Origin of the sequence: Bradyrhizobium sp. RDI18 (assembly GCF_043203335.1) — a bacterium.
GTDB classification, from domain to species: domain Bacteria; phylum Pseudomonadota; class Alphaproteobacteria; order Rhizobiales; family Xanthobacteraceae; genus Bradyrhizobium; species Bradyrhizobium retamae.
The window spans coordinates 1,802,366-1,860,036 of record NZ_JBICRN010000008.1; the positions used below are offsets into that span (position 1 = coordinate 1,802,366).

The following is a 57,671-nucleotide window of genomic DNA, read 5'->3' on the forward strand; positions in this document are numbered from 1 at the left end:
GCCCTGGCGTCGTCGGCACGATCGCCCATCCATATCTGGTGCACGCGGACATGTGCGGCGGGCGGCACGTAACGGGTCTTGCCAGACAGCAGCAGGAACACGCACATCGACTCGCAATGGGCTTCCGGCACGACGCTCACGCGCTCGCCTTGCGGGGTCCGGGTGCGCACCGTGGTGCCAACGGTCGTCAGCGCGCCAAGGCTGCGGAACCGCCGGCCAAGGGCGATGGAATCGTTGACCGAGCCGCCGCTGGAATCCAACACGATGGTCGCGCCCGCGAGCTGGCGACCCTTGGCGAATTCGTCGAACTCCCGCGGACTATCCGATGTGACGATGCCGACGGCCGAGACCCAGCCCCGGCAATCCGGCTGGCATGCATTCCACTTGAAATGCATCGGCTGTTTGCGTTCTTCGAGGGTACCACCGGCATACGCCGAGTTACCCAGCATCGTGACCGCGCCCGGCAATGCGAGACAAAAGGCGGTGGCACCGAGAAGGGCCCAGCCGCGAAGTTTCAGCGACGTCTCAAACCTCAATTTGGTTCCTTCCCCCAAGCCCCGTTTACGACTAGTGGCAATGGCCCCGTTTTAGCGCGAGATGATTCTGTCATCGATCCGTATGAAAACGGTAACTGTGCTGACGTGTGTCGTCCATAATACCTTGGCTTGGTACGCCGCATTGCAGTGCGATAATTCCTAAGTGTGGCTAAATATCTGCAGGAATTGAGTTCCTTGCTTGGGAACCCCCGCAAGACTACGTACATAGTGCTGCATGGCATCGGCAGATCCTTCATCGTCACGGCAAAAACAATGCACGGATTGTGCCAGCATCGCCCGTCTGCCGCGCAATGCCGGGCGCGCGCTGATATGGATCTACCGGCATTCGCTGTCGCTGCTGGTCGGCTACAACTGCCGGCATCTGCCGACATGCTCGGTGTATGGCGACGAAGCGATCGAACGTTTCGGTTTGTGGGGCGGCGGCTGGATGACGCTGGCGCGGCTGTTGCGCTGCCATCCCTGGGGCACGTCCGGGATCGACAACGTGCCGCTTACGACGCCCGCGGGTGCGCGATGGTATCTGCCGTGGCGCTACGGACGGTGGCGCGGCGTCAACGCTTCCTGAGTATGACGCTTACAGCGATTGCGGCTTAGCGCCAGACGAAGAACCCACCGCCCCATGGCTGTGGTCCGCCCCATTGCTGCGGTCCGATATTCGCAGGCGGCCGCGGCCTGCGCGGGCGCGGTGGCGGCGCCTCCGCCGATGCGGTGGCGTCGATAGCGGGCGATCCATCGTCCGGCAGTCTCACCGACAGCAGCACATTCGTTTCCGGCGTGCGCCAGCGATAGCCGATGCCGAAATCGACCGGCTGTGCGCGGTGAAAGAGTGCCGCATAGGACTCCTGGTAGCGTCCCGGGAATTCGTCGATCGGTCCGAGATAGCGGCCGAACGGGAACAAGCGCCATTTCTTCGTGCTGTAATAAGCCAGCGGAACTCCTGAATCGTCCTGGATGATGGTGGCGCTGTTGTTGAGCAGGAAGTTGCGCACGGTAGTGAAGTTGCCGGAATGCAAGAGATAGGACGCGCTCTTGATCAGGCTGTTGCCGGGCGCGAGCGTTGCGCAGAATTTCAGGAATCCGCTCGCCTTCACGCCGGAGTTGGAGAGATCGGTCGAGAAGTAATACAGCGTCTTTTCCTGACCGTCGCTGCCGGTGAAGATGATGCGCACGCCACGCACGGCGTTCGGCCCGGGATTTTCGCCTGCGAGATGCGCCGCGCCGTTGTCGTCCAGCGAGATCGGACTGACCTCCCTCACAGTCATGCCCGAGCGCGCCAGGAACACGTAGAGGATCGGCAGCGTGCCGCTGATCTGGCCCGCCTGCAGATCGGTCTTCATCTGCTTGGTGATGAAGAAGCTGAAGCTCAGGATTGAACTGAGCGAACGTTCGACGTTGTAGAGCGCCGACGCGATGCCGCCGCGCGGCAATCTTGTCAGATCGGGCACCGAGCCGACCGGCTCGAGCGCGCTCAGCACATAAGTCGACGCCTTCGAATAGAAGGCATTGGCGTAGAGAAAATCCGGGCCTGAGAACATGTAGAACATGGTGGGCTTCGGCGCCGCCAGATTGGTATCGGCCCAGGCTCGGATCCGCGATATCTGGCGCTCCTCGAGCTGGCCGAACGCGGTGTCGAAGAATTTGGCGTGCCGTTGCCAGGCAGGATCTTTGGTGAGCGGCGCCAGCGGCGAGTCCGCCGAGGGCATCAGCCCCGCGAGAAATTTCGCGGTATCGTCCACCGTTGCAGTTTGGGCGCGGACGGCAGCCACGGCCGCCAGCAGCATGACAGCAGCAAGCGTCGCCGTTCTCAGACAGTGCAGCATGCTCATTCGCGACCCGTTGCGGCCACGGCGACTTGATCTGCCCGCTTGCGGAAGACGGCGTAAATCAAGAGACCTGAAAACATGATCAAAAGGCCCAGCATCGACTGCAACGGCCGTTCGGTCAGAAGGTAGTACATCATGAACCCGGTCACGAGCAGGAAAACCACAGGGGTTACCGGGTATCCCCAGGCACGGTAGGGCCGCGGCAGGTCGGGCTGCGTGATGCGCAGCTTGATCACCCCGAGCACGGTAAAGAACGAGCAGAACAGCAGAGCGAACTGGATGAAGTCGAGCACCGCCTCGAAGCTGCGCGTAAGCAACATCAGGCTCGCGACCGTGAGCTGAAACAGAATGGCGTAGGCCGGCGCACCGCTGGCCGACCGGCCGGCGAACGGCCGCAGCACCGGAATGTCCTCGCCCATCGTCATCATGACGCGCGGCCCGATCCACATCATAGCGCTGATCGAGGAGATCAGCCCGAAGCAGATCATCGCGCCGACGATGCGGCCGCCGAGCTCGCCGAAGATGTAGCTGCCGGAGATGCGGGCGACGTCGAGCTGGCCCGCAAGCTTGTCGATCGGCGCGGTATGCAGGAACACGGCGTTGAGCGCGACATACAGCACGAGCACGATCAGTGTTCCGATCAGCATCGCCCGCGGCACGTTGCGCTCCGGCAACCTCACCTCGCCGATAATGTAAGTTGCCGCGTTCCACCCTGAGAACGAATACATCACGAACACCAGGCTGATCGCGAACGGTGCGCTGACGATATGGGTGAAGTCGGACGCCGATGGCGCGAACGAAACCGGCTGCGCGGTGCCGATCACGAAGCCGCAGACCAGGAAGGCTATGATGAGCACCACCTTCAGGATGGTCGCGACCAGTTGAAAGGTCGAGGAGTGCCTGATGCCGGCGAGTTGCACCAGCGACACCAGCCAGACCACGCCGATCGCAAGTGCCAGCGGCGGCGCGTTGGGCAGCACGGATTTGCCGTACTCGCCAAACGCCATGGCGGCGAGCGCCACTGGCGCTGCAAAGCCGACCGTCGCCGACACCCAGCCCGCCACAAAACCGAAGGCCGGGTGATAGGCCCGACCGAGAAAGTTGTACTCACCGCTCGAGCGCGGAAACATCGCGCCGAGCTCGCCGTAGGAAAACACCCCGCACAACGCGACGATGCCGCCGACCGTCCACAGCAGCAGGATAGAAAAGCCCGAGGGGATGTCCTTGACCTGAAAGCCGAGGCTGGTGAAGACGCCGACACCGACCATATCGGCAACCACGATGGCAACCGCCACCACGGCCGAAACGGTGGAGCCGCTGCCGGACCGCGAGCCAGGCCAGGCCGGGCTTCCCGTTTCTGATGCCGCCATCTCGGACCGTACCTTCAGCGCCGCCCAGCCAGGAGCTCATCGTGCAGGCTGACGCCGCCCAATTCAAGCAATGTTAACAAGGGTTTAAATTGAGACACAAAATAGGTTGCATGGTACCTCCAGGTGCACCGTGCCACTGCTGGATTGCGAAGACATCGTGGCGGTCCCACAATCGCGACACGATTGCATGGTCTGCTCAGGCTTCCGGATGTGGGGAGTTTTTCCGGGCGCTTAACGTCGCCTAAACGCGTGCGAGCTTACGCCGGTTGACGGTGGATCTTGGGGCATTGGGATGGATGGTCGGAGCTAATCCGAATTTCCCGACAGTTGATCGCGCCAGCCGGGCGACGTCTCCGGCTATGTCGCGCCGTGCGTTGCCCCTTCGATGGCACTGGGCGGCGATGGCCGCGCTGATCGTGCCGCTATCCTTCGTCCTGGTTCAATGCGGCAGGGCGCCGACCCCGGAAATGCTGGCGGCGAACACGGATGGCGCCAAATCCCGGGCCGCCAAGCCGCAGGCTTCCACCGACACGTTCGACGACCGTTTCCCCCAGCCGCAATTCGCCGACCGTTTCCCGACAGCGGGTGAAAGCCTGCCGCAAGTCCAGCGCCAGGTCGCACTGGCGCCGCAGCCGCGCGCGGTGCGTACCGAGCCGCTGCGGGTCGCCTCGCTAACACCAACGCTGACGCTACCCCGCAATGAGCGTGAAGAACTGACCACGCTGGTCAGCATGAAATCCTCCGCCTTCCCTTATTTCGGCACCAATCCGCGCTCGGAAGAACCGTTCCTCAACATCGTCAAAGGCGACCGCAAGGGCCATCGCAGCTACAGCGGCAAGGTCTACTGGCAGGACGAGACCTACAACGACAGCCGCGTCCTGGTACATGTCCCCGAGACGTTCGATGTCAGGAAGCCGGGCGTGATCGTGGTGTTCTTCCACGGCAACGGCGCGACGCTGGAACGCGACGTCCGCGACCGCCAGTTGGTGCCGCAGCAAATCTCGGATTCAGGCGTCAACGCCGTGCTGCTCGCCCCGCAAATGGCTGTCAACGCCGCCGACTCCTCGGCCGGCAAGTTCTGGCAGCCGGGCGGCTTCAAGCGCTTCATCGAGGAGTTCGGCAGGCCACCTCGCCCGCCTCCACGGCGATCCGAAGTCGGCGCAGGCGTTCGCCAACATGCCGATCGTGATCGTCGGTTATAGCGGCGGCTTCCTGCCGACGGCGTGGAGCCTCGAAGTCGGCGGCCTTTCTAACCGCGTCCGCGGCGTGTTCCTGCTCGATGCCGTCTACGGCGAGCTCGACAAGTTTGCGTCATGGATCGAGAAAAACCGGACCGGCTTCTTTGTCTCTTCGTATACCCGCTACACCAAGCGGCACGACCTGGAGCTGATGCAGATGCTCCGCGACAGGGGCATCACCGTCACCGAGAGCATGGACGGGCCGTTGAAGCCTGGCAGCGTCGTGTTCGTGCAGACGCCCGATGGCGTCACCCATCGCGATTACGTCACGCAGGCCTGGACAGAGCATCCGGTCAAGGACGTGCTGGTCAAGATGGCCGCAACGCCGGCTTTGACCCGGGTTGCGAGTGTCCCCTACGCAAACCGGTAACGGCTTCGCCGCCGCGATTAGATCTTGCTGGGTTTGGTCAGGATCACCGTCGTCAATGCGAGCGCGACAAAGGCCGCTCCGACATAGAGCAAATCGCGCGCGTTCATGTTTCATGCAGATGCATGTAGACTGTGAGCCGTGCCAAGAATGGGCCGTGCCAAGAAAAGGACGCGATACCGGATTATTTGTCATCGCTTGTTATGAGTTTCATTGATTTGACGGCGCTGATGCCGAGCGGCTCTGCGCACGTCGCCGTGACGGAGAAGCATTCTTTCGCGGACGATGGGGCCAGATGTTTGCCCTGCGGCCCTGCCATCACGGCCTGTTTCGCGAAATTGCCCGATTGCAGGGGCCGAATCCCCTGCTATACCCCTGCTTTCCCGCTTACCTGCGCTCGTTCGCAGGAGTGAGCTTTAGGAGACGCCAATGCCTGACAGCAATGCACCCGCATCGGGGTTCCAATTTGGCCTTGCGAACTTGAAACCGGCCGAACCCGTGCAAAAAATCACCCTCACCTTCCCCGACGGCGCGAAGCGCGACTTCGCCAAGGACACCACCGGGCTCGACGTCGCCAAGGGCATATCGCCCTCGCTCGCCAAGCGCACGGTCGCGATGGCGCTGGACGGCGTGGTCGCCGATCTCAACGATCCGATTTCGCACGATGCGAAGATCGAACTCATCAGCCGCGAAGACCCGCGCGCGCTCGAACTGATCAGGCACGACTGCGCGCATGTGCTGGCCGAAGCGGTGCAGTCGCTGTGGCCGGGCACGCAGGTCACGATCGGCCCGGTGATCGAGAACGGTTTCTATTACGACTTCTTCCGCAACGAGCCGTTCACACCGGAAGATTTCGCGGCGATCGAAAAGCGGATGCGCGAGATCATCGCGCGCGACAAGCCCTTCACCAAGGAAGTCTGGGATCGCGAGAAGACCAAGCAGGTGTTCCGCGACAAGGGCGAGGCCTTCAAGGTCGAACTGGTCGACGCCATTCCCGGCGACGAGCCCATAAAAATCTATTTCCAGGGCGACTGGTTCGACCTGTGCCGCGGCCCGCACATGAGTTCGACCGGCAAGATCGGCAACGCCTTCAAGCTGATGAAGGTGGCGGGCGCCTATTGGCGCGGCGACGCCAACAACCCGATGCTGACGCGCATCTACGGCACGGCATTCGCCAAGCAGGAAGAGCTCGACGCCTACCTCAAGCAGATCGAGGAAGCCGAGAAGCGCGACCACCGCAAGCTCGGCCGCGAGCTCGACCTGTTCCACTTCCAGGAGGAAGGCCCCGGCGTGGTGTTCTGGCACCCGAAGGGCTGGACCATCTTCCAGGCGCTGATCGCCTATATGCGCCGCCGGTTGACCGGCGACTACGACGAGGTCAACGCGCCGCAGATCCTCGACAAGGTGTTGTGGGAGACCTCGGGCCATTGGGACTGGTACCGCGAGAACATGTTCGCGGCGCAGTCCGCCGGCGACGAGGCGGAGGATAAGCGCTGGTTTGCGCTGAAGCCGATGAACTGTCCGGGCCATGTCCAGATCTTCAAGCACGGCCTGAAGAGCTATCGCGACCTGCCCTTGCGTCTGGCCGAGTTCGGCGTAGTGCATCGCTATGAGCCCTCGGGCGCGATGCACGGGCTGATGCGCGTGCGCGGCTTTACGCAGGACGACGCGCATGTGTTCTGCACTGAAGCCCAACTCGCCGAGGAGTGCCTCAAGATCAACGACCTGATTCTGTCGACCTACGCCGATTTCGGCTTCGAAGGCGAGCTCACGGTCAAGCTCTCGACCCGGCCGGAGAAGCGCGTCGGCACCGACGAGATGTGGGATCATGCCGAGCGCGTGATGGCCACCGTGCTGGCGGAAATTCAGGCCGGCGGCAGTAATCGCATCAAGACCGCGATCAACCCCGGCGAAGGCGCGTTCTACGGGCCGAAGTTCGAATATGTGCTGCGCGACGCCATCGGCCGCGACTGGCAATGCGGCACCACGCAGGTCGACTTCAACCTGCCCGAACGGTTCGGCGCGTTCTATATCGATGCCGACGGCTCGAAGAAGGCGCCGGTGATGGTGCATCGCGCGATCTGCGGCTCGATGGAGCGTTTCATCGGCATCCTGATCGAGCACTTCGCCGGCAACTTCCCGCTCTGGCTGGCGCCGACCCAGGTGGTGGTCACGACCATCACCTCCGAAGGCGACGAATACGCCAAGGTGGTCGCGGCTGCCGCGCGGCGGGCCGGCCTGCGTGTCGAGATCGACCTGCGCAACGAGAAGATCAATTACAAGGTCCGCGAGCATTCGCTGGCGAAGATCCCTGCCCTGCTCGTCGTCGGCAAGAAGGAAGCCGAGACCCATTCGGTCTCGATCCGCCGGCTCGGCAGCGACGGGCAGACGGTGATGCCGACCGCCGAGGCGCTGGTCGCCCTCGTCGAGGAAGCGACGCCGCCGGACGTGAAGCGGGCGCGGGCGGCGGCCTGATCATAATCGGTCTAAATAAGCTTCCGCTGGACAGGCTGTGCCACTATCTCTGGCACAGCCATTTCCGACGAAAGAGACCGTAGTGCCCGACGCCCTTGAACTCCTGAAGATCCGCCGCTCGGTAAAGCCCCGCGAGATGAGCGGGCCCGGCCCTTCGGCTGACGAACTCGACACCATCCTGACCATCGGGGCGCGGGTGCCCGATCACGGCAAGCTGACGCCCTGGCGCTTCATCGTGTTCGAGGGCGACGGGCGCCTTCGCGCCGGTGAGGTCATTGCGCAGGTATTCGCGAAAAAGATCCGTCGGCGCCGGCCGCCGATATCGAGATCGAGAAGCGCCGGCTGATGGACGCGCCGCTGGTGATCGGTGTGGTCAGTTTCACCAGGCCGCATCCAAAAGTACCGCCCCTGGAACAGGAACTATCCGCCGGCGCCAGCGCGATGAACATCGTCACGGCGGCGACGGCGCTTGGTTACGGCGCCTGCTGGCTGACCGGCTGGTTCGCCTTCGACCGCGACGTGCTCGACGGGCTCGGATTGAAGGCGGATGAAAAACTCGCCGGCTTCATCCATATCGGCACACCGTCGAAGCCGGCCGAGGACCGCCCTCGCCCGGCGCTGTCGGATATCGTGACGCGGTTCTAGGCTTACGCCGCCTTCGAGGCCCGGCTGCCAAACCCGGACAGCAGCGCCTTGAGTTCGGATGCCGGCTTTGCTGCGCTGAACAGAAAGCCCTGCACCTCGTTGCAGCCTTCGGCGCGCAGCCAATCGAGCTGGTCCATGGTCTCGACGCCTTCCGCCGTCGTCGTGATGTTCAGGCTGCGCCCGAGGCCGGAGATGGCGCGTACGATCGCGACACAGTCGGTCCGCTGGGCGAGGTCTTTTACGAATGAGCGATCTATCTTGATCTTGTCGAATGGAAAACTCCGCAAGTAGCTCAGGCTCGAATAGCCGGTGCCGAAGTCATCCATGGATATGCTGACGCCGAGTTCGCGAAGCTGATGCAGAATAGCCAGATTGGCCTCGGTCTCTGCCAAGAAGACCGATTCGGTAATTTCAAGTTCGAGCCGCCGCGGCGACAGACCTGAATGCGCCAGCGCCGCAATCACCGCCTGGACCAGGTTGCGGCTGCGGAACTGGACCGGCGACAGGTTGACGGCGACCTTGACGTCCTCCGGCCAGTTCACGGCCTCCGAACAGGCCTCGCGCAGCACCCACTCGCCCAGCGCCACGATCAATCCGATATCCTCGGCGACCGGAATGAACTCGGCCGGCGAGATCATGCCCTTTTCCGGACTGCGCCAGCGCAACAGCGATTCGAAACCGCTGATGCGGTTGGCTGAGATATCCACCAGCGGCTGATAGTGCAGTTCGAATTCGCCGCTCGCGAAGGCGCGGCGCAGATCGCGCTCCATGTCGCGGCGTTTCTGCGCCTGCCGGTCCATCTCGCGTTCGAAGAAGCGATGAACGTTGCCGCCGTCCGATTTCGCCCGATAGAGCGCCATGTCGGCGTTGCGCATCAATTCCTCGCAGCTTGCACCATCGCCGGGCGACAGCGCGATGCCGACGCTGGCACCGATGACGACCTCGATACCATCGAGGTCGTAGGGGGCGCTGAACACACCGATCAGTCGGTCGGCAAAGTCGCTCACCTCGTTCGGCGACACCTCCGAGACCAGCACGATCGCGAATTCGTCGCCGCCAAGCCGGGCGACGAGATTGTCGCCGCGAACCTCGGACTTCAACCGCTCGGCCACCGCCTTCAGCAGACGGTCACCCATCGGGTGACCGAACGAATCGTTGACGTTCTTGAACAGGTCGAGATCGACGCACAGCACCGCCACGCGCCTGTTGCCGGATACGGCCCGCCCGAGCGCCTGGCGCAGACGCTCCTGATAGAAGTCGCGGTTCGGCAGGTTGGTCAGGCCGTCGTGATGGGCCATGTGAGCGATCCGCGCCTCCGCCGCGCGGCGCTCCGTAATATCGACTACGGCCACCAGATAGCCGTCGTGTCCGTCGAAGGCGACGCGCCGTCCGAACGTCAGCACGTGGATTTCGCTGCCGTCGGCCTTGAGATGCCGCCAGTCGCGGCTCGAATTGTAGATGTCGCCGAGCTGCCGCAGCGCCTGACTGTGGCTGGCCCATTCGTCCTCCGGCCAGATCTGGCGAAGCTGCATCTGCAGAAATGTTTCGCGCGGGTAGCCGTAATGGCGCACGGCCGCGTCGTTGACGTTCAGGAATTGAGTCGTTTCGGCATCGAACACCCACATCGGCATCGGATTGTTGTCGAACAGCAGGCGGAACGAAACTTCGCGTCGCTTCAGCGCCGTAACGTCGGAAACCGTCAGGGAGAGCATGTCGCCGAACACCGTCACGCCCAGTCGCAGGCAGCGGTCCTCGCTATCGATTTCGATCTGATCGCCATTGCCGCTGATGACGATGTCGCGAAGGCGACGGATCACCTCCGGCGTACTCAGCAGGTTTCCCCCGCGGCAAGCCGTCGCCATAACAATTCCGTCGACGGCTGCCGCAATAGCCGCGCCGCTCCCTGATTGAGGTGAACGATCTGAAAATCGGACGGGCGGCCATTCGCATCGCGAATCGCAGCCAGCGACAGCATGCCCTCGTCAGTCGCAGAGAAGATCGTGTCCAGCAGGTTGAATTGCGCGTCACGCTCGTTGACATAGGCGCCGATCAGGGTTCCGCCCCAGCGCGACGACGTCGGCAGCGCCAGCACGTCATAGGTCCGAACCAGCCCGTCGCGCACGCAATGCGCCGTGGCGAGGTACGGACGGTCGTTCTGCAGCGCGTTGGATGCCGCCTCGCCGAGCGCGGTCGCGCAATCCGGCGGCAATGCGCTTAAGGAAATGTCCCAGCGATCATCATTCAGCCATTGCTGGACGTAGCGGCCGGTGTGCGAGACGGAGAGCGTGTCGTTGTCGTTCCGAAGCAGCACGACGTGATCCGCCAGCCGGCCGAGGCTGCCGAGCATGACGTCTTCATAGCGTGGCAGCTTCTCGCCCGGGCGCAACGCAGCCTGCCATTTGCGCTTCAGGACCGGTACGTCGGCGAACATCTCGGTGTTGAATTTTTCTGACGACTTTTTCGATGATCTATTGGCCGCAACCATAACCTGCCCCACTACGCGCGCGCCCCGCGCTCAATCCTGGGGCATCCAATGCAGCCGGGTTTAAGGCTGTGTAAAAATGGCGGCGGCGGTACGCCGATATGGCGATTATGACAGTTTTAAGCTGTGCGATGGTTAGTGCACGTTAGAGACTATGACGGTCAAAGCGCTGGTCAGCGCGCCACGACCTCGACCTCGCCGTCGACGCCGTTGACGACGTTGAAGGAGCGCTCGAACACCTTGCCTTCGTTCTTGGCAATCGCGCGGTACTCGCCTTCGGACAGCACCACGCGCGGAAACGCGCCGATCGATTCCTTGATGACGTCGCCGCCCGGCGTGATCACCGACCATGCGGTGTTGGCGAGCGCCTCGCCGCCCCTGTCGCTGACCAGCTTCAGCGTAATCACCGCCGCGCGGTGGGAGACTGTCACGTCCGTCAGCTTGCTAGCCTGGACGCGGATGTCGGAACGCACCACCGAATTGGCATCGCCATAGTTGGAGATGATGTAGTAGGTGCCCTCCGGCAGCAGCGCGACGTCGCCCGCGGCGACGTTCGGAAGCAGTGGGGTGCGTTCGGAGCCTTCGAATTGGCTGCCCTTGTAGATCGCGAACGATATCTGGTTCGGGGAATCTTGCTGGTGCCGACGCGGCCTTCGATGCGCAGTCCGCCGGCCGGAAGCACGAAAGCCACGCGGTCCGTCTCAGCCTTCAGGCTCACCGCCCGCACCGCGCTGACCAGGCCGAGAGCGACATGGACGACGTAATTACCGGGCGGCAGCACGATGTTTGGGGTCGCGCCACGCTCCTCGCGGATCAGCTTAAACGTGCCGGTATCGTCGGGCTTGTCGGCAAATACCCGCCACACCAGTCCGCCGTTGATGACAGGCAGATCCTTGCCGTAGCGCGCCGTCAGCGATAGCACCCCCTGACCTGCAGTGGCCGCACCCGGCGGCGGTACCACCGGCGGCACGGCGGTGACTTGTGGCTGAACGATGGTCGGCTGGTTCAGCGGCGCGGGAAGCGGTGGAATCGCCCCCGTCCCCGATGGCGGCGCCAGATTCATGGCAGGCCCGGTCTGAGTGTCCGGAACCACGGCGGGCGGCACCGGTGGCGGGCGGTCCGAGAACCACTGGGCCGAGACCGGGGCTGGAAGAAGCAAGCCAACCAGCGTGAAGGCGACCGCCAGCGCCGGAAAAGGCCATCTGCCCCGCCCGTATTCTACGATACCGTTACCGCCCGAAATCATCGCCATGCTTTTCACTTAAAACGCGGCAAATTCAAGCCTTCGTGGCCGAAGTTTGGCGAGCGGCGCCAGCTGGCGGAACCCGCACCGGGACCCAATGTTAATGCAGCGGTCGTGGTCCAGTCACATTCCCTGCCTAGGCCGGCATTCGCCGGGCATAAACCATGCATCCGGATTGGAATGGACAATTCTGGCGCCGCGGCGCCGCGGCGGTTAACGTTGAAGCCGGAGAGCATGCGTGTTGGATAGCTGGATGGGCCGCGGCCAGAAAAGCTCCGATGCCCACGACAAGGTGGGGCTCGGCAGTATCCGCCGGCCGGTGATCGGACTTGCGCTGGGTGGCGGCGCCGCACGCGGCTTTGCCCATATCGGCATCGTCCGGACGCTGGTGGCTCACGGAATCGTGCCCAACGTCGTGGTGGGAACGTCGATCGGAGCCGTGGTCGGCGGCGCCTATGCTGCCGGACATCTCGACACGCTGGAAGAATGGGCACGCAGCCTGCAGCCGCGAACGGTCCTCTCCTATCTCGATATCCGTCTGAACGGTTCGGGCCTGATCGGCGGCGCGAAGCTTGCGGCCCAACTGGAGGCGGCGCTCGGCCAAAGCCTGATCGAGGATCTGCCGGTGAAATTCGCCACCGTCGCGACCGAAGTGCGCACCGGCCACGAAATCTGGCTGACCCATGGCCCAATGGTGGACGCGATGCGTGCCTCCTACGCGCTGCCGGGAATATTCTCGCCGATCCTGGTTGGCGACCGTTGGCTGGTTGACGGCGCCCTGGTCAATCCGGTGCCGGTGTCGGCGGCGCGCGCGCTCGGCGCGGAAATCGTGATCGCTGCCAATCTCTCCAGCGATGTCTTCGCGCACGCCACGACGATCTATTCCCACGGCCAGACGGCTGGCGTTTCGGTATCAGTGATGCCGGAAGCGCTGCCCGAACCCGAGCCGCGCAAACGCGGCATCGGAAAATTCTTCTCCGCCGAGCGCACGATGAAGCGTGAATTCTTCGGTGGCGGCGGACGTCCGGGCATCTCCTCGGTCATGGTCGATGCCTTCAACATCATGCAGGACCGCATCACCCGCGCTCGGCTTGCCGGCGATCCGCCAGACCTCCTGATCTCGCCCCGCGTCGGCAAGATCGGCTGGTTCGATTTTCATCGCGCTGACGATCTGATCGCCCATGGCGTGAAAGCGGCCGAGCGGGCGATCGACTCGATCCAGGAGGCGATCCATATCCTCGCGCCGCCGCAGATCGAAGCCGAGAAGGCGCTCGAAAAGCCTGACAAGGAATAGCGTAGCGTTCTCAAGCCAAGCTTGCCCTCGGACGTTATCCGAGGGTGGTCACCGGCTCACGCCAAGAAAACACGCCAAGAAAACGCGTCAAAAAAAGCTCACGCCGTCTTGATGTAGTCGCGCAGCGCCTCCTGCTCGGCCTCATATTCCTGGACACGGCGCTTGACGATGTCGCCGATCGATATCAGGCCAACCACCTTGCCCTCCTCGATAACGGGCAGATGCCTGAACTTGCCGAGCGTCATCATTTCCATGATCCCCGCGACGGTGTCGGACTGCCGGCAACTCACGACCTTGGTCGTCATGACCTCGCTGACCGGCTCCTCGAGCACCCTGGCGCCGCGCTCGCCCAACACGCGGACAATATCGCGCTCCGAAAGGATCCCCTCCACGCGTCCCTGGTTCATCACCAGCACGGCGCCGATCTTGCGTTCGCCAAGGATCTTGATCGCGGCCGAAAGCTTGGCATCCGGCTCGATGCTCGTGATCTGATGGCCCTTGGTGTCGAGAATTGAACGTACCGTCATTGTCGCCTCCCTGAATCCGTTCGTGCCCAAGGGGCCGGACTTGTTCGTGAGTCTTCAATCAACAGTTCCGCGCCGGTTTCGTTTCAGGGCGCGGTTTGCAAGCGCGGCTGTCATCCATGGCAGCGGCATTGGCTTGCGTTACAACCCAGTGCGGATGATGAATGAAATCGGCCCTCGCCGCAAGCGGCGATCAGACGCGGCCAGACTCGTCCGGCCACGAAGCATCCGCGGCATGCGGCGTCGCACGCGGTACCGGATCGAACAGCGAAAACAACATCAGGCCGGCGAGAAATCCGCCGATATGCGCCTGCCAAGCAACGCTGGCGCCTTCGGCGCCGATCGAAATCGACCCAAGGCCGAAGATGATGTTGACGCCGAACCACACCGCCAGAAATCCGAGCACGCGCGCGTTGCGCAACGCCCGGGAAAGCGACAGCGCCGGAACCTTCGCGGCGGCATCCGCATCGCCCCGGTGGAACGAAAGAAAACTTCCCCGCACGAAGGCAAAGCGGATGGCGGCGGCCATGGCGCCGGATACCGAGGCCGAGGCACCGATCATTGGAGCGATCGTGTGTTCATGGGTGACGAGATGCGCCAGGGCGCCCGCCGCGGCCGTCACCGCCATGAAGACGAAGAACCTGACGGCACCGAACCGACGCGCCAGCGCGCTGCCGAACGGCAACAGCCACAACAGGTTGAAGCCGATATGGCTGAGATTGGCATGCAGCAGCGAATAGGTGACGAAGGTCCATACCTTGGCGCCGGCCCCGCCGGGAAAGGTGATGTTGAGTAAGGTGGAGTCGTAGCGCTTCGGAATGAAGCCGAAGACGTCGATGGTCCAATTCTCCAGCTCAACCGGCAGCAGCACCCGCAAATGAATCGCAGCGATCAGCGCGATATAGGCTGTGAGCGCGCCCGGTAGCGTCAAGATCGGCTCGTGCGGGGCGTCCGGCGGCCCGACCGGGGATGAGTAAGACTGGGATTCCAAGGGGTCCAGGACCTTAGCTGGCGGCTTCGAGTCGTATGGGCCCAGATAGGCGGCTTTGCCCGCCCTGTGCAAGTGCACAATCGCAGCTAACTGTGTCCCGGACGCGGCGCAGCCCTTGGCGGTGCGACGCAGAGCCGGGACCCACTGCAGCAGCCTGGGTCCCGGCTCTGCGTCGCGTCACTGCGTGCCGCGTCGCGTCCGGGACACGGGTGCGGCCACCTTCTCTCAAAGAAAAAGGGAGAGCTCTGAGAAAGCTCTCCCTTGTCTTGCTGGCCTTTTCGCGCCCGGAGCCGGGATCACATCCCCGCCCCTCCCCGCGCGATGACCAAACTGTTTGACGCCACCTGTGTACCAACCGCGCCGGACAGATAAGCCGGCGCCGCCTGATGTGTTCCACATTACGCGCGCCGCAGCGTCACCGCCAACCTCATAGTTAATTTAACGTTAACAACGCAAAGCCGCGCCCCACGCGGCCAAATCGCGTCCCCGGCATGGACGCTGCACAGCCTGTCCTGCACAACGAACAAGGGAAGGCGTGTTGCGCAAAACGGGACAGAAGTGTCCCGCCAAGGCAAGCCGGGGAAGGTAAGCATGAAACACCCATCGAGCCGCGAGTTCTTCGCCTATTGGGACGCGAAACGCGGCGACGCGCGGGCACCGGACCGTAGCGAGATCGAACCCGGCGCGGTGCGCGAGCTGCTCGGCGACATCTTCGTGCTGTCCTATGACAACGAGGCCGGCTATCCGTTTCGTGTCGCCGGGACGCGGGTCTGCGCCCTGCTCGGCCGCGACCTGAAGGACACGAGTTTCTCGGCGCTGTTCACCCCGGACAGCCGCCGCGAGATCGAGGACATCATCAGCTACGTCGCCGAAGAAATGCTGGCGGCGATTGCCGGCATCACCGCGACTTCGCAAGATGGTACGACGGCGCATCTGGAGTTGCTGCTGCTGCCTTTCAACAACCGCGCGCATGCGCCGATCAGCCTGACCGGATTGCTGGCGCCGTTCGAAAGCGATCTCGGCACGATCAGGGATTTCAAGGTGACGTCGTGGCGCTATCTGCATCGGCCGCAAAAATTCGTCCCGCGCGCCTTGCGCAAGCTCGCGATCGCGCGCGGCTTCATGGTGTATGAGGGCCTGCGGTAGTCACGAACCGTCGGGTCTGTCGAACGCTGCAGCCCAACGCATGGTCGTGTGATCATGCTCGAAATCGACCCACAAAAAGCCTCCAAAAAAGCACGGCCAAGCATTGCCTAAATGCGAGGCGTCAGGCAGGGTCGAACCGCGACGTGGAGCCGGGCCACATCCGCTGAATGAGACGCACCGAGAGAAAATCTCGGAGGCGCGTATTTGCCGTAACCTCGGAGATCCTGAGTATGCTGTTCAAGAGACTGATGCTTGCCGCCGCACTGGCCATTGCCGCGGTGGCGACGCAGGCCCATGCCGACGCCCTCGATTCGATCATGAAGTCCAAGGTGATCAAGATCGCCGTGCCGCAGGATTTTGCGCCGTTCGGCTCCGCCGGGCTCGATCTCAAGCCGCAGGGCTACGACATCGACATGGCCAATCTGATCGGCAAGGAACTCGGAGTGAAGACCGAAATCATTCCGGTGACCAGTGCCAACCGCATTCCCTATTTGCAGACCAACAAGGCCGACCTGGTGATTTCCAGCCTCGGCAAGAACGAGGAGCGCGAAAAGGTCATCGACTTCTCCATCGCCTATGCGCCGTTCTTCTCCGGCGTGTTCGGCACCAAGGCGATCACGGTGACGAGCGCAGCCGACTTAAAGGGCAAGACCATCGGCGCCACCCGCGGCGCGATCGAGGAGCAGGCGCTGACCGCCTCGGCGCCGCCGGATGCGACCGTCAAGCGTTTCGAGGACAACAACGCGACCATCGCGGCCTTCGTGTCCGGCCAGGTCGACCTGATTGCCACCGGCAATACCGTCGCCGCCGCCATCGCCGAGAAGGTCCCTGCCCGCGCGCCGACGCTGAAATTCGTGATCAAGGACAGCCCCTGCTATGTCGGGCTCAACAAGAACGAGCCGGCGCTGCTCGCCAAGGTCAACGAGATCATCACCAAGGCGAAGGCGTCTGGCGAGATCGGAAAACTGTCGGAGAAGTGGCTGAAAGCACCGCTACCGCCCGGCTTCTGACGTAACGCCGAGGCGCGCAGTGTCTTACAAACTGCAATTCGCCGAACTGCTGCCCTACTGGAACGTGCTGCTGTACGGGCTGGTCTTCACGATCGTGCTGACGATCGTGTCGACGGTGGCCGGCATCGCGGTCGGCACCGCGGGCGCCGCGGCGCGCACCTTCGGCCCCGGCTGGCTGGGCCGTATCGTCGCTGTGTACGTGGAATTGATCCGCAACACGCCGTTCATCGTGCAGTTGTTCTTCATCTTCTTCGGCCTGCCGGCGCTCGGGCTGAAACTCAGCGAGACCACCGCCGCCTTCCTCGCCATGGTGATCAATCTCGGCGCTTACTCGACCGAGATCATCCGCGCCGGCATCGAGGCGGTTCCGAAAGGCCATATCGAGGCCGGCCTGAGCCTTGCGATGAGCAAGTGGGAGGTGCTGCGCCACATTGTGCTGAACCAGGCATTCCGAAAAATCTATCCAGCGCTGTCGTCGCAGATCATCATCGTGATGTTGGGCTCGGCGGTGGTGTCGCAGATTTCGGCGGAAGACCTCACCTATGCCGCGAACTATGTGGCATCGCGAAATTTTCGCAACTTCGAGGTCTACCTGTTCGCCGCGCTGGCCTACCTCCTGCTGGCGATGCTGACGCGTTCGCTCTTGCGGGCGCTCGGCCGCGTCATCTTCAAGGCGAGGTGAACCATGCTGCAGTTCAGCTTCTGGGACATCCTCTCCAACCTCTTGATCGCCACGCAGTGGACCATCGTGCTGTCGCTGATTGCGTTCGTTTGCGGCGGCATCGTCGGACTGGTGCTGCTGTTCATGCGCACCTCGCGGATCGCGCCGCTGGAATGGTTCACCAAGATCTACATCGAATTCTTCCAGGGCACGCCGCTATTGATGCAGTTGTTCCTGTTCTTCTTCGGCATCGCGCTGTTTGGCGTCGAGGTCTCGCCGTGGATGGCCGCGACGCTGGCGCTGACGTTCTGGACCAGCGCGTTCCTGACCGAGATCTGGCGTGGCTGCGTCGAAGCGATCCCGAAGGGCCAGTGGGAGGCCTCCTCCAGCCTCGCCCTCAGCTACATCGAACAGATGCGCTACGTCATCCTGCCACAGGCCTCGCGCATCGCGGTGGCGCCGACCGTCGGGTTTTCGGTGCAGGTGATCAAGGGCACCGCGCTCGCCTCGATCATCGGCTTTGTCGAGCTGACCAAGGCCGGCACCATGCTCAACAACGCGACCTTCCGGCCGTTCCTGGTCTACTCGCTGGTCGCGCTGATCTATTTCTGTCTGTGTTTCCCGCTGTCCTGGTGGGCGAAGAAAATTGAAGGCCGCCTCAATGTCGCTCGTTAGCATCCGTGACGTCAGGAAGAGTTTTGGTACCAATGAGGTGCTGAAAGGCGTCTCGCTCGACATCGCCAAAGGCGACGTGGTGGCGATCATCGGGCGCTCCGGCTCCGGCAAGAGTACCCTGCTCCGCTGCATCAACGGCCTGGAGACCTATCAATCCGGCAGCATCGTCGCTGATGGCATCGAGGTCGCCGGCACCAACACCAATTTGCGCGAACTGCGCCGCCATGTCGGCATGGTATTCCAGCAGTTCAACCTGTTTCCGCATTTGACCGCTGCCGAGAACGTTATGCTGGCGCCCACCGTCGTCAACAAGGTATCGAAGGCCGAAGCCCGCGCCACCGCCGCCGAAGTACTGGCGAAGGTGGGTCTGTCGGAAAAGATGGACGCCTATCCGAGCGAGCTTTCCGGCGGCCAGCAGCAGCGTGTCGCCATCGCGCGATCGCTGGCGATGCGGCCGAAGGTGTTGCTGTGCGATGAGATCACGTCCGCCCTCGACCCCGAACTGGTCAACGAGGTGCTGCGCGTGGTCGAGCAATTGGCGCGCGAGGGCATGACGCTCATCCTGGTGACGCACGAGATGCGCTTCGCCCGCGACGTCGGCACCAAGCTCGTCTTTATGCATCACGGCAAGGTGCATGAGGAAGGCGTGCCGAAAGAGGTCTTCGCCGCCCCGCGAACCCCGGAACTGCAGCAGTTCGTCGGCCAGGTCGGTTGAGTTTCGGCCTCAGCGTCCGGTGAACACCGCCGCACGTTTCTCGAGGAAGGCTTTGCGCCCTTCCACCGCGTCCGCACTCAGGCGAATTTCCGCCTGCGTTTCGATCTCGCGGCGGAACTGGTCGGCATAGCTGGCGTGTTCGCTCTCGTCGATCAGGCGGCGCGTCGCGACCAGCGCGCGCGTCGGGCCATCAGCGAGCCGGCGCGCCAGCCCAAGCGCCCCGTCCCGAAGCGCCGCATCGTCGAACACTTCGCGGACCAATCCCCACTCCTTCGCGAGGTCGGCAGACAGCGGCTCGTTGGTCATCATCAATTCGAGCGCTCGCTGCCGGCCGATGAGGCGTGGCAACAGCCAGGTCGAGCCAAGATCGGGGACCAGCGCGATGCGGCTGAACACCTGAATGAAGCGCGCCGAACGTGCGGCAACAATCATGTCGCCCGCCATCGCAAGGCTGAATCCGCCGCCCGCCGCCACGCCGTTAACCGCGACCACGACCGGCACGCGGCATTCGCGTAGCGCTTTGAACGCCGGCCAGTAGTATTTCATCACGCCGGCCGCGATGTCGTCGCCCAGGATTTGCGCCGCCTTGAGGTTCTGGCCCGAGCAGAAGCCACGCCCGGCGCCCGTCAGCACCAACGCCCTCACCTGCGGGTCATCGTTAGCTTCACCAATGGCAGTGGCGAGGTCCCCCAGGAGAGCGGGCGTCATCGCGTTCAGGGTGTCGGGCTCATCAAGTATCAGCACGCTGACCTTGCCGTCGCGCTCTCGCTTCACTCCGGGCATCTATTCCTCCGCCTGCTGACATTTGGGCCGGCCCGGCCGGGCGCGACAGGTAACCCCAATCGTACCGAAGCAGCGATGCGAAGCACAATGGCCTCTCGCAGACTTGACCGAAATCCCTGTTGCCAGAGATACTTGGCCCATTGGATGTGAGCTATGTTTGAGATCGGTATTTTCTGCGTAATTTTTCTCGCACTATCCTATTGGGCGATCCTCTGGCTGATGGGACGGCGCAATGACGTGTTGCATGGCGAGTTCGTCAAAGCGAGCCGCACGCTGAAGAACCTGTGCGTTCTGTAGTTCCGAGGCGTCCGCAGGTTCGAACCGCTATGCGTGCGCGTCCGGTTGAAGTTGCTCCGGAGCAACTTGCATTCCGGCAAAAACGGTTGGAGTCGCTGCTGAACACAATCAAGCAGGACCTTAATCAACTGGTACGGAAATAGGCGACCCGCAATAACTGCGCCAGCATCGACGCAGTGTCGGTCTACCCGGTCGAGGAGCGAGCGTTGAGCAATCGCTGGGGCATTCTGGCCGTTCTGTTCACCGTGCGGCTCACCATGGCGTTCCAGTTTCAGAGCGTCGCTGCGGTTGCGCCGCTGCTCGGCACCAAATTCGATGCCACCCTTGCCGATATCGGACTCCTGATCGGCCTCTATTTCACGCCGGGAGTCGCGCTTTCGTTGCCGGGCGGCGCGATCGGAAAAAGGCTTGGCGACAAGGCCACCGTGTCAGGTGCGCTGGTGCTGATGTTGATCGGCCAGGTGGTCATGGTGGTCTCGGAGTCCTGGGGCTGGCAGATCGCAGGACGGCTGATCGCCGGCGGTGGCGGCGTCTTGCTCAACGTCTTGCTGACGAAAATGGTGACCGACTGGTTCGCCGGCAAGGAAATCGCGACCGCGATGGCCATCTTCGTCAATTCGTGGCCGGCCGGCATCGCCATATCGCTCTTGACCTTGCCCGCAATCGGCACCGCCTATGGCGTCGGCGCGGCCTATCTTTCGATTGCCGCGCTGATCGCCCTCGGCATGCTGCTTCTTGTTGTGGTCTATCGATCTCCGTCAACCGCAGCAGCCGCGCCTTCGGCCGCCTCACGGTTCGACCGCAACACCCTCTTTGCCGTGATCATCGCCGGTCTGACCTGGGGCTTCTTCAACATCGGGTTCGCGACGATTTTCAGTTTCGGCCCCACCCTGCTGGTCGAACGCGGCTGGACGATCACGGCGGCTGGCTCGGCAATCAGCGTCGTGCTGTGGCTCGCGGCGTTCAGCGGAACAGTCGGCGGATTTCTGGCCGATTGGACCAAGCGACCGCAATCGGTGCTTGTCATCGGGTGCGTCGTGTTCGCGCTATTGATGCTCGTGCTGCCTCGCAGCACGGCAGTGCTTCCCCTCGTAATCACGATAGGCTTGATCAGCGCCCTGCCCGCAGGGCCGATCATGAGCCTGCCCGCACACGTGTTGCAGCCTCAGACGCGTGCGATCGGGATGGGTATTTTCTACACCGTCTTTTACGCCGCAATGATGCTCGGCCCAGCGGTTGCCGGCGCCATCGCCAAATGGAGCGGCAGCGCAGCGGCGGCATTCGACTTCGGGACGGTGGCCCTGCTTGCCTGTCCAGTATTGTTATGGGGATACAACCGGATTGTTGCGCCGCGACCGCAGGCCGCGTGATTGCCCGCCCCTCATGCAACCAGCGCTAACACATCGTTAACCCTGTCGGCCTTAGGGTCTTCCTGACGCCGAAGGACCGGCTGTCTGGTGGCGAAGATGTCGTTTGCGCAAAAGAAAACTACCACTGTGCCGTCCGCGGAGGAGCGGCGGCGCTTCCAGCGCGTCAAGGTTCACTTGCTCGGCCGCTACATGCTGCCGGATCGCCGCGAATTTCCTTGCCAGATTATTAACATGTCGCCGGGTGGACTGGCGCTGCTGGCGCCCGGCATCGGCAATGTCGGCGATCGCGTGATCGCCTATCTCGACCATATCGGCCGGGTCGAGGGCAAAATCACCCGCATCATTGACAACGGCTTTGCCATGACGGTCGGCGCCACCGCGCGCAAGCGCGACAAGCTCGCCGCCCAGCTTACCTGGCTCGCCAACCGCGATATCCTCAATCTGCCCGAAGACCGCCGCCACGACCGCATCGTGCCGCGCAACCCGATCGCGCTACTGACCCTCGAGGACGGCAGCAAGATGACCTGCCGCATCATCGACCTGTCACTGTCGGGCGCTGCGATCGCCGCGGAGAACCGCCCGCCGCTGAAATCGCTGGTCATGCTTGGCAAGGTGCAGTCCCGCGTGGTGCGAAACCTCGAAGAAGGGTTTGCGCTCGAGTTCGTCCATGAGCAAGTCGCCGAGACGCTCGAAGACGCGGTTACCGCGCGGTAAAGCACCAGCCACCAAAAATCCCTGATTTTTCAGCCTCAAAGGCGGTATCCGGGTTGCCGGATGCCGCCTTTTCGCTGTCCGGCACCGGCCAAAGTCGGTTAACGCGGGGCGCTTTGGCCCGCGCATCCCCTGCTATTGCAGCGCCACAAGTGTTAATCCGTAAAATTTGAATCAATTGCAGTCGTTTCAAATTTTATTCGAATTCGATTCAAGTATAGATCGAATTCGCTGCTAGCTTTACTAGTATTCACGTCAAATGTACTTGCCCGACTTAGCGGCGGCGCAAATCCTTTGTGCGAAACGTGGTCCCAACAAGAAAAACGGGGGCCACGATGTTGTTCAGGGGACAGGGGAAGGGACTGGCGGTCATCGCCGTCCTGATAGGGATCAACGCTTCGATGAGCGTCTCGGCGAAAGCCGGCGACGCGCTCTATGCCAGCCTGGGCGATACCGCGCGGTCGCCGATCGGTTGGGTCGAATTCTGCGCCGAGAACGCGAGCGAATGCCGCGGCGCGTCACAGCCGCGCGACATCGTGATGTCGCAGACGGCGTGGCGGGATCTGCTGCGGGTCAACAAGTGGGTCAACGAGACCGTCAAGCCGATCACCGACATGGATCATTGGGGTGTGATCGAGAAATGGTCGTTGCCGACGGACGGTTACGGTGACTGCGAGGACTATGTGCTTCTGAAGCGCAAGATGTTGATCGATGCCGGATGGCCGCGCGAGGCGCTGCTGATCACGGTGGTGCGCGACAAGAAGGGCGAAGGCCACGCAGTGCTGACGGTGAAGACCGACAAGGGCGAGTTCGTTCTCGACAACCAGAACGAAAACGTCCTGGCCTGGACCGAGACCGGCTACCGCTTCGTCAAGCGTCAGTCGCAGAGCGACCCGAACGTATGGGTCTCGCTCGGTGACAGCCGCCCGGCGGTCGCTACCGCCTCGTCACGCGATCGATAACGAACAAAGGATTTTACGAACCCGCGACCCGGTCACATCCCCACCCCTCCCCGTCCCAGACCGGTTCGCGCGCGGCCAGGCTTCCCCCAAAGCCTGGCCGCAACTTTTTTCGGGGTGGTTGCTTGTGGGCCTACGCTGCCAGCGCCACGCGTGAGGTGGATTTTTGCCGCATCGGCTTGCCGCCGGGTGGTCCCGACGGTTTGGGGTCGAGCATCGAGAGAGCTTCGAGCACCTCATCGATCGTCACGGTGCGCCTTGTGCCTGCCAGCTCGCGCAGCGCGGGATTTGAAGCGACCGCCGCCGCATCTGAAGCCCAGGACGCCAGGATCGCGCGCTTTTCGGCGAGCGAAAGCGTCCTGTCGGCGACCACGTCGCGCGGGTGATCGAACACGGCTCCCGGATGCAGCACGGCATTCAGATCAAACACGTTATCCGTCTGGTCGATCATCAGCTTGTCCTCCCCAAAGATGGAAACGCTTCCCGCCCGACATGTTCGGGCGGGAGCCTTTGGTCCCTTTGCGAGGCGTGGCGGGCTTTAGGCCGCCTTCGCCTCGATCTGCTGAACATTGCCCGGCGCTGCGCCGTTGATCGCGATGCGGCGTGGCTTCATCGCCTCCGGCACTTCCCGGAACAGTTCGATCCGCAGCAGGCCGTGCTCGAACGACGCGCTCTTCACCTGCACATGATCGGCAAGGCTGAACTGGCGCTTGAAGGGACGCGCGGAGATGCCCTGATAGAGATATTCGCGCTGGTCCTTCTCGGCCTTGCGGCCTTCGATCGTCACCGTATTCTGCTCGGCGGTCACGGAGATCTCGTCGACTGCGAAGCCGGCGACGGCCAGCGAAATCTGATAGCGGTCTTCGCCCAGCCGCTCGATGTTGTAGGGAGGGTAATTATCCTCGCCGGCGCGTTGCGCGGTTTCGACGAGGTCGAAAAGGCGGTCGAAGCCGATGGTCGAGCGCCAGAGGGGTGAGAAATCGTATGTGCGCATAGCCAAATCCTCCATGGAGCAAGTTGGATACGAGCGGCACCGGACACGACCGGTGCCCGTCTCAAGGCCGGGCCCATCAGGCGCCCGGACCGCTTTAGCGGCGGCAGCAAAAAAATTAGAAAACGGCCTTTTGGTTTCAAGGCCGCCGACAAAAATTTTGGCCGCCTGCTGGCTCATCCAAAACGGTGTGCAATGATGGCCGGCCTCATCAGGAGAGACGCCGTGGCCCACCGGGAGATCGACGCCATCCGCGTATTGCTGGGTTCGAAGCCGCGGCCGGTCGGATGGACGGAGCGGCGGCAGCGGCTCGACGAAGTCGGATCGACCTGGCCGGTAGCGCCGGACGTTCAATGCGAGGCGGTCGATTGCGACGGCGTTGCCGGCGAGTGGTCGATCGTGCCCGGCAGCGAGAAGTCGCTGGTGCTGCTGTATTTCCACGGCGGCGGATACTGCTCCGGCTCGATTGTCAGCCACCGCCGCCTGGTGACGGAGGCCGGGCGCGCCGCTGACATGCGGACGCTCGCGATCGACTACCGGCTTGCCCCTGAACATCCCTACCCCGCCGCCCATGAAGACGCGCTGACGGCGTGGCGTTTCTTACGCAATCAAGGCATTGCGGCGACGAGCATCGCGGTCGGCGGCGACAGCGCCGGCAGCAACCTGACGCTCGGGCTGATCAACCGGCTGCGCGCGGCAGGAGAACCGCTGCCCGCCTGCGCCTGGCTGCTTTCGCCGTGGACTGATCTTACCATGTCCGGCGAAACACTGGCCACCAAGGACGCCATCGATCCACTGATTCACAAGGCCTATCTGGCTGAACTTGCGGACGCCTATGCTCCGCCATCCATCGATCGCCGTGATCCGCTGATCTCGCCGCTATTCGCCGATCTCACGGGCATTCCACCAGTCCTGATTCAGGTCGGATCGGCCGAGACGTTGCTGGCGGACGCCACGCGGCTTGCTGAGGCCGCGGGGGCGGCCGATGTCGATGTGACGCTGCAGATCTGGCCACACATGATCCACGCTTGGCCGGTCTGGAACGCCCATCTCGAAGACGGGCGCCGCGCGCTGGCCTGTGCCGGGCAATTCATCCAGTCGCATGTCCGATAGCACCTGAACACCCAGCTTTCGCTGGTCGCGGCAGAAAAGCCTGATTCCCAAGGGGTTGGCCGGAATTCCTCACCCGCCCGGCAAATCCGGGTTTGTACGGCAGCGCGGCTGTGCTATTTGGGGACTTGAAATCACGTCCGGATTTGGAGTCGCATGCTCGAACTCGCCCCCCGGAGTGCCAGCCCCGTCGCGCGTTTCGGCGGTCAGCCGATTGCGATCGCCGCTGCGGCTCTCGTCATTGTCGTGCTTGGAGTAAGCTTTATCGCCCTGTGGCGCGCCTATACGGGCAGCGCTCCCGAGACCGATCGCGCGGCCGCGACCCGCCAATTGCAGGCGCGCGCCGCGCAAGCGTCCGAGCAACTGGTCGAGAAGGCCAAGGGCTTGGAAGCGACCCAACAGGAATCGATCGACCAGTTGCAGGTGGTGCAGGATCAACTGCTCACGGTGCGCCGCCTGCTCGCTGCGCAGCAGGCCGACACCAGGAAGCTTTCCGAGCAGGTCGGAACGCTGACGGAAGCGATCGACGGCTTGCGGCAATCCTTTGCCAGCGTGCAGGCCTCCGAACCCACCGCCGCTCCCGCGCCGCGCAAGCGATCGGCCAAGGCCAAGCCCCGCTCGAACAGGACGGCGAACCGCAGCCGCGCCAAAGGGCGCGGCTAATAGGACTGGACGACGGCTGGCGATGATGCCCCGCTCAGGGGGCTGATGCCAGCACGCCCTTGCCGGAACATTTTTCCACTTTGTGAACTGGTTCACATATCCCCGCGAGAATCCCGGGCATCCTGTAATTCACCGGATGGCGTGAGCCGATTTCAATATCCGGGGCTGGCAAGGTCGTTGACGGTATACTGCGTCGACGGCCTTGTTCTTTTCGGGGCTTCCGTCAACTACCGCAGCCCACGATCTTCAATAGCTGACCGACGCCTGCAATGACACGCGCCAGGCCCCGGCGCCGCCGTGCAGCCCGTCGGTCAGCGCCCTCGCCGCCAGCAGCTTGGAGTAAAAGTTCGACCCGGCCGCAAAGTCGAGATCCGGCCCCGATTGACGACAGCGTGATGTCGCGCCGGAAAAACAGATCGCGCCCCCAGCCGACATCGGCCAGCAGGAACGGCGCCAGCGTGCCCGGCATCCAGGCGGGCATGCTGGGCATCGAGGCGTAGAGCGAATTGCGCAGGATCAGGGCCTGATCGACAACGCCGTCTTCGGTCACATAACCGCGTACGGCGCTCATCCCGCCGAGCGCGATGCGTTCGGTATCCGGTAGCGGCTTGGACGAAGCGAGCACGGAGACTTCCGATTTCAGCGACAGGCCCTTCGGCAGCGGCGTCACGCGGCCATACTCGAGGGTCACGAGGTTGGTCTGCACATCGGTGACGCGTCCATTGGTGAAGGCGCTCCAGGCGCCCGAATTATTGCCAGACAGAATGCCGCCGGGGTTGGACTTGAAACGGACATCGAGAGTGTTGGTGCCGAGGTTGTCCGACCAGCGCCCGTTCCATCCCACCACCAATTGGGCAACGTCGGCGCTGCCCTCGGCGACCGGCGTCCCATCGAAGATAGTGGTGCGTAGCTGATGCTTGAGCTCGACGCCGCCGAGTAGATCGCCGGTCGTCGGCGTCAGCAAATCGGACAGCGCGGTGCGAACGATCGCCGAGGCCTGGCTGGTTTGAGTCTTGATCCGGAACAGGTTGTTGGGCCGCTCATTGGTCAGCACATGGTCGCCGACGACTTCGAGACTCGTGCGCAATCCGAGCGGCGTGAGCAACCGCCCCGCCTGGCTGACATACTTGGCATCATCGGGCCGGTTGAACAGCCCGTCATTGGCCCAGAAATTGGCGCTGCCGGTGAGCTGATAGGAGGCGAAGATATCGGCCGACGGCGCCCGCTGGCGCCGACGTAATAGCGATGGCGGTCGGTCAGCAGCGTGCCGCTGTTGGCATAGCCGGCGTAAACCTGCCATGGCTTGCGGTCCGTCACCTGGATGTTGACGTCGGTCATGCCGAGATCCTTGCCGGGACCGAACACCGCTTCGACTTGGCGAAACGGATTGCGGTTGGCCCAGTCGAGGTCGGTCTCGAGTTTGCGCGCATCGATTTCCTGTCCGGGAACGAGCCGGATGCGGCTTTGCGGATAGCTCTCGGGTGCCGCCCCCGTAACCTTGATGTCGGCAACCTTGAAGGCGATCACGCGCAACTGGAGCACGCCTGACGATACTTCCTGCGGCGGCAGCGTGACCGATACGAACGGTCGCCCTGCCTCGCGGAAAGCCGCGGCCACCGCCGCCTGCACTTCGGCAATCAGCTTGCGACTGAGCGGCCGATCAAGAAACGGCGAGAGTGGCTCGCGGACCGCGGCGGCGTCGATGCCGCTGACCTGATCAACATCGATACCCTTCGTGCCGCTACGCGGCCGCACGGTGGCATTTGGGCCAATCAGGACGATGGCACGAACGTCCACGCCGAGCGGCGTTGCATCATCGCTCCCAAGCAGATCGTCGGTACCGATCTTGATCGCCGGTGTGCGACGTGGCGGCTCCGGCGGCAGATTGCGCTCGACCACTTGCGCCTGCGCGACGCCGCCAGATGCGATTGCAAGAACGCAAATCATCAGCAGCGCGCAACGCGTGCCGACTCTCTGCTCATGACGCGTGGACGTTCGCACTTGTGCCGCGTGCGACCCGAAATGTTTGGGGAGTGCCAGCTTCATGACGACCGGAGCCTGTCAGAGCTTCGGGATATCGACATGTAAGTTCGCATGAGGCTGCACGTTCCGACGTTCTGTCGCACACGGCGAACAATGAATAAGTCAACCAATATGGTTTATGGATTAAGAACGGTTTAAGGTTGAGTTCCACGTGTGGCAGAACTGCAGCGTGTGCGGTTGAATCAATGCGCCATCCTCAACTTACGCATGTATCGAGGTCGTCGAAGATGTAGCAGCGCGTCGCGCGGCCGCACGCAATCAATTGTCGACGAAGGCTGGCAGGCGATCGCGATCTGTCATCGCGCCGACGAATCTGGCGCGCGCGCCAATCCGCCGGTTGTCGGGATGCGGAAGCTCGAGGCATCGCCTGGATTTGCAGATGATGGCAGGAGATGACTGCTCGATGTTTGCGGGCTCGCGCATCTGCTCTGGTGGCCGCGGCGCCGACTGAGGCACCCGCGACTTCATATAGGATCCGAGTTCTGCGATCGGTACGCGAGCGGGCGCTGGCGTAGCGGCCGCCGGCGTAACCGTGAGGTTCGCGCCGACGAAGGCGAAGGCGTAGTTCGATGAGGCCGCCAGCGTTCCCTGCGTGATGCCGTAGACCCCAGCAGCGCTGGAAGTCGTCGCCGACGTCGCCAGTGCGCCCGATAGCGTATCGCCATTGACGAGGCCGGAGCCGCCGACCTGATAGGTCAACGCCGGGTTGGCATCGCCATAAGCGCGGCTCTTGGCATCGGCCGTCACCGTGATCGCGCGCGGCGCGATGGTCAACGTGCCGGGTGCATCGATGAAGCGATAGGCCTGCCCGGAAGCGCTGACGGCGCTGCCGCCACTTGCGCTGATCGCATAGGTGCCGGCATTCGAAGTCGCAGTCGCCGCCGCCGATACCGAGAGGCCGTTGACGATCGCGGCCGTATCGCCGGCATGGAAGCCGTAGATCGAGTAGGTGAACGCCGGATTGGCTTCACCATAGACGCGCGACGCATTGGCCGGATCGACCCGCAGCACATAGTTGACGCCGTAGAGCTGCGGATAATAGCCGGCGCTCGGCGCCGACCAGACGGTGGCGAAATCCCAACCGGCGTAGGTCGACGCATAGTTCGTCGGATTCTGCATCTGGCTGGTGGTAAGGCTCGTAATGCCGGCGCTGGCGCCGCTGCCAACGGCATTTGTCCGCCCGGACGTATCGGTGTCCCAGTATGACGACGTGATGGTGCCGGTGGCCGATCCGATCAGGCCGCCGGCCACTGCGGTGCCGGAAGGCGAGATGGCACTGACCGCACCCGTCGCGTAGGTCTGTGTGACCGTGCCCGTGCCGCTGTGGCTGCCGATCAATCCGCCCACGATTGCTGTCCCGGCAGCGGCGGTGGCGGTGGCCGCACCGGTTGCGTAGGACTGTCGAACGGTGGCTGCGCCGACGTTCCTGCCGATCAATCCACCCGCCGTTGACGTGCCGGAAACCGAGATCACGCTGAGCGCGGCACCGGTTGCGTAGGACTGTGTGACTGTGCCCGTGCTGGAGTTGGTGCCGATCAATCCGCCGGCCGCTATCGTTGTAGCCGCGAGCGCGGACGTGGCGTTGACGGCCCCGGTCGCATAGGACCGAGTGATGGCTCCGGAGTTGCTGCCGATCAGTCCCCCGGCTGTCGATGCGCTGGCAGCCGCCGTGGCTGTGACCGTTCCAGTCGCGTAGGACTTGCTGACGGAAGCTCCCACGGTGTTGATGCCGACCAGTCCACCCGCGAAAGCTGTGGCGGCCACTGCTCCGGTTGCATAGGACTCGATGATGGTTGCGGCCGACGCGTTGTAGCCGACCAGACCGCCGACTCCTGACTGCCGCCGCTGACCGCTCCAGTCGCATAGCTCCTGAGAATGCTGCCGTTGTTGTTACCGGCGAGGCCGCCGGCGCGCGTGCCTGCGGTGCCCGCTGTCACGTTGCCGGTCGCGTAGCTGTCCTGGATGGTGCCGCCCGCATTGTTCCATCCGATGAGGCCGCCCATCGACGAACTGGTGGTGGTTGTTCCAGCGACCGTAACGGCCGCCCAGCTACTGGCAACGCTACCCGAGGATTCGCCCGCCAGTCCGCCGCCGTAGACTCTCGCCGTGACGGCACCAGTCGCCCAAGCATTGCTGATGGTCCCCCTCGACATGCCGGCCAGGATGCCGACGCGGTCCTGCCCGGTGATGGATGCGGCCTGCAAGCTGACGTTGCTTAGGGTGGCTGCGGCTGCGGCATATCCGAAAAGTCCGACATAGTTGGTTGTTGGCAGGTTGATCGAGAGGTTCGAGATTACATGGTTCTGACCGTCGAAGCTTCCGGTGAACTGGCTGGACAAATTGCCGATCGGCGAAAAGCCTGCCGATGACCACATGCCGGGATATTTTCCGCCGACTGTCGCAAGCGCGGGACCGATGTCGATGTCGCGGGCCAGCGTGTAGCTCGCGCCGAGATACATCGCCATCAACTGAAGCTGATGCGCGTTGGTAATGGTGGTTTGGTGTTCCCAGCGGCCGAACGGCCGGGTCTGGCCGTCGACCATGAACCAGCCGGTCGTGTCCGTTCCCGGAAAGCTGAAGCTGCCGTAGGCGCTCTGCTTGAAGGCGTAATTGGCCGCGGCTGATTGCGCAGGGTCGCTGGTCACGGCCGTCACGCTACCCGAACCGCTGCCGATGCCAAGCGCCTGCCCGCTCGTGTAGCTGTCCCAGTAGGACGCCGTGACGGAGCCGCCGTTGAAGCCGATCAGCCCGCCGACATAGCTCGGGCCGCTTACGGCGCCCGTCGCATAGACCTGTGATATCGAGCCGGCGGTGAAGAGGCCGCCGCCGAGACTGGCGATATTGTTCAGCCCAATGGCGCCGCCAACGTAGAGCGGTCCGCTCACGGTGCTGTTCGAATAGGCATTCGACACGGTCTGAAAGTTGTAGCCGACGAGACCGCCGGCGCCGGCCTCGGTGGCGGTGACCGATCCGCTCGAGTAGACATTCGTGACCGCCCCGTAGTTCGAACCGACGAACGCGCCGACAGCGGTCCTGCCGGTTACGGTCGCACCGATGATGGCGAGGTTGCTCACCGTCGCGCCGGTGCCGAGATAGCTGATCAGCCCGACGTTTTCGCGTGACGGCCGATTGATGAAGAGGCCGGAAATCGTGCGGCCCTGGCCGTCAAATCTTCCGGTGAAGCTGGTCCCGGCGCCAATCGGCTCGAACCCGGCGCCGCTGTTCCAGCCGGCCGTGATGCCGGCATCGATGTCGCGGCCGAGCGCATAGGTGCCGGCCAGGTTGTTCTTCATATTCTGCAGGTCGTAGACGGTGTTGACCAGCATGTAGGTGTTGAGCGTAGCGCCGCCGGTAACGTTGCCGCTGAAGTTCGTCTGCGTCGGTGCAGAGTATTTGGCGGCGTTGACGGCCGTGCTGCTGCCCGTCGGATTATAGAAGATCGAGACTATCCCCGCCGTCGATATCTGGCCACCGCCGAACGTCACGGTGCCGGTGCCTGTGCCGGCATTGTCGGCGCGCAGCACGACACCGCCGCCGCCGGTGCTCGCGATATTGGCGTTGACCGCGATGTTGCGATAGGCGCTGAGCGTCAGCGTCGCATTGGTCGACCAGTTGATACCGCTTGCCACGGTGATGTCGCCATAGCCGCCGCTGCCGGACGCGTTCGTCTCCTGGGTAACGTTGCTGCCCGCGTTGAGCGTGGTCGCGATGGTGCCGGCAAGCGTCGCATCGATCGTCAGATCGACGGGATCGAGCAGCCAGGTGCCGCCGCGGCCGGCATTGATGCTGCCGCCATTGAAGTTGAGCGTATGCCCCGAGGTCTCGATGAAGCCGCCTCGCAGGCCCTGTGTGCTGATGGCGCCGGCAAATGACGTCGTGCCGTCCGACCATACCACCACATTGCCGCCCACGCCCGATGTGCCGTCTGCGGTGATCGTCGCACCCGCCTCGATCGTCGTGGTCTGCGCATTGGCGATGGTCTGCGGCAGAAACTTCAGCGTGGCGTCCGATCCGCCGGCGCGATCGCCGCCGATCAGGACGATGCCGCCCGACGTTCCACTGGTGTCGATCCTAGCGCCTGACGTGAGCGTGACATTCCTCCCCGTCACTGCGACGGCGCCGCCTGCACCGCCGCGGCCTTTTGCGGTGATGGCGCCGCCGATCACGACCTTGTCGGCGCTGACGACGACGTCGCCGCCGGTGAACGAGCGCCGCCCGGCGGTCTCCGTGGGCGCCACGTTTGCTTGCACACGCCGCGCCACAACCTTCTGCGTCACGTTGACCGAGCCGCCCTCGGCCGTAAGAAAGATTCGTCCGCCCTTGCTGGCAAAACCTGTTGCCGAGATCGCGCATCCGGTGTTGCCCGCGAGCGCATAGATGTTGCCGCCATTGGCGCGCAATTCCACTTCCGCGGCGCGGATCGCGCCGCTGTTGCGGATCTCGCCATTCTGCGCCGGACGCCGCACCAGCACCTTGCCATTGCCGAGCGATCCGTCGCTCAGCACCACCTCGCTGCCGGACGCCATCGCGGCGGTGCCGTTGCGCGCGGTCAGCGAGCCGTCATTGCGAACCTGGCGCGCGACCAAAACGACGTCGCCGTTCGAAGACCCGATCTTGCCGAGATTAACGACCGAGGCGTTGCTGTTGCCGCTGAAGGTCAGCGATCCGCCGGCGCGGAAGTCCGCGTCCCTGACATCGAGCGTCGAGGCGACGAAACTTCCGCCGGTCTTGACCACGCCGGTCGGTCCGACCACGATTCCCGACGGATTGACGAGATAGACCGAGCCGGTCGCAGACACCACGCCGTTGATCGACGACGGTACATTACCAGTCACACGGTTGAGTGTAGCGCCGCTACCGTTGTTGAACTGGACCTGGTTGCCCTGCCCGACCGAAAAGCTTGACCAGTTGACGATGCCGGTGCGGCTCGATTGGGTGACGGTCAGATTGGTCGGCGACGTCGAGCCGATCGCAACGTTCCCGCTCACCACCGTTCCGCCGGCCGGCAGCGATTGCGCCATCGACGGCTGCACGCAACCCAGGCCCCACAACAGTGCGATCAAGCTGACGGAAGTTCGAAACTCTCTAGTGCACGATTTGATCGCCGGCGAGAGACACGACGTGGATGAGACGATCATCGAACCAAACATCCGCTTACGGCCGGCCACTTTTCAAAGCTGCTCGCCTCCACAAATTCTTTGTCAGACATGCCCGGGTTCCACGTGCGGAACCGCAACGTGGCAATGAACCACCTAAGGATGCATCAAAGAACAAACGCTATTTTTCGGAAAATTGCGCACAATGACACCGCCGGCAGATTCCGGCTATTGCGCGGAACATGTCTGTGCGCGGGTAGCGGGCCGCCTACCCGAACCGATCGCCCCTGCGATGTGGTCTCGGCATGCGACGCGGCCTGGACTTCATCTGTTCGATCTCCCAGAACATCCAGACGAAAGCTGCACCAAGAGCAGTCACGACAATCAAAAACATCAATGTCAACGTAGGTGCTGTGAGCATGTTCAACATCCCCGATGTGACGCGAACGGCATTCCTCCAAACAGCGATCTCGGTAACATCGCGGCGCAGCATTTCCCGCCGTGGCCTTGGCCTCGACGAAGTCGACGCATTCGCCGCCGGACCCGCGAGGATCCGGCGTCAAGTCTAGATCGATTTCTCGGAGATGGCTTGAGCTATTTTGGGCTGTTGCGCTCTTCCGTGAGCGGGCCGAGAAGCGATGTCAGCAGCCGCGGCAGATGCCCTTGAGCTTGCGGTCGACTTGCTTATTCTCTTCATCGATCTCGGCGTCGCCGGTCGTCGTTCGTGATCTTCCCATGCCGGTCGTTGCGCCGCCGCCTGACGACTGCGCGGTGCCGGCACTGTTGGTGCCCGGCGGAGGCGGCGACGCGAGCCCGGAGGGTTCGCCGTGCCACCTGGACCTTGACCGGCATTGGGAGTGGCAGGCCCGGGAACTCCGGTGACACCTTGCGTGCCCGTACCGGCCGAACCTGCGCTCGGCGAGCCTGTGGTGCCGGGGCTGCCGGCGGATGTTCCGCCGACGCTCTGTGCAAATGAAGTGACCGGCGATATCAGGATTGTGATCGCCGCGACAGCGGCGGCTGCAGACGCCAGCTTCATCGGAAATCTCCTTTTTCTTTCAGAGGCAACGACAGCGCGCTGGCCTTGTTCCTCCCGGAACGATTCCACTGCCAGATCATTCATTCACATCCGCTCGACGGCCGGAGTGGCCACGCCTTGCGCAAATTGATCGCCTTCGACGACGACACATTCGACAAGCTCAAACAGCTTGCACGTGACCGGATGGCGACCTTTCAGGAACTGGCTGACGAAGCCTTTGCGGACCTCTTGAAGAAGCACGGCATTCCTATCGACCTTAAGGACGCGCTGCGGAAAAGCGCAGCCGCTTCCAACGAAGCGACGGCGAAAAGAACCAGATCGAAAACCCGAAAGGCGGCATCATGAATTCCGACTCCGATCCTTTCGAGCAAGGCCAGCGCGCCGCGCGCCAGCACATTCCGGCGGAAGCCAATCCATATCGGGATGGCAGCGAGGAGCATGCGCTCTGGGCCGCCGGCCATGAAAAGGTCGCCGGCCCCCTCGCGAGGCGAACGAAAATGAAGGCGGCTGAGCCGCCTGCGATCGTTACGCCGCAGCCTCGGTCGGGACCGCAACATCGGTCTGGCCGGTCCGGTCCTCGACCATGCTCACGAACAAATGGGACTTGCGTTCGGGCCCGCCGATCTGAAGCCGCCGCACCGCAATGGTGCGCCGGCCCTTGACCGGGTTATCGACGGATCGACGATCGCTTCGAGCTGCTGCTTCTCGCGAGACGGAAACCAAGCAAGGCCGCCTTCAGCCGATCTTTTTCAGTCCGTTTTTGAACCGCGGCCCGTTGAGCGCGTAGAATTTCGCAGCACTTGCCATCGCCGTTACCTGCTCGGGCGACAACGTGCGGATCACGCGCGCGGGCGAGCCAATGATCAGGGAATACTCGGGATATTCCTTGCCTTCGGTGATGACCGATCCCGCACCGACGATGCTGCCGCGGCGTATCTTCGCGCCGTTCATGACGATCGAGCCCATGCCGACCAACGCATCGTCTTCGAGCGTGCAGCCATGCAGGATGACATTGTGACCGACGGTGCAGTTCTTGCCGATCGTGAGCGGAAAGCCGCGGTCGGTATGGCAGGTGGAATTGTCCTGCACGTTGGAGCCCTCGCCGATCTCGATCCACTCATTGTCGCCGCGCAGCACCGCGCCGAACCACACGCTGGCCGAATCCAGAAGGCGCACCTTGCCGATCACGACGGCGGTGTCTGCGATGAAATAGTTTCCATTTGCGGGGAGTTCAGGCCCCTGTCCGTCGAGTTCGTAGATCGCCATAACAAAAGATCTCCGTTGGCGGAGACCTTGGCACAGCCCCAGGCAGCGGATCAAGCGAACAGGCCGTAAGCCTCAGGCCAGCACGCCCGCGGCTCGCAGCGTCATCAGGAAGAACGTGCCGGACATCATGCTCCAGAAGCCTGAAAGTACGGTCGCCATCATCACGAATTCGAAGCGACGGCGCTCGATCTTCGCGCCGCGTAGCGTGTTGCGCATGATGATGAAGGGTGCGGCGAAAACCAGAAACGGCACAGCCGCAAATGTCTTCGGCGCCACGCCTTCCCCAAGTAGCCCAGATCCCGCCGGCCGCGCTGCCATCGCCTGATAGCCGCTGGCGAGCGCGCCTGCGAGCGCAAAGCCGATGCACAGGGAGAACAGGGAATTCAACGCATCGGGCGACATGACAACTTCCCGTACTCGACGAACCGCGCCCTGCTTTCGCAAAATTGGCCGGCGGCCGCCACAGTATCCTTAAGGAAGGGTTAACAACGAGCCGCCGGGACCTCGTTTGCGCATGGCTGCAGGGCCCGGAACTCCCGTGAAATCATGCGGAGATCACGCTGCCCATGGCATATTCGCGGGATGATTCGCCTTGGCTCTCGGCATCGTGCCCGAGCCTCGAACCCGACCGATGCCTCGTTCATGACCCTGCTTTCGACGGCCCAGCACCTTGCCCGCGACACCCGCAGGGATCCGCGCTCGCAAATGATGCTCATCATGGTCGTGGTAATCATCACCGCGGGCGCCGCCGCGCTGGTGGCCTATTTGTTGTGGCCAACCTGGGTGGCGCGGCCCGCCAGCGCTCCGGGCCGGTTGCCGGTCAGCGTCGGCGCCACGCTCTTCAACGTGCCGACAGCAGCGGTCCGCCGCAAGATCCAGCGTCACTCCGGGCCGCAGGAGCGGGTCGATCTCAGTTTCGTCTTCCCGTCGCTCGAACCGCCGGATGCGCCGAAGCACGTCACCGCCGATACGATCGAGGAGAAGGTGCAGCCGATCGACCGGATCTTCCTGTCGATATCGGCCCACCAGGACACGCTGCCGCCGGACAAGCGGGTGCGCACGATCTATCCTCGCTACCTCGAACAGAAGATAACATCGATCGACGACGGATTGACGATGCGCGCGTTCCGCGACGGCTCGCCCTACGCCAACGAGGACCTGTTCTCCGCCGGCGCACCGAGCTTCAACGCGCGTTGCACCCGCGACGGCCTGACTCCTGGCATGTGCCTGAGCGAGCGTCGCGTCGACGGCGCCGACCTGACGTTCCGCTTTCCGCGGAGCTGGCTGTCGCAATGGCGCGACGTTGCGAATGCGATGGACCGCCTGACGGCGCAAATGCGCGGGCCGAAGGACTAGGCCGATTTTGTAGTTCGTAAGATGGGCTAAGGCGCGCAGCGCCGTGCCCACCATAACAACTCACAACACGGGGAAGATAACTGGTGGGCACGCTTCGCTTTGCTCACCCTACGACTCCGCGCGACGACGCACGCACCCTATCCCAGGTCGGCGAGATCTTCTTCGAGGATCGCCATCTGAAACTGGAACGAGCGATCGTCGTCCTCGTCATCGACAAACAGCACGCCGATGAATTCCTCACCGATGTAGACTTCGGCGGAGTCGTCCTTTTTCGGCCGCGGCACGACGCGGATCTTGGGATTGCCGAATACGCGCTTGAGATAGGCGTCGAGCTTCCTGACTTCCTGAACGTCCACAGCAGTCTCCAATCGGATTCTTTAAATTTCCGGGGAGGTTTTAGGACGAGACGGCGCCAACCGCCAGAGCCTTTTCGGTTCTGATTGGATCAGAACCGAGGCTCTATTGCTTGTTTTGACGCGTTTTCTTCACGCTTCGCTTGAAAACGCCATGCGCGTAACTTCACAAAGATCGGCCACAGAATATGTGGAAGATCAAAGCCCGATAGCGCCGAGCATCTGATCCATGGTGCGCGAGGGCTCCGCGCAGCCCGCCTCGCCGACGATCTTCGCGGGGACGCCAGCCACCGTGACATTGTGCGGCACCGGCTTGACCACCACCGAGCCCGCGGCAATGCGCGCGCAATGGCCGATCTCGATATTGCCAAGAATTTTGGCGCCTGCCCCGATCAGCACGCCGCGCCTGATCTTCGGATGACGATCCTCGTTCTCCTTGCCGGTGCCTCCGAGCGTGACACCGTGCAGGATCGAAACGTCGTCATCGATCACGGCGGTCTCGCCGCAGACGAAGCCGGTCGCGTGATCGAGAAAAATGCCGCGGCCGATTTTGGCGGCGGGGTTGATATCGGTCTGAAACACCGCCGACGAGCGGCTCTGCAGATAATAGGCAAAATCCTTGCGGCCCTTTTGATAGAGCCAGTGCGCCAGGCGATGGGTCTGCAGTGCGTGAAAGCCCTTGAAGTAGAGTAACGGATCAATGAAGCGCGAGGTTGCGGGATCGCGGTCGTAGACCGCGACCAGATCGGCGCGGAACGCATTGCCGAGATCGGGCTCGTCGCGCAGCGCCTCGTCATAGGTCTGCCGGATCAAATCGCCCGATAGCGCCGAGTGATCGAGCCGCTCCGCGAGACGATGCACCACCGATTCCTCCAACCGCTCGTGATGCAGCACGGTCGAATAGAGGAAGGAAGCAAGCTCCGGCTCGCGGCGGACGATGTCCTCCGCCTCGCCCCGGATGCGGTCCCAGATCGGATCGAGTGCGGCGAGCTTCGACGCTTGCGGATTGACCTGATGCACTGCCATGATTGCTCTCGCAAATTCCCTGATTACGTTGCTACTATAGCACGGCCGGCGGACTTCTGTCCCGGGCAGGCGCAGGCTAGCGTAAACCGCCTCCGAATGCCGTGGGGGTCAGTTCAAGGTGGTCAGCGGTATCAGGAAATCAAGCCGGCGGGCCTGCGACTATTGGTGAATTTCGGCGGACCTGCCATTCGGCGGATGCTGCCCGGATGGGGGGAAGCCACATCAGCACGCAGATATTGCGGGCGCGTACCGCTGCGAATTCGCGCTCGGCCTGGATCGCCGCCATCGCCATCCCATTGATGTTGCTGGCCCCTGCCCTGTGGAATGGCTATCCCCTGCTCCAGTGGGACACCGGTGGCTATCTGGCCCGCTGGTACGAGGGCTACCTGGTCCCCAGCCGCTCCACCACGTTCGGCCTCTATCTTCACTTCGGCGAGGATTCGAGCTTCTGGATCAACCTCGGGATCAACGCGCTGGCGACGCTGTGGATCCTGCAGTTAACGCTGCGCGTGCTCGGTATCTCCGAGCCGTTGCGGCTGCTGGCCATGAGCTTCGTGCTGGCCCTGACCACCTCGCTGCCTTTTCTTGCCAGCACGCTCCTGACCGACATTTTCGCCGGGTTGTCGGTGCTTTCGCTGTTCATCCTGGTCGTGCTTGGCGAGCGGACTTCGATCCCGGAAAAATGCCTGCTGTTCGGCCTCACCGCTTTCGCCGTGGCGACCCACAGCGCGACGCTCGCGGTGCTGCTCGGACTGTGCTGCGTCGGCTGGATCGCGCGTCCCTTTCTGCGCGGGCGGATTTCCGTTTCCGGACTGATGCAGGGCAGCCTGACCATCGTCGCGGGAGCTGCGCTGTTGCTGTCGACCAATTTCGCATTATCCGGGAAGCTGGCGTGGACGCCGGGCGGTTATGGCGTCGCGTTCGGACGGATGCTGCAGGATGGCATCGTCGCGCAGTATTTGCGCGATCATTGCCCGAAGCAGAATTTCAAGCTCTGCCCCTATCGAGACAAGCTGCCGGCCACCGCCGACCAGTTTCTGTGGGGCAACAGCATGTTCAACACGCTTGGCCGCTTTCAGGGACTGAACGACGAGATGCGCTTTATCGTGTTGCATTCGCTGGCCGAGTATCCGGCCTGGCAGGTCAAGGCGGCGGCCATCGCCACTGCGCAGCAATTCGTCTACGTCGGGACCGGCGAAGGCACCGACGGCTGGCTCGGCCATACCTACGGCATCATCGAGCGCTTTCTTCCCGCACAGCTGAAGCCGATGCGCGCGGCGCAACAGCAGCGCTGGCACTTCGACTTCACCGCGATCAACCGGATTCACATTCCCGTTGCGCTGGCGTCGATGCTGCTGACCCTCATCCTGTTCGGCCGCGGCGTGCTGCGCCGACCGTTCGACGATCTCACCTTGCTCGCCGGCACGGTCTCGTTCGCGCTGCTCGGCAATGCTTTCGTCTGCGCCGTGATATCCGGTCCGCACGATCGCTACGGCGCGCGGCTGGGGTGGCTTGCGACCACGGTGGTGCTGATCGCGGCGATCAGGCAATTCGCCGGTGAAGACGCGCGCGACCGCTCATTGCCGTCGCGACAGGAAATCGATGACACCGACTTTGTAGACCTTGTCGCCGACCGCGCGCATATGATCGCGGTTCGGAATGTCGAGCACCTCGGCGCCCGGAATGATCCTTCCGAGCGCCGCGGCTGAGCCGGCGATTTCATCCCTGGTGCCGACCGCAATCAGGACCGGCACGCGGATCTCGGCGGCTTCATCCGATGTCATCAGCCGCCGCGAACCGCGCAAGCAAGCGGCAAGCGCGCGGTGGTCGGATCGCGTCTGATCGGCGAAGGCGCGAAAAGTGCGGCCGACCGGATCGGTGACGTCCTCCAGCGACGGTGCTTCCAGCGCGATCGCCACGTTCTCGCCGGGACCGCCGCCCTCGATCAGTCCGATCCCGATGCCGCCGAGAATCGCCGAGCGTACCCGCTGCGGCTGCTCGCGCGCCAGGATCGCCGTCATTCGCGATCCCAACGAATAGCCCATGATATCGGCGCGTTCGATTCCCAGATGATCCAGCAGCGCAATGACGTCGCTTGCCATGATCGCAATTTCGTAAGCGGCGGAATCGTAGAGCTTTTCGGAATCGCCATGGCCGCGATTGTCGAGCGCGATCACGCGGCGGCCGTCTTTCCTCAAATCGGAAACCCAGGTCGGATAAACCCAGTTCACGTTCTTGCTGGAGGCAAAGCCATGCACGAGGACGATCGGATCGCCCTCGCCTTCGTCGAGATAAGCAATTTCGACAGCGCCGTTGTGAAAACTCGGCATCATCAGTTCCATTTTTCGGGGGATCGGAAATGGACGGCCTTGCAGTGACGGCAAGTCTAGCCGTGTGCGGCAGCGCCCGCCAGCACCGGGGCGGCCGGCAAGCATGCTGCCGCCGCCTCCTTTCTCAAGCGCCGCGCTTTCTTGCGGCGAAGCCACGCTTGGGTCGCCCGCTCGGTGGTCGCCTTGATCGACGACAGAAATCCGAACAGCGCCAATAGCGCACCGAACACCCACATCGTCAGATTGAAAGCGCCGGTTGCCAGCAGCAGCGCGCCGCGGCCGAGCACCTTCAAGGTCGCGCGGGTCTGGCCGCCCTTGGATTCGGCAAGCCGCGCGGCGCGGGCGATGTCCTTCGGGCCTTGCGCGATGCGCAATGCGTCGAGCGCGCCACGCGTGCCGGCCTTTTCGCCGACGCGTCCGACATCTTTCGCCAGCCGCACCAGCGCGCCGGCTTTCTCGGCGCGGAACGCTGCCTTGATTGCGCTGATGGTCTGGCCGGGTCGCAGCACCGAGCCTTTCGCGACCGCCTGCTGCAGCACCGGCGCATCGACGACCTCGCGCGCCGAGCGGCCTGCCCATTGCGTCAGCCCCTCGCCGAGACGTCCGACCTTGCGGGCACCCTTGACCATGGAAAGACCGGCACGCAGCGGAGCAACACCGCCGACTGACGCGTAGGTCGCGGCGGTCACCGCGAGCCCGACCGTCGCCAGGCCCAGCACTAGCCGGTCCACGTCCTCGCCCATCGCGAGGTGCTTGCCTTCCCGAACAACGTCCCTGATATCGCCGTAGACGAAGAGATCACCGGCAACCGTACCCGACAGGCTTGCGACATCGTCGGCATTGCCGACCACGAAACCCGTGGCAAAGCGCTTGGCAAGATGCGACGCCGAACCGGCGTCGGTAACGGCATCGCTGACGCGCTTCGATAGTTCGTTGCTGACGGCAATGCCTTTGTCGCGGGCGAGTTCGACGAAGCTGTTGGCGAGATCAGGAATCGCCCTCCGCGAGCGCTGCCTCGATATGGCTGGCGACCAGCGCCTGGTTGGCCCGCAACGCGGAGTTGATTTGGATGTCGGACAGTGTCGCGGGATCGTCCTGCGCGGCCAGAATGGCGCCGGCCTCGCGGGCGTGCGGCCACAGCGCCGCGCACACCGCCGCGCTGAGCGCCAAGCATCCCAGCGCCCCTGCCAGAGCCGAACCGAACCGCAACCGCCTCATCCAAAAAAGTCCAATGTTTTCGTCTTTCTCAAGATGGTATGCCGTTTTTAAGACACAACTGCCCCGACGAAAGAAGGGCTTTTCTCCGACGACAAGATTGTGTCGAATTTGCATGAGCAAATGTGCGGCGGGGACATCCCAGATCGGCTCTAGGAATCATCGGCACCCCCACTATGGTGCGCGGCATTTCGAAGCTGCCGCGTCGCGTTGATTGCGTGCGCTCATCGTTGAAATTCAAGGTGAAGCTGATGTCCGACCATGTCGTCCCGCATTTCCATAACGACGCCGGCGTCTCGGTAATCGAGATCGGCTCGCAGGAATTCATGTGCGTGGGCGCCAGGCCGCCGTTCGATCATCCCCACGTGTTTCTCGACCTTGGCAACGACAACGAGATCATCTGCCCCTATTGCTCGACGCTGTACCGCTTTGCCCCCGACCTCGCCGCAGGCGAAGCCCGCCCGCCCGAATGCGTCCTGAGGGACAAGGTCGCCTGACCTTTCGGTGGCCGCCGCGCGCACCATCATCGTTGCTGGTGCCGGGATCGGGGGACTGACGGCAGCGCTTTCGCTCGCAGCCAAAGGCTTTCGCGTCATCATCCTGGAAAAGGCCGAACGGCTGGAGGAAGCCGGCGCCGGCCTGCAGCTTTCGCCAAACGCCAGCCGGATCCTGGTCGACCTCGGCCTGCGGTCACGGCTAGCGCCACGCGCCGTGACACCCGAGGCCATTAGCATCGTGAGCGCGCGTGCGGGCGGCGAGATCGCCCGCCTGCCGCTCGGCGAGGCCGCCGGCCTTCGCGCCGGCGCGCCCTATTGGGTGATGCACCGCGCCGACCTGCAAGGCGCTCTGCAGGCGGCGGTCAACGACCATCCAGACATCGACCTGCGGCTTGGTTGCCAGTTCGAAGACGTGACCTCGCACGCCAAGGGGCTGACCGTGGTGCAGCGCCGCGGCAATGCACGCCAACAGGAGTTGGCGGTGGCGCTGGTCGGCGCCGACGGCATCTGGTCCGCGGTGCGGAACCATTTGTTCCCGGAGGCGCAACCGCAGTTTTCCGGCCTGATCGCCTGGCGCGGGACCCTCGATGCGACCACGCTGCCGCGCGAATATACCGCCGCCCGCGTGCAGCTCTGGATGGGACCGGGCGCGCATCTGGTCGCCTACCCGATCTCGGCCGCGCGGCAGATCAACGTGGTCGCTATCGTGCCGGGAACCTGGAACAGACCGGGCTGGAGCGCGCCGGGCGATGCCAACGAACTGAAGAACGCATTCGCCTCGCAGCGCTGGCCCGCGACCGCGCGGATGCTGATCGGGGCCGTCGACGAGTGGCGGCGCTGGGCGCTGTTCACGCTGCCCGGTGTAGGCGAATGGACCGACGGTGCGATCGCGCTGCTCGGCGACGCCGCGCACGCGATGCTGCCGTTTGCCGCGCAAGGCGCGGGAATGGCGATCGAGGACGCCGCCGTGCTCGCCAAATGCTTGAGCGAAAGCCCCGGCGATCCTATCGCAGGCATCCCGGCGGCACTGAAGCGTTATGGCCGGCAGCGGCGCGGCCGCGTGCTGCGGGTACAGCGTGCGGCCCGACAACAGGGGCGCATCTATCATCTCACCGGACCGCTGGCGCTAGCGCGCGACCTCGCGATCAAGGCCATGGGCCCGGAGCGCATGCTGGCGCGGCAGGACTGGATTTATAGTTGGCGGCTGTAGAGCGAAGTTCGACGGCCGCAACCGACAACGTTCTAATTTGCCGCCCGGCTTGCCTTCGTACGACCCTTGGCAACGGGGGCCGGCGTGATCGACGGCGGGACCGGCGCCGGCCTGGCTTCCGGTTTCGGTTCCTGACACCTGTTCTTCTGCCAGGCTTCATCGGCCAGCTTCGACTGTCCGCGCAACGCGATGTAGTCGTTGCGATAGGCGAGCTCCGCCACCACGGGACCGGCGACGCCCGTTTCGGCCTTGCTCATCAGCCCCTGCAACTCCACGGTGCGCGCCGCGAGGCTCTTGCGCTCGGTCTCGAGTTGCTTGCAATCGTACAGATCGTATTTGGCGGGATCGGCAAAGGCCGGCGAAATGGTGTCGCTCATCCCGGCGCAACCGGACAGGCCGGCTCCGAGCGCAACCAGCGCCAACGCCGCGAGGCTGCGCGAGAATAACCGGCGATGGGACAGCGAGTTGGGCATCGGACCTTCGTTAAGTCGATAATCTTGAGATTGCCTAAAGCTCGCCGCAGGTAAACACCCCAAGTGTCCGCATTGAGGCTTTGCTTCTGCGCCCGCGCTCACTTAAAGGTGGGGAGCGTTTGGGCCGGAGGTTATCCCAATTTCACTTCTCCGGAAAACGCGCTAAGTATCTGATCTTCTGGTGAAAGCGGGCGTGGCGAAATGGTAGACGCAAGGGACTTAAACGCTTGAGTGCTCTTGGGGAAACCCAAGCTGTAGAACTGCTCAAATTCGGGGAAACCTTTCATATGGCAATCCCGAGCCAAGCGCCCGAACCTAACGGTTAGTGCGAAGGTGTAGAGACTAGACGGGCAGCACCTAAAGGCGCGAACGCACCAATGGTGAAGGTATAGTCCAGACCACAAACGAACCAGCGCGGATGCCCACGCTGGCGAGGCGGCGAAAGCCGTAGCTGGTAAGAAAATCCCTCGGAGGGTGACCTCTGTGCCGGTTCGAGTCCGGCCGCCCGCACCACGCTTCGCCCTGACGGGCTACGCGTGGCGCAGCCACGCGTAGCCGCCAGGGCGAAGCGTGTCCGGCGTAGCTTGAGCGCAGCGAAAGCTAAGACGGACTGGCAAGCCACCCTGGCGAGCGAAGCGAAAGCGTGGACCGATCAGGGGAGACTGGGGGATCACATTGCCGCAAATCCATCTGTTCGAAATGCGCCGGCTGGAGATGCTGAGCAACACCATCTTCGGCGTTGCCATGACCCTGCTCGCCTATGACCTGCCGAAAGCCTCCAGTTTTACGCAAGCGCCCGACTGGCACGACGTGCTTCGCGTCTATGCCCAGCCCGTCATCGCACTGACGATCAGCTTCGTCGTCGCCGGCCTGTTCTGGTTCAGCCATCACCGGCGACTTGCGACAGCGCCGGAAGCCAGCCGCGGCGTGGTGTTCCTCAATCTGTTCTTTCTGCTGTCGATCATCATCCTGCCGGTGACCAACGGCCTCTACGGCGTCTACCGGCTCGATAGCGTGGTCGCGGTGATCTACGGCTTTCACCTGCTGGTGATCGCGGCGCTGAACGCGGTATTGTGGGTTCTGGCGCTGCGCGGCCGCCACGATCCGCAATTGCTGGCGCCGGCGCTGTTTCCGGTCTGTGTGTTCGTGCTCGGCACGGCGATGGCTTTTGTCGAGCCGCGGGTTGCGCAATATGTCTGGTGCCTGGCGTTTCTCGCGCCGCTTGCGGGCTGGGTTGCCGCGCGTCGCTCCGCCTAGCACACCTTCGCCTTGCTCAGCGTGAGCAGCCGGCTCGCCTCCTCCGCAATCGTCCGCTCCATCTTTTTCCTGAAATTCCTTGCGCGGCAGGCCTGGCGCGATCGGCGGCAGGAAGGACAGCGTGACGGTGCCGGAGTGCATGATCAGCGTCTTCTTGCCCCAAAACAGTCCGGAATTGCACGCCGCCGGCACGACTGATACTTCGAGGTTGGTGTAGAGCGCCGAGATGCCCGCGGACTGGAATCTCATCGGCTCATCGATCGCCTGGCGGGTGCCTTGCGGAAACAGCAAGACCTGACGGCCCTCGCCGGTCGCGCGCCTGGCTTCATCGACCATCTGGCGCAGCGCATGGCGGCCCGCCGAGCGATCGACCAAAATCATCGGATAGCGTTCGAGGAACCAGCCGACGAACGGCACCTTGCGCAGCTCTTTCTTGGCGACGATGCTGGCGTCCGGGAAAAGCGCGCAGAGCGCCGCGGTTTCCCACAGCGACTGATGATTGCAGGCGATGATGCAGGGACCGTCGGGCACGTCCTCGCGCCCCTGCACCGTGTAATCGAGGCCTACGACATGCTTCATCAGAAACATGATGCCGTTGACCCAGACCTGCGAAACCGCACGCACCGTCCGGCTGCTGGCATTGAACAGCCACATGAACGGCACCGTCAGCGACACGGCAAGCGTCAGGATTACCACCGCCGTATCGAATATGATCGATCTCAAATAGTGCAACGATTGTCCCCTTGGGCGCTTTGTGGGCACCCAATACAGCACTTTCCCGCCGTTGCACAATTGTGCCATCGACCGGCCGGATTTGTCTCCCTAGGATGGTCGAATGCCGGCCTACGAACAAATCACCATCGCCCCGCATCTTGTGTTCGACACCATAGCCGCCGGCACCCCTGGCGCGCCCCTGGTGCTGCTGCTGCACGGCTTTGCGGAATCGATGCATTGCTGGCGTGCGCAGGTGACGGCCCTCGGCGACATGGGCTATCGCGCGGTGGCGCCGAGCCAACGCGGCTATTCGCCGGGCGCACGGCCCGATCCGCGGGAATTTTCGCACTACCTGATCGACCGCTTGATGGACGACGCCATGGCGATTGTGGCGGCTGCCGGCTATGGCAACGCGCGGTTTCATCTGGTCGGCCATGACTGGGGCGGCAGCATCGCCTGGGGCGTCGCCGACCGCCATCCCGAGCGGCTGGCCTCGCTCACCATTCTCTCGCGGCCGCACCCGAACGCGTTCAACCGCGCACTGGCAACCGACAGCGAGCAGGCGCAGCGCTCAAAGCACCACAAGGCGTTTTTGGAGCCGGATGCTGCCGATGTCGTGCTCGCGAACGATGCCAAATGGCTGCGCGAACGTCTCGCCGCCAATGGCGTTCCCCCTGATGCGATCGAGAGGCACCTTGCCGTGCTCGGCAACAAGGACGCGATGGAGGCGGCACTCGCCTGGTATCGCGCACGCGGCGCGATACGCGGCCCGCTCGGTCCGATCCGCGTGCCGACACTCTATGTCTGGGGCGACGCTGACGACACCGTCGGTCGCGCCGCCGCCGAAGGCACGGTGGATTTCATCGCCGCGCCCTATCGTTTCGAGGTGCTGCCCGGCGTCGGGCATTTTGCGGCGGATCAGGCGCCGGAACGGGTGAGCGAATTGCTGCTGGAACATTTGGCTGCGCATCCTGCGTGAGGAACGCAACGCCCGCAAAAATGTTGTCCTGCACAAAAATGGAGTACGACAATATGACCAGTGAAAAAGATCGGGAAAAGGCTGCAGCCGAGCGCAAGCAAGCGCGGGATCAGCGCTCTCCATCGCCGCCACCGCCGCAAGTCTCACCGCCGCTCGAGAATGACGGCCCGGAACTGGTACGCGATACCCACTGCTGACGACGAAAAAAAAAAACGCGACGGAGGAGCAGTCCTCCGTCGCGTTTGCTTGATGTTCGACTTAAAGCGAACAGCCCTATTCGCTCTTTTCGATGTTCCAGAAGACCGGGGTCGCCGGACCGTCGAGCACGCCGGTGAGCGACTTCCGCCACGCGCTCGGCGCGAGATATTGCCCGAGCGGAACGTAGATCACCTGCTCAAAGGCTTCCTTCTGGATATCGGCGGCGATTTTCTTCTGCTCGTCCGGCGAAGTCGCTCGCGCGAACTTGTCCTTCAGCTCCTCGATCTTGGCGCTTTCTGCCCAGCCAAACCAGCCGCCCTTGGTACCGCGGCCGCCGATCGACGCGTTGGCGATCGGGTTCATCACGTCGGCGCCGACCCAGTTGGTGAAGAACATATTCCAGCCACCCTCCTTCGTGGGCTTCTGGCTGGCGCGGCGGGTCACCACGGTCTGCCAGTCGGTCGCCTGCAGATCGACCTTAAAGCCGGCATCGCGCAGCAATTGCGCCGCGACGATCGGCTGCGCCTTCAGCGTCACGACGTCACCGGGCGCCATGATCACGATCGGGGTGCCGTCGTAACCGGATTCCGCGAGCGCTTTCTTGGCTTCCGCCATGCTGCCGCCTTTGGTTAGATTTCCCGAGCCCTCGTCGGTCGCCAGCGGCGTGCCGCAGACGAAGTAGGCACCGCAGACCTTGTAGTATTCGGGGTTGCCGACCAGCGCGTCCAGCACGTCCTTCTGGTTCATCGCCAGCAGCGCGGCGCGGCGAACCTTGACGTTATCGAACGGCGGAAGAAGGAAGTTCATCCGGCCGAGCGTCTGGAAGCCGAGCTTGTTCAGCGTCTCGATCTTGATGTCCTTGTTGGCCTTCACCACCGGTAACAGGTCGAACGACGGGTTCTCCATGAAGTCGATGTCGCCAGACTGCAGCGCGTTAACTGCGGTCTGCGCATCCGGCATCGTGATCCATTCGACGCGATCGACCTTCACCACCTTGCCGCCCGCGGTCCAGCTCGGCGGCTCCTTACGCGGCACGTAGTCGGCGTTCTTTTCATAGACCGCCTTCACGCCCGGCTGGAATTCAGCCTGCACGAACTTAAAGGGGCCGGATCCCACCTGCTCCTTGATCTGCTGGCCGGCGGGCGTTTCCGCGAGCCGCTTCGGCATCATGAACGGCGTGTAGGACGACGGCTTGCCGATCGATTCCAGCACCAGGCCGTAGGGCTCCTTCAATTTGAGCGCAAAGCTCTTGGCGTCGATCGGCTCGATGCTGGCGGTAAAGTCCATCAGCTTCTGGCCCATATTGTCGTTCCTGCCCCAGCGCTTCAGCGAGGCGACGCAATCCTCCGCCGTCACCGGCGTGCCGTCATGCCACTTCAAGCCGTCGCGCAAGGTGAAGGTGTAAGTCAGCTTGTCATCTGAGACTTTCCAGTCCGCCATCTGCGGCTGGACCTTGAAGTTGGAATCGGTCGCCAGCAGCGTGTCGTAGACCATGTAGCCGTGGTCGCGTGTGATGTAGGCGGTGGTGAACCCGGGATCGATGACACGCAGGTCCGAATGCATCACGGCGGTGATGGTCTTCTTGCTGGCGGCCGTGGCCTGCGAAGTCGGGCCCAGCGACGTCAGCGCCGCCGACAGCGCAAGCACCGACAAAGCAGTCGCTATCGTGGGACGTTTCCAACGCATGATGTGGAACATTCGATCTCCTCCTGACGTGAAACTGTTCAAAGTCCGCTGATTCATTATGCATGCGGTTCGTTATTTGGGCGAACTAACACGCTGTAAATCCTGACTATTTGAAGACTTGCATCAAGCGCGCGGCGCGTCAATCCGCTTTGATGTGGCCACCGCGCTGCGGATACCGCGGGACGCGCGTTCATGTTTCACTTTACAAATCCGCGCGAGATCATTCTCGTACACTTCGGGGCCAATGCCCTGTCGGTCGAAACCCAAGATCAAGAAAACCAAGAGAAGTCCATGAACCCAGCCAATCTTCCCTTTGATTCCGAGGCCATGCTGCAGGGGTTGCGCGGCTGGGTGGAGTGCGAAAGCCCGACCTGGGACAAGGCTGCGGTGGAACGCATGCTCGACCTCGCCGCGCGCGACATGGCCATTATGGGTGCGACCATCGAGCGCATCGCCGGCCGGCAAGGGTTTGCCGGCTGCGTCCGCGCCCGCTTTCCGCATCGAAGCAAGGCGAGCCCGGCATCCTGATCGCCGGCCACATGGATACCGTCCACCCCGTCGGCACCATCGAAAAGCTGCGATGGCGGCGCGAGGGCAACAAATGCTTCGGCCCCGGCATCTTCGACATGAAGGGCGGCAATTACCTCTCGCTGGAAGCGATCCGGCAACTGGCCCGTGCCGCATTCACGACGCCGCTGCCGATTACGGTGCTGTTCACGCCCGACGAGGAAGTCGGCACGCCCTCGACCCGAGACATCATCGAGGCAGAAGCCGCGCGCAACAAATACGTGCTGGTGCCGGAACCCGGACGACCCAACAATGGCGTCGTCACCGGACGCTATGCGATTGCCCGCTTCAATCTGGAGGCCGTCGGCAAGCCGAGCCATGCCGGCGCCACGCTTTCTTCCGGCCGTTCCGCGATCCGCGAAATGGCACGCCAGATTATCGCGATCGACGGCATGACGACCGAAGATTGTACGTTCTCGGTCGGCATCGTGCATGGCGGCCAATGGGTCAATTGCGTCGCCACCACCTGCACCGGCGAAGCGCTGAGCATGGCCAAGCGCCAGGCCGATCTCGACCGCGGCGTCGAGCGCATGCTGGCGCTGTCAGGCACCAGCAACGACGTCACGTTCACGGTAACCCGCGGCGTCACCCGCCCGGTGTGGGAACCAGATGCCGGCACCATGGCGTTATACGAAAAGGCGCGCGGGATTGCCGCGCAGTTGGGCCTCGAACTGCCCCATGGCAGCGCCGGTGGCGGATCCGACGGCAATTTTACCGGCGCCATGGGCATCCCGACACTGGATGGCCTGGGCGTCCGCGGCGCCGATGCGCATACGCTGAACGAGCATATTGAAGTAGACAGCCTCGCCGAACGCGGCCGGCTGATGGCGGGACTGCTCGCGACGCTGGAGTGATTGCGCGGCTGTCATTCCGGGGCGATGCGAAAGCATCGAACTACGATGTGCCGTTGCACATCGGAGAATCTCAAGATTCCGGGTCTGATCCTTCGGACCGGAATGACGAAGAAGTCTCGCAGGGCGCCCGTGGCAACGCTCACCTGCATCGCAAAAAACGCAGGCGCAATGGCACGGGTCTTGCTGAAATGCTACGCTGGTGGCGCGGAAACCAGGTCTAAGGGCGACGCTGCCCAATTCACCTACAACTAACGGATCAAGATGCTCGGATATCTGCTTCGTCGCATTCTCGCCGCCATTCCCGTCATGGGCGTGGTGGCGCTGTTTGTGTTTCTTCTGCTGCGGCTGACGCCCGGCGATCCCGCCGCGATTCTTGCCGGCGACAACGCAACGCCCGAACAGCTCGAGCGCATCCGAACCTCGCTCGGCCTCAACGAGCCGCTCTACACCCAATTCTTCACCTGGATCGGCAAGCTGCTGCAAGGCGACCTCGGCGTGTCCTTGATCTCGAACGTGCCCGTCTTGAAGATGATCAGTCAGCGCGTCGAGCCGTCGATCTCGATTGCCCTTTCCACGATCATTCTGGCCATTGTCGTTGCGGTGCCGCTCGGTGTGATTGCGGCGTGGAAGCACGGCACCTGGATCGACCGCTTCGTGATGGGTCTGTCCGTGGTCGGCTTCTCCGTGCCGGTGTTCGTGATCGGCTATGTTCTGATCCAGATCTTTGCGATCGACCTGCGCTGGGTGCCGGTGCAGGGCTTCCGCAGCATCACGGCCGGCTTCGGTCCGTTCTTCGAACGCATCATCCTGCCGACCTGCACGCTGTCCTTTATTTATGTCGCGCTGATCGCGCGCATGACGCGGGCGGCGATGCTGGACGTGCTAGGTGAGGATTACGTCCGCACCGCGCGCGCCAAAGGAATCAGCGAGACCGGCGTGCTGCTGCGCCATGCCCTGCGCAACGCCGCCGTGCCCGTCATCACCGTGATCGGAACGGGGTTCGCGCTGTTGATTTCCGGCGTCGTGGTCACCGAGAGCGTGTTCAACCTGCCCGGCATCGGCCGCCTCACGGTTGATGCGGTGCTGGCGCGCGATTATCCCGTCATCCAGGCGATGATCCTGTTGACGTCGCTGATCTATGTCACCGTCAATCTCCTGATCGACGTCGCCTACACCCTGCTTGATCCCAGAATTCGTTATTGAGGCTCGCTACTGATGGCGATCGAAACCCTTCCCGAACCGTCAATCCCTGTCACCACGCCGTTCCGGCCGAGACTTGGATTCCTCACGGCGACGCCGATCATCGCGACCGCGACCGTCTGCCTCGCACTCGTCATCGCGATGGCGATCGCAGCCCCCTGCTCGCGCCGCACGATCCGCAATTGCTGGCGCCGGCACAGCGGCTGAAACCATCAAGCGCGCAGTTCCTGCTCGGCACCGACGCGTACGGCCGCGACGTGCTCTCGCGCATCATCTATGGCGGACGGATTTCGCTCCTGATCGGCCTGGGTGCTGCGGTCTTCTCGATCGGCATCGGCCTCGTGATCGGCCTCGTCTCCGGCTTCTTCAAATGGGTCGACGCCGTGATGATGCGGGTGATGGACGGCTTGATGGCGATCCCTTCCATCCTGCTCGCGATTGCCGTGGTGTCGCTGTCGGGCGCCAGCCTGATGACCGTGCTGGTCGCGATCACGATTCCCGAAATTCCACGCGTGGCGCGGCTGGTGCGCTCGGTCGTGCTGTCGGCGCGCGAAGAGCCTTATGTGGAAGCCGCGATCTCGGTCGGCACCAGCCTGCCCAAGATCATGTGGCGGCATCTGATGCCGAACACGGTGGCGCCGCTGATCGTGCAAGGCACCTACGTCTGCGCTTCCGCCATTCTCACCGAGGCGATCCTGTCGTTCCTCGGCGCCGGCATCAGCCCGGAAACGCCGACCTGGGGCAACATCATGGCCGAGGGCCGCGCCTACTTCCAGGTCAAGCCGTCGCTGATCTTCTGGCCCGGGCTATTGCTGTCGATCGCGATCCTCAGCGTCAACCTGATCGGCGACGCCGCCCGCGATGCGCTCGATCCGCGCATGAAACAACGGGAGGCCGGCAAGTGACAGCTTCAATGCAATTGAAGCCGTCATTCCGGGATGGTGCGCAAGCACCAGACCCGGAATCTCAAGATTCCGGGTTCGATGCGTCGCATCGCCCCGGAATGACGACTCCTGAACATCGCTGCGCTCCTCGCAATGACGGCTGAGAAATACAAGATGAAAGACATCGTTCTCGACATCGACAATCTCGTCGTCGGCCTCGGCAAGAATCCTTCCGGCCAGCGCATCATCGACGGCGTCTCCTTACAGGTACACAAAGGCGAAACCCTCTGCGTTGTCGGCGAAAGCGGCTCCGGCAAATCGGTGACGTCGCTCACCGTGATGGGGCTGTTGCAGAAAGGCGCGCTGGTGCCCTCGGGCGGCAGCGTCAAGCTGGTCGACGAGGAACTGCTCACCGCCACCGACAAGCGCCTGCGGCAGTTGCGCGCCACGAGGATGGCGATGATCTTTCAGGAGCCGATGACGGCGCTCAATCCGGTGGTGCCGGTCGGCCGCCAGATCGACGAAGTCTTGCGCGCCCACACCGATCTCGACGCCCGCGCCCGCCGCCAGAAGATTTTGGCAATGATGGAGCACGTGCGGCTGCCGGACGTGGAGCGCATCTTTGCCTCCTACCCGCACCGGCTGTCGGGCGGACAGCGCCAGCGCATCATGATTGCGATGGCGCTGGTGCTCGAACCGAAACTGCTGATCGCGGACGAGCCCACGACGGCGCTCGATGTCACCACGCAGAAGCAGATTCTCACCCTCATCCGCGACCTGCAGCGTGATCACGGCACCGCCGTGCTGTTCATCACCCATGACATGGGCGTGGTCGCCGAGATCGCTGATCGCGTTGCGGTGATGCGCTACGGCCGGCTCGTCGAGACTGGCACGCTCGACAGCATTTTGCGCACGCCGACCATGGAGTACACCCGCAACCTGCTCTCCTCGGTGCCGAGCCTGGTGCCGCGGGCGCCGCGCGCGGAGACCGAGGAGCCGGTGGTGCTGGAAGCCAACGAACTGGGCAAGGTCTATCGCGAGCGTTCCTTCCTCGGAAAGACACGCGAAGTCGCCGCCGCCAAGGACGTCACCCTCACTTTGCGCAAGGGCCGCACGCTCGGCATCGTCGGCGAAAGCGGCTCGGGCAAGTCGACGGTGGCACGCTGCATCGTCCGCCTGATCGATCCGACCTCCGGCGGCGTGCGGCTCGCGGGCCGCGAAATCTCCGAGCTGTCGCGCCGGCTCTTGCAGCCGCACCGCAAGAAGATCCAGATCATCTTCCAGGACCCCTACCGCTCGCTCAATCCGCGCGTGACCGTGGGCGAAACCATTGCCGAGGGTCCGATCAACTACGGCATGCCGCGTGCGGAAGCGCTGGCGAAGGCGCGCGATCTGCTCGAACTGGTCGATCTGCCGGCCGATGCAGTGTCGCGCTATCCGCATCAATTCTCCGGCGGACAGCGTCAGCGCATCGCGATTGCGCGCGCGCTCGCGCTCGACCCCGACGTGCTGGTTGCGGACGAAGCGGTCTCGGCGCTCGACGTCTCCGTGCAGGCGCAGGTGCTCGAACTGCTCGACGAAATCCAGAAGCGGCTGGGCATTGCGTTGTTGTTCATCACCCATGATCTTCGCGTCGCGGCGCAAATCTGCGACGACGTCGCTGTGATGCAGCATGGCCGGATCGTCGAACAGGGCCCGGCCGCGCAGGTGCTGACCCACCCGCAGCAGGCCTATACCAGGGCATTGCTCGATGCCGCCCCCGGCCGCGGCTGGGATTTTGCCAATTTCCGGCCTGTGGAAGTGGCGGCGGAGTAAGCGCGAAGGCCTCTCCCCGTCATTGCCTGCGACAAACGCAACGCGTTTGCGCAAGGGAGCGAAGCGACGAAGCAATCCATCTATCCGTTATGCCGAGAGATGGATTGCTTCGCTCCGCTCGCAATGACGGTGGGGCGGCATGCAAAACGGAATTGCTTCACTCCTTGCGCTTGCCACGATGTCCCGCTTAACGTCCCCCAAACCAAAACACTGGCTGAGGCACTATGACCCGCATCGCCGTTGGCGGCTTCCTGCACGAGACCAACACTTTCGCGCCGACCAAGGCGACCCATGCTGATTTTGTTCATGGCGGCGGTTGGCCGGCAATGGCGCATGGGCCTGATGTCCTCAAGGTCATGCGCAAGATCAATGTCGGCCTTGCCGGCTTTGTCGAAGCGGCCGAAGCCAATGGCTGGGAGCTGGTCCCGACCGTCTCCGCAGCCGCCAGCCCGTCGGCGCATGTCACGACCGATGCCTTCGAGCGCGTCATGAAGAAGATGGTCGACGGCATCGCCAAAGCCGGGCCGATCGATGCCGTCTATCTCGATCTGCACGGCGCCATGGTGACCGAACATTACGACGATGGCGAAGGTGAAATCCTCGCGCGCGTGCGCAAGGTGATCGGCCCTGATCTGCCGCTGGTCGCAAGCCTCGATCTCCATGCCAACGTCTCGCCCGAGATGATCGCGCATGCCGATGCGCTGATCGCCTACCGCACCTATCCCCACATCGACATGGCCGACACCGGCCGCGCCTGTGCCAAACACCTGGCGCTGTTGCTGAAGACCGGACAGCGCCTTGCAAAAGCGTTCCGGCAACTGCCATTCCTGATTCCGATCTCCTGGCAATGCACAAACGACCAGCCGACGAGGGGCATTTACGAGCAGCTCGCGGCGTTCGAAAGCGACGCGGTGCCGACGCTGTCCTTTGCACCGGGTTTCCCGGCTGCGGATTTTCCCCATTGCGGGCCGAGCGTGTTCGCTTATGGAAGGACGCAGGCCGACGCGGACGCCGCCGCCGACAAGATCGTCGCGCTCGTCGAGAGCCATGAAGACGATTTCGACGGCCGCATCTATTCGCCCGATGATGGTGTGCGCCTCGCCATCGAGCTTGCTAAAACGGCGAAGAAGCCGATCATCATCGCCGACACCCAGGACAATCCCGGTGCCGGCGGCGATTCCGACACCACCGGCATGCTGCGCGCCCTGGTACGCAACAACGCGTCCCGCGCCGCCACCGGCGTGATCTACGATCCGGAGTCGGCCAAGGCGGCCCATGCGGCAGGCGTCGGCGCCACCGTGACGCTGGCGCTCGGCGGCAAATCGGGCATCCCGGGCGATGCGCCCTACAAGGAAACGTTCGTCGTCGAAACATTGTCGGACGGAAAATTCGTGGCGCCAGGCCCCTATTACGGCGGCCGCGACATGGACATGGGCCCCTCGGCCTGCCTGCGCATCGGTGATGTCAGGGTCGTCGTGGGCTCCTACAAGGCGCAGCTCGCGGATCAAGCGATGTATCGCTATGTCGGCATCGAGCCGACCGAACAGAAAATCCTCGTCAACAAGAGCTCGGTGCATTTCCGCGCCGACTTTGAGCCGATCGCCGAAAAGCTTTTGATCTGCGCCGCCCCAGGCGCGATGCCGGCGGACGCCGCAGCGCTGCCTTGGACGCGGCTGCGTCCGGGCATCCGCCTCAAGCCGAACGGCCCCGCCTTTGTCCCATCCGCTCCCTCACGCTCAAAATCCTCAGTCACGGGATAACCAGACATGCCCATCATCGAACGCATCGGCGGCTATGCCGAGGAACTCACCGCTATCCGCCGCGATCTGCATGCCCATCCCGAGATCGGTTTTGAGGAAGTGCGCACCTCCGGCATCGTCGCCGAGAAGCTGAAGGGATGGGGCATCGAGGTCCATCGCGGCCTCGGCGGTACCGGCGTGATCGGCGTGCTCAAGGGCAAGGGCGATGGCGGCAAGCGCATCGGCCTGCGCGCCGACATGGACGCGCTGCCGATGGAAGAGAATACCAACCTGAAATGGCGCTCGACCATTCCCGGCCGCTTCCACGGCTGCGGTCATGACGGCCACACCACGATACTGCTCGGCACCGCGCGCTATCTGGCCGAGACGAAGAATTTTGACGGCACCGTGCATTTCATCTTCCAGCCCGCCGAGGAAGGCCTCGGCGGCGCGCGCGCCATGATCAAGGACGGCTTGTTCCAGAAATTTCCATGTGACGAGGTCTATGGCCTGCACAACGCGCCGGATCTCAATCACGGCGAGATCGCGATCCTGCCCGGACCGGCGATGGCAGGCGCCGATTTCTTCGACATCACGATCCAGGGCTATGGCGCGCATGGCGCGATGCCGGAGCGCTCCAAGGATGCGGTGGTGATCGCGACCACGCTGGCCCAAGCCCTGCAGACCATCGTCAGCCGCAACGTCGATCCCTTGAAGTCTGCGGTGCTGTCGGTCACGCAGATCCATGCCGGCTCCGCCAACAACGTGATCCCCGGCGAAGCCAGGCTCGGCGGCACGGTGCGCGCCTTCGACGACGGCGTGCGCGCGCTGATCCGCGAGCGCATGCGCAAGATCTGCGCCGGCGTTGCCGCCTCGTTCGAGTGCGAGATCACGGTCGACATCCGCGACACGTTCAGCGTCCTCGTCAACGAGGAAGAACAGTCCAGGGTGGTCGAAGCAGTGGCGAAGACCGTGGTCGATCCGTCCAAGGTGCTCACGCGCTCGCAGCCGAAGATGGGGAGCGAGGATTTCGCCGACATGATGCAGGTGGTGCCCGGCGCCTATTTCTGGATCGGCCACGACGGCTCGGTGCCCGTGCACAATGCCGGCTACGTCCTCGACGACAAGATCCTGCCGATCGGCGCCAGCATGTTCGCCCGCATCATCGAAACCCGACTCCCGGTAGGTTAGCATGCATAAACCAGCCCCCGAGGAAGAAGTCACCTTGCTGCATGACCTCTCCGCCACCGACCTGATCGCCGGCTATCGCGCCAGGCAGTTCTCGCCGTCGGAAGTGCTGGACGAAGTGATCGAGCACGTCGCGGCGTGGGAGCCGCACATCAAAGCGCTCTATTTGTTCGATCCCGACGGCGCCCGCGCTGCCGCGAAGGCTTCGACCGACCGCTGGCAGAGGGAAGAGCCCGCAGGCGCGCTCGACGGCGTGCCTGTTACCGTCAAGGACAATATCGCGACCAAGGACCAGCCGATCCCGCTGGGGGCCGCCAGTGTCAGGTTGGTACCGGCAGAGAAGGATGCGCCGCCGGCCGCGCGGTTGCGTGAATCCGGCGCCATCATATTCTCCAAAACGACGATGCCGGATTACGGCATGCTGTCGTCCGGCCTCTCCAGCTTCCACCCGCTCACCCGCAACCCCTGGGATCTAGCCAAGAACCCCGGCGGCTCTTCTTCGGGCGCGGGCGCGGCGGGCGCGGCCGGCTACGGCCCGCTGCATCTGGGCACCGACATCGGCGGCTCGGTACGGCTGCCGGCCTGC

At 63.3% G+C, this 57,671-nt stretch carries 46 protein-coding genes and 10 pseudogenes (2 of these 56 running past the window's edge); 31 read left to right on the forward strand and 25 right to left on the reverse strand.

What is annotated here, in order from left to right; translation table 11 throughout:
* A protein-coding gene (locus tag ACFXS9_RS17790) for a hypothetical protein (protein WP_392690736.1) crosses the window boundary here: on the reverse strand, positions 1-536 show its 5' portion. 388 nt of this gene lie to the left of the window's left edge; only the first 536 of its 924 coding nucleotides appear in the window; the start codon lies at positions 534-536; its stop codon lies beyond the left edge, outside the window.
* Between the two features lie 235 nt (positions 537-771).
* Here ACFXS9_RS17790 and yidD point away from each other — a divergent pair, with 235 nt between their 5' ends.
* A complete protein-coding gene (gene yidD / locus ACFXS9_RS17795) occupies positions 772-1,122 on the forward strand; it encodes a membrane protein insertion efficiency factor YidD (protein WP_392690738.1) in 351 nt (116 codons plus the stop codon).
* A gap of 25 nt (positions 1,123-1,147) precedes the next feature.
* On the opposite strand, the gene ACFXS9_RS17800 is transcribed toward yidD, so the two are convergent.
* Complete coding sequence (locus ACFXS9_RS17800; protein ID WP_392699835.1) at positions 1,148-2,377, reverse strand: hypothetical protein; 1,230 nt, start codon at positions 2,375-2,377, stop codon at positions 1,148-1,150.
* Positions 2,378-2,379: 2 nt separating this feature from the next.
* Entirely contained in the window at positions 2,380-3,750 is a 1,371-nt protein-coding gene (locus ACFXS9_RS17805) for an APC family permease (protein ID WP_392690739.1), read from the reverse strand.
* Between the two features lie 296 nt (positions 3,751-4,046).
* Here ACFXS9_RS17805 and ACFXS9_RS17810 point away from each other — a divergent pair.
* From ACFXS9_RS17810 to ACFXS9_RS17820, 3 genes and pseudogenes are all read left to right on the forward strand, one after another.
* Positions 4,047-5,358: pseudogene (locus ACFXS9_RS17810) on the forward strand (alpha/beta hydrolase).
* A 426-nt stretch (positions 5,359-5,784) separates the two neighbouring features.
* Complete coding sequence (gene thrS, locus ACFXS9_RS17815) at positions 5,785-7,830, forward strand: threonine--tRNA ligase (protein WP_392690741.1); 2,046 nt, start codon at positions 5,785-5,787, stop codon at positions 7,828-7,830.
* Between the two features lie 82 nt (positions 7,831-7,912).
* Positions 7,913-8,475: pseudogene (locus ACFXS9_RS17820) on the forward strand (nitroreductase).
* A gap of 2 nt (positions 8,476-8,477) precedes the next feature.
* Here ACFXS9_RS17820 and ACFXS9_RS17825 read toward each other — a convergent pair.
* Together ACFXS9_RS17825 and ACFXS9_RS17830 are read right to left on the reverse strand one after the other, a co-directional pair.
* Positions 8,478-10,960: pseudogene (locus ACFXS9_RS17825) on the reverse strand (putative bifunctional diguanylate cyclase/phosphodiesterase).
* Positions 10,961-11,130: 170 nt separating this feature from the next.
* Positions 11,131-12,203, reverse strand: a pseudogene (locus tag ACFXS9_RS17830) (hypothetical protein).
* 235 nt (positions 12,204-12,438) lie between these two features.
* On the opposite strand from ACFXS9_RS17830, the gene ACFXS9_RS17835 reads away from it, so the two are divergent.
* Positions 12,439-13,494, forward strand: coding sequence for a patatin-like phospholipase family protein (locus ACFXS9_RS17835; RefSeq protein WP_392690743.1), 1,056 nt, complete (start codon positions 12,439-12,441; stop codon positions 13,492-13,494).
* 98 nt (positions 13,495-13,592) lie between these two features.
* On the opposite strand, the gene ACFXS9_RS17840 is transcribed toward ACFXS9_RS17835, so the two are convergent.
* Complete coding sequence (locus ACFXS9_RS17840) at positions 13,593-14,021, reverse strand: CBS domain-containing protein (RefSeq protein ID WP_028349147.1); 429 nt, start codon at positions 14,019-14,021, stop codon at positions 13,593-13,595.
* A 190-nt stretch (positions 14,022-14,211) separates the two neighbouring features.
* Positions 14,212-15,009, reverse strand: coding sequence for a rhomboid family intramembrane serine protease (locus ACFXS9_RS17845; RefSeq protein ID WP_392690745.1), 798 nt, complete (start codon positions 15,007-15,009; stop codon positions 14,212-14,214).
* Between the two features lie 591 nt (positions 15,010-15,600).
* Here ACFXS9_RS17845 and ACFXS9_RS17850 point away from each other — a divergent pair.
* The 5 genes from ACFXS9_RS17850 (at position 15,601) to ACFXS9_RS17870 (ending at position 19,216) form a co-directional block, all read left to right on the forward strand.
* Positions 15,601-16,155 carry a PAS domain-containing protein gene (locus ACFXS9_RS17850; protein WP_392690747.1) on the forward strand — a complete coding sequence of 185 codons (555 nt, stop codon included), beginning with the start codon at positions 15,601-15,603 and terminating at the stop codon, positions 16,153-16,155.
* A gap of 230 nt (positions 16,156-16,385) precedes the next feature.
* Positions 16,386-17,165 (forward strand): transporter substrate-binding domain-containing protein, encoded by a 780-nt coding sequence (locus ACFXS9_RS17855; RefSeq protein WP_392690748.1) that lies wholly within the window; start codon positions 16,386-16,388, stop codon positions 17,163-17,165.
* Positions 17,166-17,184: 19 nt separating this feature from the next.
* A complete protein-coding gene (locus ACFXS9_RS17860; protein WP_392690750.1) occupies positions 17,185-17,847 on the forward strand; it encodes an amino acid ABC transporter permease in 663 nt (220 codons plus the stop codon).
* 3 nt (positions 17,848-17,850) lie between these two features.
* Positions 17,851-18,501, forward strand: coding sequence for an amino acid ABC transporter permease (locus tag ACFXS9_RS17865; RefSeq protein WP_213245717.1), 651 nt, complete (start codon positions 17,851-17,853; stop codon positions 18,499-18,501).
* Positions 18,488-19,216 (forward strand): amino acid ABC transporter ATP-binding protein, encoded by a 729-nt coding sequence (locus tag ACFXS9_RS17870; RefSeq protein WP_392690752.1) that lies wholly within the window; start codon positions 18,488-18,490, stop codon positions 19,214-19,216. Before ACFXS9_RS17865 ends, ACFXS9_RS17870 begins: the two co-directional genes overlap by 14 nt.
* Before the next feature lie 9 nt (positions 19,217-19,225).
* Here ACFXS9_RS17870 and ACFXS9_RS17875 read toward each other — a convergent pair whose 3' ends face one another.
* Positions 19,226-19,999: an enoyl-CoA hydratase-related protein gene (locus ACFXS9_RS17875; protein WP_392690754.1), complete on the reverse strand. Its 774-nt coding sequence runs from the start codon at positions 19,997-19,999 to the stop codon at positions 19,226-19,228.
* Between the two features lie 153 nt (positions 20,000-20,152).
* Here ACFXS9_RS17875 and ACFXS9_RS17880 point away from each other — a divergent pair, with 153 nt between their 5' ends.
* The 3 genes from ACFXS9_RS17880 to ACFXS9_RS17890 all read left to right on the forward strand — a co-directional run bounded on the left by ACFXS9_RS17880 (position 20,153) and on the right by ACFXS9_RS17890 (position 22,380).
* A complete protein-coding gene (locus ACFXS9_RS17880; RefSeq protein ID WP_392690756.1) occupies positions 20,153-20,296 on the forward strand; it encodes a hypothetical protein in 144 nt (47 codons plus the stop codon).
* Positions 20,297-20,502: 206 nt separating this feature from the next.
* On the forward strand, positions 20,503-21,666 hold the full coding sequence (locus ACFXS9_RS17885) for a CynX/NimT family MFS transporter (protein WP_392690758.1): 1,164 nt from the start codon (positions 20,503-20,505) through the stop codon (positions 21,664-21,666).
* 96 nt (positions 21,667-21,762) lie between these two features.
* Positions 21,763-22,380 carry a PilZ domain-containing protein gene (locus ACFXS9_RS17890; protein WP_057843932.1) on the forward strand — a complete coding sequence of 206 codons (618 nt, stop codon included), beginning with the start codon at positions 21,763-21,765 and terminating at the stop codon, positions 22,378-22,380.
* Here ACFXS9_RS17890 and ACFXS9_RS17895 read toward each other — a convergent pair.
* On the reverse strand, positions 22,367-22,570 hold the full coding sequence (locus tag ACFXS9_RS17895) for a hypothetical protein (RefSeq protein ID WP_392690760.1): 204 nt from the start codon (positions 22,568-22,570) through the stop codon (positions 22,367-22,369). The two genes, ACFXS9_RS17890 and ACFXS9_RS17895, sit on opposite strands and share 14 nt — an antisense overlap.
* A gap of 142 nt (positions 22,571-22,712) precedes the next feature.
* Between ACFXS9_RS17895 and ACFXS9_RS17900 the strand changes: the two genes are divergently transcribed.
* The gene (locus tag ACFXS9_RS17900; RefSeq protein ID WP_392690762.1) at positions 22,713-23,339 is read left to right on the forward strand and encodes a transglutaminase-like cysteine peptidase; all 627 of its coding nucleotides are present in this window, start codon (positions 22,713-22,715) and stop codon (positions 23,337-23,339) included.
* Between the two features lie 130 nt (positions 23,340-23,469).
* Here ACFXS9_RS17900 and ACFXS9_RS17905 read toward each other — a convergent pair whose 3' ends face one another.
* On the reverse strand, positions 23,470-23,787 hold the full coding sequence (locus tag ACFXS9_RS17905) for a hypothetical protein (protein ID WP_392690764.1): 318 nt from the start codon (positions 23,785-23,787) through the stop codon (positions 23,470-23,472).
* Between the two features lie 87 nt (positions 23,788-23,874).
* Positions 23,875-24,330, reverse strand: a complete 456-nt coding sequence (locus ACFXS9_RS17910) for an Hsp20 family protein (protein WP_392690766.1) — start codon at positions 24,328-24,330, stop codon at positions 23,875-23,877.
* Between the two features lie 222 nt (positions 24,331-24,552).
* Here ACFXS9_RS17910 and ACFXS9_RS17915 point away from each other — a divergent pair, with 222 nt between their 5' ends.
* Both ACFXS9_RS17915 and ACFXS9_RS17920 read left to right on the forward strand, forming a co-directional pair.
* On the forward strand, positions 24,553-25,440 hold the full coding sequence (locus tag ACFXS9_RS17915; RefSeq protein ID WP_392690768.1) for an alpha/beta hydrolase: 888 nt from the start codon (positions 24,553-24,555) through the stop codon (positions 25,438-25,440).
* Positions 25,441-25,593: 153 nt separating this feature from the next.
* Positions 25,594-26,100 (forward strand): hypothetical protein, encoded by a 507-nt coding sequence (locus ACFXS9_RS17920; RefSeq protein WP_392690770.1) that lies wholly within the window; start codon positions 25,594-25,596, stop codon positions 26,098-26,100.
* A gap of 223 nt (positions 26,101-26,323) precedes the next feature.
* Here the strand turns inward: ACFXS9_RS17920 and ACFXS9_RS17925 are convergent, their stop codons facing one another.
* From ACFXS9_RS17925 to ACFXS9_RS17940, 4 genes and pseudogenes are all read right to left on the reverse strand, one after another.
* Positions 26,324-27,205 (reverse strand): ShlB/FhaC/HecB family hemolysin secretion/activation protein, encoded by an 882-nt coding sequence (locus ACFXS9_RS17925; RefSeq protein ID WP_392690772.1) that lies wholly within the window; start codon positions 27,203-27,205, stop codon positions 26,324-26,326.
* Positions 27,148-28,047 (reverse strand): POTRA domain-containing protein, encoded by a 900-nt coding sequence (locus ACFXS9_RS17930; RefSeq protein ID WP_392690773.1) that lies wholly within the window; start codon positions 28,045-28,047, stop codon positions 27,148-27,150. The genes ACFXS9_RS17925 and ACFXS9_RS17930 overlap by 58 nt, the downstream gene beginning before the upstream one ends.
* 354 nt (positions 28,048-28,401) lie before the next feature.
* Positions 28,402-29,862, reverse strand: a complete 1,461-nt coding sequence (locus ACFXS9_RS17935) for an MBG domain-containing protein (protein WP_392690775.1) — start codon at positions 29,860-29,862, stop codon at positions 28,402-28,404.
* 224 nt (positions 29,863-30,086) lie between these two features.
* Positions 30,087-33,293 (reverse strand): annotated as a pseudogene (locus ACFXS9_RS17940) (beta strand repeat-containing protein); the annotation flags it as partial.
* A gap of 1,111 nt (positions 33,294-34,404) precedes the next feature.
* Between ACFXS9_RS17940 and ACFXS9_RS17945 the strand changes: the two are divergent.
* A complete protein-coding gene (locus ACFXS9_RS17945) occupies positions 34,405-34,623 on the forward strand; it encodes a hypothetical protein (protein ID WP_392690777.1) in 219 nt (72 codons plus the stop codon).
* A 180-nt stretch (positions 34,624-34,803) separates the two neighbouring features.
* On the opposite strand, the gene ACFXS9_RS17950 is transcribed toward ACFXS9_RS17945, so the two are convergent.
* The 3 genes from ACFXS9_RS17950 to ACFXS9_RS17960 all read right to left on the reverse strand — a co-directional run bounded on the left by ACFXS9_RS17950 (position 34,804) and on the right by ACFXS9_RS17960 (position 35,946).
* Positions 34,804-35,001, reverse strand: coding sequence for a hypothetical protein (locus ACFXS9_RS17950; protein ID WP_392690779.1), 198 nt, complete (start codon positions 34,999-35,001; stop codon positions 34,804-34,806).
* A gap of 12 nt (positions 35,002-35,013) precedes the next feature.
* Complete coding sequence (locus tag ACFXS9_RS17955) at positions 35,014-35,544, reverse strand: gamma carbonic anhydrase family protein (protein ID WP_392690781.1); 531 nt, start codon at positions 35,542-35,544, stop codon at positions 35,014-35,016.
* Positions 35,545-35,616: 72 nt separating this feature from the next.
* Positions 35,617-35,946: a DUF6949 family protein gene (locus tag ACFXS9_RS17960; protein ID WP_392690783.1), complete on the reverse strand. Its 330-nt coding sequence runs from the start codon at positions 35,944-35,946 to the stop codon at positions 35,617-35,619.
* Positions 35,947-36,186: 240 nt separating this feature from the next.
* On the opposite strand from ACFXS9_RS17960, the gene ACFXS9_RS17965 reads away from it, so the two are divergent.
* Positions 36,187-36,900 (forward strand): hypothetical protein, encoded by a 714-nt coding sequence (locus ACFXS9_RS17965; RefSeq protein ID WP_392690785.1) that lies wholly within the window; start codon positions 36,187-36,189, stop codon positions 36,898-36,900.
* Positions 36,901-37,037: 137 nt separating this feature from the next.
* On the opposite strand, the gene ACFXS9_RS17970 is transcribed toward ACFXS9_RS17965, so the two are convergent.
* Both ACFXS9_RS17970 and cysE read right to left on the reverse strand, forming a co-directional pair.
* Positions 37,038-37,256 carry a DUF3126 family protein gene (locus ACFXS9_RS17970; RefSeq protein ID WP_057843888.1) on the reverse strand — a complete coding sequence of 73 codons (219 nt, stop codon included), beginning with the start codon at positions 37,254-37,256 and terminating at the stop codon, positions 37,038-37,040.
* A gap of 195 nt (positions 37,257-37,451) precedes the next feature.
* Positions 37,452-38,279 carry a serine O-acetyltransferase gene (gene cysE, locus ACFXS9_RS17975; protein ID WP_213289429.1) on the reverse strand — a complete coding sequence of 276 codons (828 nt, stop codon included), beginning with the start codon at positions 38,277-38,279 and terminating at the stop codon, positions 37,452-37,454.
* Positions 38,280-38,485: 206 nt separating this feature from the next.
* On the opposite strand from cysE, the pseudogene ACFXS9_RS17980 reads away from it, so the two are divergent.
* Positions 38,486-39,841: pseudogene (locus tag ACFXS9_RS17980) on the forward strand (hypothetical protein); the annotation flags it as partial.
* A 15-nt stretch (positions 39,842-39,856) separates the two neighbouring features.
* Here the strand turns inward: ACFXS9_RS17980 and ACFXS9_RS17985 are convergent.
* Together ACFXS9_RS17985 and ACFXS9_RS17990 are read right to left on the reverse strand one after the other, a co-directional pair.
* Positions 39,857-40,609: an alpha/beta fold hydrolase gene (locus tag ACFXS9_RS17985; RefSeq protein WP_392690788.1), complete on the reverse strand. Its 753-nt coding sequence runs from the start codon at positions 40,607-40,609 to the stop codon at positions 39,857-39,859.
* A gap of 56 nt (positions 40,610-40,665) precedes the next feature.
* Positions 40,666-41,827, reverse strand: a pseudogene (locus tag ACFXS9_RS17990) (hypothetical protein).
* A 248-nt stretch (positions 41,828-42,075) separates the two neighbouring features.
* On the opposite strand from ACFXS9_RS17990, the gene ACFXS9_RS17995 reads away from it, so the two are divergent.
* Positions 42,076-42,321: a zinc-finger domain-containing protein gene (locus ACFXS9_RS17995; protein WP_334363487.1), complete on the forward strand. Its 246-nt coding sequence runs from the start codon at positions 42,076-42,078 to the stop codon at positions 42,319-42,321.
* Positions 42,322-42,328: 7 nt separating this feature from the next.
* Positions 42,329-43,531 carry an FAD-dependent monooxygenase gene (locus ACFXS9_RS18000; protein ID WP_392690790.1) on the forward strand — a complete coding sequence of 401 codons (1,203 nt, stop codon included), beginning with the start codon at positions 42,329-42,331 and terminating at the stop codon, positions 43,529-43,531.
* 32 nt (positions 43,532-43,563) lie between these two features.
* Here ACFXS9_RS18000 and ACFXS9_RS18005 read toward each other — a convergent pair whose 3' ends face one another.
* Complete coding sequence (locus tag ACFXS9_RS18005; RefSeq protein WP_392690792.1) at positions 43,564-44,004, reverse strand: twin-arginine translocation pathway signal; 441 nt, start codon at positions 44,002-44,004, stop codon at positions 43,564-43,566.
* A gap of 744 nt (positions 44,005-44,748) precedes the next feature.
* On the opposite strand from ACFXS9_RS18005, the gene ACFXS9_RS18010 reads away from it, so the two are divergent.
* The gene (locus ACFXS9_RS18010) at positions 44,749-45,261 is read left to right on the forward strand and encodes a TMEM175 family protein (RefSeq protein ID WP_392699837.1); all 513 of its coding nucleotides are present in this window, start codon (positions 44,749-44,751) and stop codon (positions 45,259-45,261) included.
* A 189-nt stretch (positions 45,262-45,450) separates the two neighbouring features.
* Here the strand turns inward: ACFXS9_RS18010 and ACFXS9_RS18015 are convergent.
* Positions 45,451-46,062 (reverse strand): annotated as a pseudogene (locus tag ACFXS9_RS18015) (lysophospholipid acyltransferase family protein); the annotation flags it as partial.
* Positions 46,063-46,096: 34 nt separating this feature from the next.
* Between ACFXS9_RS18015 and ACFXS9_RS18020 the strand changes: the two are divergent.
* Positions 46,097-46,954, forward strand: coding sequence for an alpha/beta fold hydrolase (locus ACFXS9_RS18020; protein WP_392690794.1), 858 nt, complete (start codon positions 46,097-46,099; stop codon positions 46,952-46,954).
* A 53-nt stretch (positions 46,955-47,007) separates the two neighbouring features.
* On the forward strand, positions 47,008-47,151 hold the full coding sequence (locus ACFXS9_RS18025; RefSeq protein ID WP_392690795.1) for a hypothetical protein: 144 nt from the start codon (positions 47,008-47,010) through the stop codon (positions 47,149-47,151).
* A gap of 76 nt (positions 47,152-47,227) precedes the next feature.
* Here the strand turns inward: ACFXS9_RS18025 and ACFXS9_RS18030 are convergent, their stop codons facing one another.
* Positions 47,228-48,850 carry an ABC transporter substrate-binding protein gene (locus ACFXS9_RS18030; protein WP_392690797.1) on the reverse strand — a complete coding sequence of 541 codons (1,623 nt, stop codon included), beginning with the start codon at positions 48,848-48,850 and terminating at the stop codon, positions 47,228-47,230.
* Between the two features lie 279 nt (positions 48,851-49,129).
* On the opposite strand from ACFXS9_RS18030, the pseudogene ACFXS9_RS18035 reads away from it, so the two are divergent.
* The 7 genes and pseudogenes from ACFXS9_RS18035 to ACFXS9_RS18065 form a co-directional block, all read left to right on the forward strand.
* A pseudogene (locus tag ACFXS9_RS18035) lies at positions 49,130-50,259 on the forward strand (M20/M25/M40 family metallo-hydrolase).
* A 261-nt stretch (positions 50,260-50,520) separates the two neighbouring features.
* On the forward strand, positions 50,521-51,462 hold the full coding sequence (locus tag ACFXS9_RS18040; RefSeq protein ID WP_065748014.1) for an ABC transporter permease: 942 nt from the start codon (positions 50,521-50,523) through the stop codon (positions 51,460-51,462).
* Between the two features lie 12 nt (positions 51,463-51,474).
* Positions 51,475-52,364, forward strand: a pseudogene (locus tag ACFXS9_RS18045) (ABC transporter permease).
* Between the two features lie 153 nt (positions 52,365-52,517).
* Positions 52,518-54,158: an ABC transporter ATP-binding protein gene (locus ACFXS9_RS18050; protein ID WP_392690799.1), complete on the forward strand. Its 1,641-nt coding sequence runs from the start codon at positions 52,518-52,520 to the stop codon at positions 54,156-54,158.
* A 224-nt stretch (positions 54,159-54,382) separates the two neighbouring features.
* Entirely contained in the window at positions 54,383-55,918 is a 1,536-nt protein-coding gene (locus ACFXS9_RS18055; protein WP_392690800.1) for a M81 family metallopeptidase, read from the forward strand.
* Positions 55,919-55,924: 6 nt separating this feature from the next.
* Positions 55,925-57,088, forward strand: coding sequence for a M20 aminoacylase family protein (locus ACFXS9_RS18060; RefSeq protein WP_392690802.1), 1,164 nt, complete (start codon positions 55,925-55,927; stop codon positions 57,086-57,088).
* Between the two features lies 1 nt (position 57,089).
* On the forward strand, positions 57,090-57,671 hold the beginning of the coding sequence (locus ACFXS9_RS18065) for an amidase (RefSeq protein WP_392690804.1). 840 nt of this gene lie beyond the right edge of the window; the window shows 582 of its 1,422 coding nt (coding positions 1-582); the start codon lies at positions 57,090-57,092; its stop codon lies off the right edge, out of view.

Coding starts and splice junctions, on each gene's coding strand:
- yidD (WP_392690738.1), top strand. CDS start 772: ATGGCATCGGCAGATCCTTCATCGTCACGGCAAAAACAATGCACGGAT.
- ACFXS9_RS17800 (WP_392699835.1), bottom strand. CDS start 2,377: ATGCTGCACTGTCTGAGAACGGCGACGCTTGCTGCTGTCATGCTGCTG.
- ACFXS9_RS17805 (WP_392690739.1), bottom strand. CDS start 3,750: ATGGCGGCATCAGAAACGGGAAGCCCGGCCTGGCCTGGCTCGCGGTCC.
- thrS (WP_392690741.1), top strand. CDS start 5,785: ATGCCTGACAGCAATGCACCCGCATCGGGGTTCCAATTTGGCCTTGCG.
- ACFXS9_RS17840 (WP_028349147.1), bottom strand. CDS start 14,021: ATGACGGTACGTTCAATTCTCGACACCAAGGGCCATCAGATCACGAGC.
- ACFXS9_RS17850 (WP_392690747.1), top strand. CDS start 15,601: ATGAAACACCCATCGAGCCGCGAGTTCTTCGCCTATTGGGACGCGAAA.
- ACFXS9_RS17855 (WP_392690748.1), top strand. CDS start 16,386: ATGCTGTTCAAGAGACTGATGCTTGCCGCCGCACTGGCCATTGCCGCG.
- ACFXS9_RS17865 (WP_213245717.1), top strand. CDS start 17,851: ATGCTGCAGTTCAGCTTCTGGGACATCCTCTCCAACCTCTTGATCGCC.
- ACFXS9_RS17870 (WP_392690752.1), top strand. CDS start 18,488: ATGTCGCTCGTTAGCATCCGTGACGTCAGGAAGAGTTTTGGTACCAAT.
- ACFXS9_RS17875 (WP_392690754.1), bottom strand. CDS start 19,999: ATGCCCGGAGTGAAGCGAGAGCGCGACGGCAAGGTCAGCGTGCTGATA.
- ACFXS9_RS17880 (WP_392690756.1), top strand. CDS start 20,153: ATGTTTGAGATCGGTATTTTCTGCGTAATTTTTCTCGCACTATCCTAT.
- ACFXS9_RS17890 (WP_057843932.1), top strand. CDS start 21,763: ATGTCGTTTGCGCAAAAGAAAACTACCACTGTGCCGTCCGCGGAGGAG.
- ACFXS9_RS17900 (WP_392690762.1), top strand. CDS start 22,713: ATGTTGTTCAGGGGACAGGGGAAGGGACTGGCGGTCATCGCCGTCCTG.
- ACFXS9_RS17905 (WP_392690764.1), bottom strand. CDS start 23,787: ATGATCGACCAGACGGATAACGTGTTTGATCTGAATGCCGTGCTGCAT.
- ACFXS9_RS17910 (WP_392690766.1), bottom strand. CDS start 24,330: ATGCGCACATACGATTTCTCACCCCTCTGGCGCTCGACCATCGGCTTC.
- ACFXS9_RS17920 (WP_392690770.1), top strand. CDS start 25,594: ATGCTCGAACTCGCCCCCCGGAGTGCCAGCCCCGTCGCGCGTTTCGGC.
- ACFXS9_RS17930 (WP_392690773.1), bottom strand. CDS start 28,047: ATGATTTGCGTTCTTGCAATCGCATCTGGCGGCGTCGCGCAGGCGCAA.
- ACFXS9_RS17955 (WP_392690781.1), bottom strand. CDS start 35,544: ATGGCGATCTACGAACTCGACGGACAGGGGCCTGAACTCCCCGCAAAT.
- ACFXS9_RS17960 (WP_392690783.1), bottom strand. CDS start 35,946: ATGTCGCCCGATGCGTTGAATTCCCTGTTCTCCCTGTGCATCGGCTTT.
- ACFXS9_RS17965 (WP_392690785.1), top strand. CDS start 36,187: ATGACCCTGCTTTCGACGGCCCAGCACCTTGCCCGCGACACCCGCAGG.
- cysE (WP_213289429.1), bottom strand. CDS start 38,279: ATGGCAGTGCATCAGGTCAATCCGCAAGCGTCGAAGCTCGCCGCACTC.
- ACFXS9_RS17985 (WP_392690788.1), bottom strand. CDS start 40,609: ATGCCGAGTTTTCACAACGGCGCTGTCGAAATTGCTTATCTCGACGAA.
- ACFXS9_RS17995 (WP_334363487.1), top strand. CDS start 42,076: ATGTCCGACCATGTCGTCCCGCATTTCCATAACGACGCCGGCGTCTCG.
- ACFXS9_RS18005 (WP_392690792.1), bottom strand. CDS start 44,004: ATGCCCAACTCGCTGTCCCATCGCCGGTTATTCTCGCGCAGCCTCGCG.
- ACFXS9_RS18010 (WP_392699837.1), top strand. CDS start 44,749: ATGACCCTGCTCGCCTATGACCTGCCGAAAGCCTCCAGTTTTACGCAA.
- ACFXS9_RS18020 (WP_392690794.1), top strand. CDS start 46,097: ATGCCGGCCTACGAACAAATCACCATCGCCCCGCATCTTGTGTTCGAC.
- ACFXS9_RS18025 (WP_392690795.1), top strand. CDS start 47,008: ATGACCAGTGAAAAAGATCGGGAAAAGGCTGCAGCCGAGCGCAAGCAA.
- ACFXS9_RS18030 (WP_392690797.1), bottom strand. CDS start 48,850: ATGTTCCACATCATGCGTTGGAAACGTCCCACGATAGCGACTGCTTTG.
- ACFXS9_RS18040 (WP_065748014.1), top strand. CDS start 50,521: ATGCTCGGATATCTGCTTCGTCGCATTCTCGCCGCCATTCCCGTCATG.
- ACFXS9_RS18050 (WP_392690799.1), top strand. CDS start 52,518: ATGAAAGACATCGTTCTCGACATCGACAATCTCGTCGTCGGCCTCGGC.
- ACFXS9_RS18055 (WP_392690800.1), top strand. CDS start 54,383: ATGACCCGCATCGCCGTTGGCGGCTTCCTGCACGAGACCAACACTTTC.
- ACFXS9_RS18060 (WP_392690802.1), top strand. CDS start 55,925: ATGCCCATCATCGAACGCATCGGCGGCTATGCCGAGGAACTCACCGCT.